We start from the raw sequence: 57,069 nt of genomic DNA on the forward strand, positions 1-57,069 counted from the left end.
TCAATCCGGCGCGCATCCGCTACATCGAGGAGCGCGTGCGCAAGGTCCTGAACATCGATGCACCGGTCAGCCACTCCTGGCTGGGCATGCGCCCGACCGTGCCCGACTGCGTACCGGTGATCGGTCCCAGCCAGCGCGACTCACGCGTCATTCATGCCTTCGGTCACCAGCACCTCGGTATCACCCTGGCCGGCATCACCGGTCAGCTGGTGGCCGCCAGTGTCCGCGGCCAGGCGCCGGAATGGCTCGATGACTACAACGCCTCGCGTTTCAATTGAACACCCCTTCCCTCCAGGAGAACCCATGAGCATCAAGCGCATCAACACAGGCACCCGCATGAGCGAGATCGTCGTGCACAACGGCACCGTCTACCTCGCCGGCCAGGTTGGCGAACTGAACGCCAGCGTTACCGACCAGACTCGCCAGGCGCTGGGCGAAGTCGAACGCCTGCTGGCCGAAGTCGGCTCCTCGCCCGAACACATCCTGCAGACGGTGATCTGGCTGGCCGACATGAACGACTTCGAGGAAATGAACGCGGTCTGGGACGCGTGGGTCCCGGCCGGGCACGCGCCGGCACGCGCCTGCGGCGAGGCCCGCCTGGCCCTGCCGGGCTATCGGGTCGAACTGATCGTCACCGCCGCGATTCCCGCCTGACCCAGCTCCCGCCTCAGGCTGTTCCCGGCCGCACGCGCGAAAACACCGCTGCCAGATCCACCGCGGCGGTGTCGCCATCGAGATTCAGCTTGCCGTCGATGCCGTCCATGTGGCGCATCATCAGGGCCACCGCAGCGTTCGCATCGCGCGCCTCGATCGCATCGATCAGACGCTGGTGCTCATCGTCCGAACACTGCGCCCGCGCCCGACTCTCGTAGAGCGCGATGATCAGCGAGCTTTGCGAGATCAGGCTGCGCAGGAAGCCGATCAGCGGGACGTTACCGGCCACTTCGGCGAGCTTGAGGTGGAATTCGCCGGACAGGCGGATGCCGGTGCCGCGATCGCCGCGGGCGAAGCAGGCATGTTCCTCGGCCACGCATTGGCGCAGCTCGGCGATCTGCGCGGCGCTGGCACGCTCGCAGGCCAGTTCCGTGATCGCCCGTTCGATCATCCGCCGCGCATGGAAGATCTGCCGCGCCTCGTCCGCCGTGGGGCTGGCCACCACGGCGCCGCGATTGGGCCGCAACAGCACCACGCCCTCATGCCCCAGCCGCGACAGCGCACGGCGGATCACCGTGCGGCTGACGCCGAAGATGGCGCCGAGCGCCTCCTCGCTGAGCTTGGTTGCCGGCGCCAGGCGCTGCTCGAGGATAGCGTCGAAGATGTGCGCATAAACCCGCTCGTCCTGGGTCCCGCTGCGGCGCTTGGCGCTGCGCACTGACTTGCTCCGGGGCTGCGACTCTGGGCTCATGCTGGTATCCGCGAACTGCCCGGCCGTGGGCCCGCGATGGCGGCCGACTTGCTCGAAGCAGGAAAAAGGGAGCGCGCATTGTACACAGACGATGCGAGAAATCGTTTACGGCAACGCCTTGGGCAGTGCGTCGCGAGCGTGCAGGTCATGCGGACAATCGACCGCCGCCGCCCCGTTTCAGGTCACCAGACAGTGACCTGCCCATCCCTGCATTCATGAACGCCTGACCGCGGTTCCATCCGCAGTGCATGACGACACTAGCTGCCGCGGTAGGTCGAATAGCTGTAAGGCGAGATCAGCAGCGGAACGTGGTAATGGTCCTGGGCGGCGTCGATGCCGAAGCGCAGCACCACCACGTCGAGGAATGCCGGTTCGGCGAGGGCGATGCCGCAGGCGCGGTAGTAGTCGCCGGCGTGGAAGTGCAGCTGATAAACGCCCGAACGGTAGTCCTCACCTTCGAGCAGCGGCGCGCCGCAACGCCCGTCGTCGTTACTGCGCGTAAGGGTGATCAGGTGCAACTCGGCGCCTTCGACGCGATACAGCTCGATCAGGATGTCGCGGCCCGGCCGGCCCTGCGAGGCATCCAGTACGTGGGTAGTCAGTCGTCCCATTGTGATCGCGGCCGCGCCGCGCCTCCTCGGATGTAAGCCCGCGATACGGGCGGATTGAACGGACAGCTGTGGATTGTTGCACAGCGCGGCGCGCGTCACGGACGCAAACCCCCGCTCGGACGAATCGGCCGAGAATCAGGTGCGCTGCGGCTTTCATGGAAAACTCCTGACCAGGTAGGCAAGTTTTTTGCTACGGTTTTCGGTCGTGGACGACGCCGGCCTCGACGCACGATAACTGTTCGCAAAGCATAATCAAATCTGTATACAATTTCTTCACGCATGTACCTCCAAAATCCCAAGGACAGCTGCCGTGAGTGCCGAATACCCCCGCGACCTGATCGGTTATGCCGATCGCCCTCCTCATCCGCAGTGGCCCGGCGAGGCGCGCATCGCGCTTTCCTTCGTGCTCAATTACGAGGAAGGCGGCGAACGCAACATCCTTCATGGCGACAAGGAGTCCGAGGCATTCCTCTCCGAGATGGTCGCCGCGCAGCCGCTGCAGGGCGTGCGCAACATGAGCATGGAATCGCTCTATGAATACGGCAGCCGCGCCGGCGTCTGGCGACTGCTCAAGCTGTTCGACAAACACGCCATCCCGCTGACCATCTTCGCCGTGGCCATGGCCGCGCAGCGTCATCCGGATGTCATCCGCGCGATGGTCGCCGCCGACCACGAGATCTGCAGCCACGGCCTGCGCTGGATCGACTACCAATATATGGACGAAGCCCAGGAGCGCGAGCACCTGAACGAAGCCGTGCGCATCCTCACCGAACTCACCGGCGAGCGCCCGCTCGGCTGGTACACCGGGCGCACCGGCCCTAACACCCGGCGCCTGGTGCGCGAGGAAGGCGGCTTCCTCTATGACTCCGACACCTACGACGACGACCTGCCCTACTGGGACCCGGAAAGCCCGGACAAGGCGCATCTGGTGATCCCCTACACCCTCGACACCAACGACATGCGCTTCACCCAGGTGCAGGGTTTCAACAAGGGCGACGATTTCTTCGAGTACCTGAAGGACGCCTTCGACGTGCTCTACGCCGAAGGCCAGGCCGGCGCGCCGAAGATGCTTTCCATCGGCATGCATTGCCGCCTGCTCGGCCGCCCGGCGCGACTCGCGGCGCTGCAGCGCTTCCTCGACTACGTGAAGGGCCACGACAAGGTCTGGTTCGCCCGCCGCGTCGACATCGCCCGCCACTGGCACGTCACTCATCCGTTCAAGGGAGGCCGTGCATGAGCCGTTTCCGCACCCTGACGCCGTCGACGCTGGATCGCGCAGCCTTCATCGAGGCCTTCGCCGACATCTACGAGCACTCGCCCTGGGTCGCCGAGCGCACCTTCGACCAGGGCGTCGAAGCCGGCCTCGACGAAGTCGAAGTGTTGCAGGCGCGGATGGCCGCCGTGCTGCTCGCTGCCAGCCACGCCGAACAACTGGCCCTGATCAACGCCCACCCGGACCTGGCCGGCAAGGCCGCCGTGCGCGGCGAGCTGACCGCCGCCTCCACCTCCGAACAGTCCGGCGCCGGCATCCACGAATGCACCGCCGAGGAGTTCGCCCGCTTCACCGAGCTCAACGACGCCTACAAGGCGCGCTTCGGCTTCCCCTTCATCATGGCGGTGAAAGGCAGCAACCGGCACCAGATCCTCGCCGCCTTCGAGGAACGCATCCACCACTCGCCAGAGCAGGAATTCGCCCGCGCCCTGGCCGAAATAAACAAGATCGCGCTGTTCCGCCTGCAAGCGCTGTAACCGACGAGAAGACCATGAAGACCTACGCCGCACCCTTCGAGAAATACCTCAACCTCGCCGACGCCCGCCTCGGCACCAAGGCCCTGTCGGTCACCGACGACTGGTTCGCCGACGTCAACCGCCTGTTCCAGCCGACGCCGGCGGTGTGGAAGGAAGGCGTGTTCGACGACAACGGCAAGTGGATGGACGGCTGGGAGTCGCGGCGCAAGCGCTTCGAGGGGTACGACAGCGCGGTGATCCGTCTGGGCATCGCCGGCTCGATCAAGGGCGTCGACATCGACACCAGCCACTTCACCGGCAACTACCCGCCGTCCGCCTCGCTGGAGGCCTGCTTCGTCGCCGAGGGCGATCCGAGCGACGCCACCGAGTGGACCGAGGTGCTCCCCGCCGTCGAACTGCAGGGCAACAGCCACCACTACCACGCCGTCGCCGACGACCGCCCGTGGACTCATCTGCGCTTCAACATCTACCCGGACGGCGGCGTGGCACGCCTGCGCGTCTACGGCATTCCGCACCGTGACTGGTCCGCGCAAAGCGCCGACGAACAGATCGACCTCGCCTCGGCGCTCAACGGCGGCCGCGCCCTGGCCTGTTCCGACGAGCACTACGGCAGCATGGGCAACCTGCTCAACCCCGGCCGCGGAGTGAACATGGGCGACGGATGGGAAACCGCACGTCGCCGCACACCCGGCAACGACTGGGTGATCATCGCCCTCGGCCATCCGGGCGAGATCGAGCGGATCGTCGTCGACACCCTGCACTTCAAGGGCAACTACCCGGACAGCTGCTCGATCCAGGCGGCGTTCGTCAAAGGCGGCACCGACAGCCAGATCGAGACCCAGAGCCTGTTCTGGCGCGAACTGCTGCCCAGCCAGAAGCTGCAGATGCACCAGGAACACGAGTTCGCCGAACAGATCGCCCAGCTCGGCCCGATTACCCACGTGCGCCTGAACGTGTTCCCGGACGGTGGCGTCAGCCGCCTGCGCCTGTTCGGCAAGCTGGCGAAGTAAGTACCGAAGCCTCTCTTCCCGAGAAGGGAGGACGTTCACTCAGGAAAGCGGACTGCCATGCGTACACTGATCATCGAGCCCCTGACCAAGGAAGCCTTCGCCCCCTTCGGCGACGTCATCGAAACCGAAGGCAGCGACTTCTTCATGATCAACAACGGCTCCACCCGCCGCTATCACAAGCTGGCCACGGTGGAGACCCACCTGTCCGACGACCAGGCGATCATCAGCATCTTCCGCGCCGAGGCGCTGGCGATGCCGCTGACCATCCGCATGCTCGAACGCCACCCGCAGGGCAGCCAGGCCTTCGTGCCGCTGCTCGGCAAGCCGTTCCTGGTGGTGGTCGCCCCGCCCGGCGACTGCCCCGATCCGGCGCAGGTGCGCGCCTTCATCAGCGACGGCCGCCAGGGCGTGAACTATCGTCGCGGCGTCTGGCATCACCCGGTACTGGCGATCGCCGCGCGGGACGACTTCCTCGTGGTCGACCGCAGCGGCGCCGGCAACAACTGCGACGAACATTTTTTCGACGAGAGCGAGCAGTTGCTCCTCGACCCCGAGCTTTGAAGGACTGGCAGCCGCCGCTGCAGGCATGAGGTAGAAATCTTGGAAGCACATTTGACCGAATGGCTGAACCTGACCATTCGCTGGATACACATGATCGTCGGGGTCGCCTGGATCGGCGCTTCCTTCTATTTCGTCTGGCTGGAGAACAACCTGGACCGGCGCAGCCCGCGCGAAGGGCTATCCGGCGACCTCTGGGCAATCCACGGCGGCGGTATCTACCACCTGGAAAAGTACAAGCTCGCGCCGCCGCAGATGCCGGAGAACCTGCACTGGTTCAAGTGGGAGGCCTACAGCACCTGGCTTTCCGGCTTCGCCCTGCTGATGGTGGTCTACTACCTGAACCCCGGCGTCTACCTGCTGGCACCGGGCAGCTCGCTGAGCCCGGCGCAGGCGGTGATGGTGGGCCTGGGCGCGCTGATCGCCGGCTGGTTCATCTATGACCTGCTCTGCGAATCCGCCCTCGGCAAGCATCCGGCGCTGCTCGGCCTGACCCTCTTCGTACTGATCGTGTTCGCCGCCTGGGGCTTCTCCCAGGTGTTCAGCGGTCGCGCCGCCTACATCCATACCGGTGCGCTGATCGGCACCATCATGGTCGGCAACGTGTTCCGCACCATCATGCCGGCGCAACGCGCGCTGGTGGCGGCCATTGAGCAGAACCGCGAACCCGATCCGGCGCTTCCGGCCAAGGGCCTGCTGCGCTCGCGGCACAACAACTACTTCACCCTGCCCGTGCTGTTCATCATGATCAGCAACCACTTCCCGAGCACCTACGGCAGCCACTACAACTGGCTGATCCTCGCCGCCATCTCCGTGCTCGCCGTGCTGGTCCGCCACTACTTCAACACCCGCCACGCCACCGGCAAGTTCGCCTGGGCGCTGCCGCTGGCGGCGCTGGGCATGATCAGCCTGGCGTTCGTCACCTCGGGAAAACTCGGCACGCCCGCCAGCCCCGCGCCGAACGCACAGCCGGCCGCCCAGCAGGCACCGGCAGCCCGCGAGTTCGACAAGGTCAGTGCGGTGATTCACGAACGCTGCACGGTCTGCCATTCGGCGCAGCCGACCAGTCCGCTGTTCAGCGCTGCGCCGGCGGGGGTGATGTTCGACACGCCGCAGCAGATCCAGCAGATGGCACCGCGCATCCAGGCACAAGCGGTGACAAACCAGATCATGCCGCTGGGCAACATCACCCAGATGACCCAGCAGGAACGCGACCTGATCGGCGCCTGGATCGCCAACGGCGCGGCACTGGACAAATGAAGGGAGCCTCTGCCGCCTCAGCGTGCGGCGGAGCGCTCAGCGAAGAAAAGCGACTATCTGGTCAGAATCGAACGGCCAGCCCAGTTCGGCCCACGAATCGCAGCGGCGCAGTACCGGAATCGACAGCCCGTACTGCTCCACCCACTCCTCCCGCTCGGCGATGTCCACCAACTCGACCAGCAGGCCGTTCTCGACGAACGGCATGAGCATGGCCTCCGCCAACTCGCACAAATGGCAGCCCGAAGTCCCCAACAGCTGGCATTCCGGAAGCATCTCGACGCTCCTGTAAAAACATCTCGCCGCAGTCTACCACCGGCTGTCCAAGCGCAACGCCAGGCTGTAGGATCAACCCGTCCAAGGAAGGGGATGCGCTTGGAGTTCGGGGGAGGAAGTCGGTTCCCTGCCTGGATCTCTTCCCAGAGGCGCCCTGGCCCTTTGGTAAGTCCTGACAAGCCGACTAAAGTCTAAGCGCCCAAACAGTGACTACATGTTTTATTTCATCGCGCCGTAACCGGTCGGTCACGAATCGACCAGCATATACACGAGGAGACAACAATAATGAGCAGCACCCCACTTGCCCGCGCTATCGCTCTCGCAGCCCTGGGCGCCAGCATCGCAGTGCCCTCCTTGGCTCAGGCCGAGTTCCTGAAGGACAGCAAGGTCAGCCTGGCCCTGCGCAACTTCTATTACGACAACGATAACCGCGATCCCTATACAGGGTCCGCCCCCACGACTCCGAATGGTTACGATCAGCGCGAATGGGCGCAGGCGTTCCGTGCTGACTACATCTCCGGCTTCACCGAAGGCACCGTCGGCTTCGGCCTTGATGTGCAGGGGCTGCTTGCGCTTCATCTCGATGGGGGCCGTGGTCACCACCCAAACAGCAACAGCTTTATCCCCAGCGATAGCGATGGCTCGGCAGTAGGAGCCTGGAACCGGATGGGCGCGACTGCCAAGGCTCGCTTTTCCAAGTCTGAACTGCGCTACGGCAACACATTGATGCCGAGCCTGCCGGTAGTCCTGTCGAACGATTCGCGCGTGCTGCCGCAGGCCTACGAAGGCGGCATGGTCACCTCGAAGGAAATCGACAACGTAGTGTTCAGCGCAGGCCAACTCAGCCATGTGATTAGCCGCGCATCGAGCAACTACACCAGTCTGTCGGTTGCGGGCGGTAGCCGCGGCAGCAACCAGTTCCGCTTCGCCGGCGCCGACTGGAAGGTCAACAAGAATCTGACCCTCCAGTACTACTACGCGAACCTGGAAAACTACTACGACCAGCACTTCGCCGGCCTGACCCACATTTACCCGATCAGCGACAACCAGTCGTTCAAGACCGACCTGCGCTACTTCAAATCCGGAGATGACGGCAAGAACGGCCAGGCGGGCTATGCGTTCAACAACAACGGTGGCTACGCTAAGAACGCAGGAGAGGTAGACAACACTACTTGGAGCGCCATGTTCACCTACAGCCTCGGCGGTCACGCGCTGATGCTCGGCCACCAGCGCGTATCGGATGACGGCGGCTTCGTCTGGCTGAACCAGGGTAGCGTTACCGGCGCGAGTGGCGGCAACGAGGGCAACGGTGGCTCCGACTTCTACCTGTTCACCAACGCCATGGTTAACCAGTTCGCCCGTGCAGGCGAAAACTCCACCTTCGGTCAATACAGCTATGACTTCGCCAAAGTCGGAATTCCGGGCCTGAAGGCCTCGGTCGCCTACATCAGCGGCGACGACATCAAGGCAACGAATGGTGTTGGCAAGGACCAGAGCGAGTGGGAACGCGACGAGCGTATCGACTACGTCTTCCAGGAAGGCGCGCTCAAAGGCTTTGGCGTGACCCTGCGTCATGGTACCTACCGCGGCTACACCGGTGCGGCCAACGCCGATACCGACCAAACCCGCCTGATCTTCAACTACACCCTGCAACTGATGTAATCAGCGGCAGAAAAAAAGCCCGCCTCACGGCGGGTTTTTTTTGCCCGCGAATCGGTGCCCGACGCCCATGGCAATGACAAACGTCCAGCAAGCCGCCACTATCGGCATGCGTTGCGCTCACCCCGCACGGGAAGGGAGCGCAAGCTATGCACGACGCACCAGGAATGCTCAGACAGTCGTCTCGACCGCCTCGGGAACCTTGCCGCAAGCCAGGGGCTCGAAAGATGGAGACACTCACCAGTGGCAATAGCCCAAAGGAGATTGACGTGGCCGTACAAGACACCCTGAATCCTTCCGTGAACGACGAACTCGACCCGCTCGCCCAGATCGACGTGCCCGAGCACAAGCGCAACTTGCGCGACGCCCAGGAGGCGCTCGCCGCCGAGTTCCAGACCCTGATCGCCGACACCGAGCGTCTGCTGCAGCACACCAAGGAAGTCGCTGGCGCCCAGGCGGACGAACTGCGGGTCAAGATCAACGAGAACATCACCCGCGCCAAGGGCATGCTCAAGGAGCGCGAGAACGTCTGCCGAGACCAGAGCAAGGCCGCGATCGAGGCGACCGAAGAGTACGTGCACCTGCATCCGTGGCAGTCGATCGGTATCGCCGCAGGTGTCGGTTTCCTGCTCGGACTGATCAGCCGCCGCTAAGGAGAACCAATGGACGCTTCGCCATCTGAAAACGCTCCCAAGCCCTCGCTGAAGAAGCTGGGCGGAGCGTTCGTCGGGCTCATGCAGGGTCATCTGGAGCTGATCGGAATAGAGCTTCAGGAAGAGAAATCGAGAACCTTCCAACTGTTCATCTTTTCCGGTCTGAGTCTGTTCTTCGGGCTCCTGGTGACCATCGGCATTTCGGCCGCCATCCTGATCGGTTTCTGGGACAGCTACCGGCTCGCGGCCATCATCGGGTTGTGCGTCGTGTATGGCCTGGGACTGATCATCTGCGTGCTGCGCGCGGTCCGGCTTGCCGAGATGGCCAGCGTTCCGTTCCAGGCGACCGTCGAAGAACTCGCCCGCAATCGGGAGCGACTCCTGCCATGAGCCATCTTTCCAGTGCTACCCGACGCGCCATGCGCAAGGACCTCGTCCGCCTGCGCATGGAGATGCACCGCCAACAGTTGCTGTACCACTCGCAGCCGTTATCGCACCCCTTGCAGCAGGCGAAACAGTTCATGTCCGCCCGCAGTTCCGCCTCGACGAACAAGACGCCGCTGGTGATCGGTGCGGGGATCGTGCTGACGCTGTTCGGCAAGCGCCTGGGCATGCTGGGCAAGATCGCCCGGCTTGGGCTGGCGGTCTATCCGCTGGTCAAGGCGTTCGGTTCCGTCGAGAAAAAAACCGTCGTGGTCGAACGTCCCGTCGTGCGACCTTAGTAAAAGGCCGGCGCAGCGCTGGCCGCATTCTTGCAAACAGTGGGAAACAATTCGGCCGAAACTCGTTACCATGCCTTTGAATTGTTTCCCTTTCTCTGATCAAGGATGCGTCCGTGATAAACGGGCAAGCAGTAGCATTTTTCCAACCGTTCATCGATACCGCCACCGGCCTTATCGCAGGCGTCGAGGCCCTGGGTCGACTGCGCCAGGAGGACGGCGCCGTATCGTCCGTCGGCCCCCTCTTCGTCGATCCCAAGGTTTCCCCCAGCGCGCTGCGCAGACTCGATCGCCAGATTCGCGATAACGCCCTGAGCCGCCTGGACGAAGCGCCCGCCGACTGGTTTCTCAGCATCAACATCTCGCCGCGCTGGATCAGCCGCCTGCGACCCAGCCAGCCGCTTCCCAGCCTCAAGCAACTGCGCGCCCACGGCATTGCGCCGGAACGCATCGTTTTCGAAATCACCGAACTGGGCGGCGCGAGCCTGCGCCTGCCGGAAGTTGTCCAACGCTATCGCGAGGCCGGCGCCCGCATCGCTATCGATGACTTCGGCGCCGGTTACTCGCAGCTGGATCGCGTGCTGGCACTGCAGCCGGACATCCTCAAGCTCGACATGCGCCTGTTCCAGGAAGCCGCCCGTGGCGGGCCGAGCGGAGAGGTGGTCAAGGCCCTGGCGCAGATGGCCGAGAAGACCGGTTGCTGGATCATCGCCGAGGGCGTGGAGACCGAGGCCGAGCTGGATTTCGCCCTCGAATGTGGCGCCCGCTACGTGCAGGGCTACCTGTTCGCCCGGCCGGAGGAGAACTTCTTCCCCTCGGACGCCTTCGTCGAGCGCTTCGCTGCGCTGCGCGAGCATTACGTGCAGCGCAAGCTGGCCGAACGCGCGCGACTGGTGGCGCTGCGTCAGCAACTCACTCAACTGATGAGCAGCCTGCGCACACTGGCTTCCGACGGTTTTCCCCACAGCATTCCGCCACCGGTCCAGTACCCGTGGCTGCTGCGGGTCTACGAGTGCGATCGCCACGGCACCCAGGTCAGCCCCAACCTGGAGTGGCGTAACGGCGCCTGGCACGAAGATACGCGCTACCTGAACCACAACTGGTCGTGGCGCCCGTACTTCTACCAGTTGCTCGCCGAGGGCTGGGAAGAGCGCCGCCTGACGCTCTCCAGCACCTACCGCGACGCCACGACCAACCAGTACTGCCTGACCGTCGGGCTGTTCATCGACAACGGTCGGCGCCTGTTGCTGGTGGATATCGACGCGGCCGGACTCTGACGCGCGGGACGCGCCGACGTTGCCGGTCGGGCCGGCTTGAATAGACCGGCCACAACCGGGAAGCTAGCGGGTCCATTCATCCACGATGAGTACCCGCTTTGGATTGGCAGACCCTGCTCACCCGCGAACGCCTCGGCAAGTCCCTGCAGAACACCGAAGAACTGGGACGCAGCCCTTTCCACAAGGACCACGACCGGATCATCTTCTCGGGCGCGTTCCGCCGCCTGGGGCGCAAGACCCAGGTTCATCCGGTCACCAGCAACGACCATATCCACACACGCCTGACCCACTCGCTGGAAGTCAGCTGCGTCGGCCGCTCGCTGGGCATGCGAGCCGGCGAGGTGCTGCGCGATGAGCTGCCGGACTGGTGCGATCCCGCCGACCTGGGAATGATCGTGCAATCGGCCTGCCTGGCCCACGACATCGGCAACCCGCCGTTCGGCCACTCCGGCGAAGACGCCATCCGCCACTGGTTCCTACAGGCCGCCGGGCGCGGCTGGCTGGACGACATGAGCGATGTCGAGCGGGCCGACTTCCTCAACTTCGAAGGCAACGCCCAGGGTTTTCGCGTGCTCACCCAGCTGGAATACCACCAGTTCGACGGCGGCACGCGGCTCACCTACGCAACGCTCGGCACCTACCTGAAATACCCCTGGACGTCCCGCCACGCGCAGTCGCCCGGCTACAAGAAGCACAAGTTCGGCTGCTACCAGAGCGAGCTGCCGCTGCTCGAGCAGATAGTCGGAAAGCTCGGCCTGCCGCTGCTGGAGGAGCAACGCTGGGCGCGTCATCCGCTGGTCTACCTGATGGAGGCCGCGGACGACATCTGTTACGCGCTGATCGACCTGGAGGATGGCCTGGAGATGGAGCTGCTCGACTACAGCGAGGTCGAGGAACTGCTGCTCGACCTGGTAGAAGGCGACCTCCCCGAAACCTACCGCCAGCTGGGCCCGAAGGACTCGCGGCGGCGCAAGCTGGCGATCCTCCGCGGCAAGGCCATCGAGCACCTGACCAACGCCGCGGCCCAGGCTTTCGTCGAACAGCAAGGCGCGCTGCTTGCCGGTACCCTGCAAGGCGATCTGGTCGAGCACATGCAGGGCTCGGCGAAACACTGCGTGCTGCGCGCCAAGGCCATCGCGCGGGAGCGGATTTTCCAGGACAAGCGCAAGACGCTGCACGAGATCGGCGCCTATACGACCCTGGAAATCCTCCTCAATGCCTTCTGCGGCGCGGCGCTGGAGCAGCACGGCGGTCGCACGCCGTCGTTCAAGCACCAGCGGATACTCGACCTGCTCGGCAACAACGCCCCGAAGCCCGATAGCTCGCTGCACCACTCGTTCCTGCGCATGATCGATTTCATCGCCGGCATGACCGACAGCTATGCCAGCGAGATGGCGCGGGAAATGACCGGTCGCTCGGCGCCGACCTGAGGCGCTCCGGCAGGCCGGCATCGGGCGCGGACGGATCGGAGGGAACGACCGGGGCGAACCGTCAGTCTATGAGCGCTGACGGGCCGCACGGCCACGAAGACGATGTCACGCCCTACGAGGTACGGCAGCCTGAGGAAAACCAGCACCGATGCACAGGGTTCTACGCACAAGCCTGACCTGGAAAGCGCAACCGCCCGCCTGGGGACCGGCGATGGTGGCGGGTATCGGCTGTGGATTGCCCCTGCTCCTCGGGCTGTTCAGCGCCCACCCCGGATTTCTCTGGGCCTCGGTCGGCGCGTTCCAGGCATCCCAGGCCAATCCGCTGCATCGCCTGGGCATGTTGCGCATGCTCCTGCTGATCGCGCTGGGTGCCTGCAGCGCCGCGCTGGGTTTCTGGGCCGCGCCCTGGCCCACAAGCAGCCTGCTGCTGTTCGCGGCCTTCGGCCTGCTGCTCGCCTGGCTACAGCGCTTCGGCAACGAGGCGGGCAAGCTCGGCGTCGGGCTGGCGGTCTGCCTGAGCCTGGGACACGGCCAGCAGGCGATGGGCGCATTGCACAACCCTTACGCGGTCGCCGCGCTGTTCGTCCTCGGCGGTCTCTGGGTGACGCTGCTCGCCTTCGCCCTGCGCGGTGGCCATGGCTTGCGCATGTGGCCGCGCCTGCCGCGCTTCGTCTCGCTGCTCAAGGTGCTTCGCCGCCACGCGCAGCGCCTGCCCCGCCGCGAATGGCGCCTGCATGCGTTGGGCTGCATGCTGGCCTGCGGGCTGGCCGGCCTGCTGGTGAACCTCGCCGATCTGCCGCGCGGGTACTGGCTGACGGTGGCGGTCATCACCACCCTGCAACTGGAGTTCCACAACAGCCTGGTGCGCGCCGTACAGGCCAGCGCCGCCAGCCTGGCGGCCGCCACCCTGCTGGTGTTCATCGGCCATAGCTTGCAAAGCCCGGCGTTGATGGTGGCGACGCTGCTGCCGCTGATCGTTCTGAGCCGCGCCTTCCAGGTCAACCATTACGGGCTGTTCGTGCTGCAGACGACCTTCTGCTTCGTGCTGCTGTCGGAGAGTCTGTCGCGCGACTGGCATCTGCCGGGCGTGCGCCTTCTCAACTCGCTGCTTGGGGTGGCATTGGCGTTGCTGGTAGCCCAGGTGATCGACCTGCTGCGCAAGCGTCTGGACCGAAAAGCGGAACCGGCGGATACCGGCGAAAGGCGGGAGTGACGCGGTGCTGCGATCGCGGGCGCGTTCCGTGACGGAGCCGCGCCTGCGCTCAGGTTTTACGCCGGGTTGATCGGGTTTTCCGGATACCAGACGTCCATCAGCGGGCTGAGCTTGTACTCGGTCAGTTCGCTGCGGCCCTTCAGCCAGGCTTCGACCTGGGTACGCTGTTCTTCGTCGACCGAACCGCGCTTGCCGAGGCAGACGAAGCCGTAGTCGTCGCCGCCGACATAGCTCAGGCCATTGGCCGCGATGGCATTGTCGAGGAAGGCATCGAGGAAATCGTCGATCGCCTTGTCGTCGAGGCCGTCTTTGTAGGTCAGGTTCAGCTCGAAGCCCAGCTCCTGGAATTCATCGACGCAGAGTTTCTTGCGCAGGCGGCGGGAACGGTTGGTAGCCATGGAGTAAGTCCTCGAGAGTGATAAACGCGCGGCACTCTAGCAGTTTAGCCGGCCGCGCGCCCGCCTCCATGGCGCCGAAGGGAAATAACGGCGCCTCAATCATCGTTCGGCAGCGCCGCGGCCTTCGGGCATAATGCGGCCACTTCCCTGACGATGTGGGAATTTCCCCCTATGCCACGCTTCGCTTTCTTTCTCCTACCCATGACTCGAATTCTTCGCCGCCTGGCCCTTACCAGCCTGCTGCCGCTCGCCATCGGCGCGCCCTCCTTCAGCTTCGCCGCCAATGTCAGCACCGCGCTGCCGGACAAGGTGCAGCAGACGCTGAAGGCCAACAAGATCTCGCCCAACTCCCTCTCCCTGGTGGCCATACCGCTCAACGGCCCGGGCCAGACCACCATCTACAACGCCGACGTGTCGGTGAACCCGGCGTCCACCATGAAACTGGTGACCACCTACGCCGCCCTGGAAATGCTCGGCCCGACCTACCAGTGGCGCACCGAGTTCTACGCCGACGGGCAGCTCAAGGATGGCGTGCTCAACGGCAACCTCTACCTCAAGGGCGGCGGCGATCCCAAGCTGAACATGGAGAAGCTCTGGCTGCTGATGCGCGACCTGCGCGCCAACGGCGTACAGAAAGTCACCGGCGACCTGGTGCTCGACCGCAGCTACTTCATCCAGCCCAACCTGCCGGAGTTCAACGACGACGGCGGCGACAGCAACAAGCCGTTCCTGGTCCGCCCGGACTCGCTGCTGATCAACCTAAAGGCCATGCGCTTCATCGCCCGCACCGACAGCGGCAAGGTTTCGGTCGCGGTCGAACCGCCGATGGCCAACGTGCAGATCGACAACCGGGTCAAGCCGCTGAAGGCGAGCAAGTGCAAGACCTACCCGGACGTCGTCTACAACTCGGTGAACAACCCCGACGGCGGCGTCACCGTGACGGCCAGCGGCGAACTGGCCGAAGGTTGCAGCGCACAGACCTACCTGTCGCTGCTCGATCACAAGGACTACGCCGCCGGCGCCGTGCGGGCGATCTGGCAGGAACTGGGCGGCAGCATCCTCGGCGGCAACCGCGTCGACGTGGTGCCCAAGGACGCCCGCCTGCTGGCCCGTGCCTATTCGCCGGACCTGGTCGAGATCATCCGCGACATCAACAAGTTCAGTAACAACACCATGGCCCAGCAGCTGTTCCTCAGCCTCGGCGCGCAGTTCCGCAACGACGCCGATGGCGACGACGGCAAGGCCGCGCAACGCGTGGTGCGCCAGTGGCTGGCGAAGAAAGGACTGACCGCGCCGCACCTGGTGATGGAGAACGGCTCCGGGTTGTCGCGTGACGAGCGGGTCAGTGCGCGCGAGATGGCGACACTGCTGCAAGCCGCGTGGGGAAGCCGTTATGCCGCGGAGTACATCTCCTCGCTGCCCCTGGCGGCGATGGACGGGACGATGCGCAAGCGCCTGCACAAAACCGCCCTGGTCGGCGAGGCCCACATCAAGACCGGCACGCTGAACAACGTGCGCGCCATCGCCGGTTTCAGTCGCGACATCAACGGCAACACCTGGGCGGTGGTGGCGATCCTCAACGATCCGCGGCCGTGGGGCGCCTCTTCGGTGCTCGACCAGATCCTCGTCGAGCTGTATCGCCAGCCCAAGCTCGCCAACAGCACCGCCACCCGTTGAGGTCCACGGGCGCGCGGTCAGCGATGACGGCGCGCCTGCTGCTCAACCGTAGTTCACCACCACCCGATCCCTGCCCGCCTGCTTCGCCGCGTAGACGCCTGCGTCCGCCCGGCGCAGCAACGCGTCGGCGTCCTCTCCCGGCTGCCACAGGGCCACGCCGAAACTGGCAGTGACCACACCCACGCCCTCCACCGGATCGCGGCGCAGCTCTTCGAGCAGCGCGCGGGCGAGGATGTCCGCCTGTTGCAGGTCGGTATCCGGGCAGAGCACGGCGAACTCCTCGCCGCCCAGGCGACAGAACACGTCGCTGCGCCGCACCCGGTGGCAGATGCGCTGGCTGATCCGCTTGAGCACCAGATCCCCGGTGCCGTGACCGAACTGGTCGTTGATCTGCTTGAAGCGATCGATGTCCAGCATCACCACCGACAGCGCGCCGGGATGGCGCTGCAAACGCACGATCTGGATTTCCAGCTGCTGCTGGAAGTAGCGGCGGTTGTACACGCCGGTGAGCGAATCGGTGATCGACAGCTCACGCAGTTCCTGTTCGACCAGCTTGAGGCCAGTGATGTCGGAGAGGTAGCCGTGCCAGAGCACCGCGCCGTCCGCCAGCCGCTCGGGCAGCGCCTCGGCGCGGAACCAGCGCAACCCTTTGCCGGGCAGCAGCGCGCGATAGTCCTCGGTCCAGAAGCTCAGGCGTTCGGCCGAACGCTGGATGGACTCATCGACCCGCGCGCGGTCGTCCGGATGCACGCGCTCGTGGATCAGCGACGCATCCCGGCGCAACGCCTCGGGCTCGATCTCGTAGACCTCGCGGATTCCCGCGCTGACGTAGGGATAGTTGGCGGTGCCGTCCGGGTTCAACTGGTACTGATAGATCACCCCGGGCACCCGCGAGCTGAGTTTCTCCAGCAACTGATCGCGCGCCTCGAGCGCCGCGCGCACGCGACGCCGCTCGGTGATGTCGGTGGCGATGCCGAGAATACCGACCAGCCTGTCCGCCTCGTCGCGAATGCCGGTGAGGAACAGGTTGACGGTGAGCCTGCTGCCGTCGCGGCGAACGAATGTCCATTCGCGCTCGTCATGGCGATTCTCCCGGAGCACCTCGAAGGCGATGGCCTCCAGGGGTTCCACCGGCCTGCCCAGCTGTTGGCCGAGTTCCTCGGCCCGCCGCTGCAGTTCTGCGGGATCATGCAGTTGCAGCACGCTCAGCTGGCCGACGGCTTCCTGCGCCGAATAGCCAAGCATGCGCTGGGCGCCGACGTTGAACGTCATCACCTGGCCCTGCATGTCCGTCGCGACGATGGACACCTGGGTCGCCGCGTCCAGCAGTCCGCTCAACTGGCCGTGGGCGCGCGCCAGTTCCAGCTCCGCCGCCTTGCGCCAACTGACATCGGAATGCGTGCCGATGGCGCGGGTGGCCTTGCCCTCGGCGTCGCGCTCGACCACCTTGCCGCGGTCCAGAATCCAGGCCCAGGTGCCGTCGCGACGCTGCATGCGGTACTCGCACAGGTAGCTCGGCAGCTCGCCGTCGAAGTGCCGCTGCAGGGTGTTCAACGCGCGCGGCAGGTCGTCCGGGTGCACCCGCTTGCTCCACTCGTCCAGGCTGTTACCGATGTCTTCCTCCGCATAACCCAGCCCGCTCTTCCAGGCGCCGGAGAAGAACATGGTGTCGGTGCGCATGTCCCAGTCCCAGACCCCGTCGCCCGAGCCGTCCAGGGCGAAGCTCCAGCGCCGCTCACTGGCCGCCAGCTCCTGCTCGCGAGCCCGCAGGTCGGCAGTGCGCTCGGTGACCAGCGCCAGGGCTCGCTGGCGCTGGTTGACCAGGCTGTAGAGGAACGCACTGATCAGCAGCGTGAGGACGATGCCGAACAACACCACCCAGATCACCAGCGGCGACTGGTTGGCCTGCATGAACAGGTCGGTCGGCTGGATTCTCAGCTCGAACAGCCGGTTATCCAGGGGAAATTGCAAGGCGTAACGCATGTCGCTGCGCGCCGCGAGGTCCTCGGAACGGTACAACGACTGTGGCGAGTCGCCCGTCACGTCAAGCAATTCGACCATCAGGTTGTGCCGGCTCTTGTCGGAGATGCCCGACTCCATGAGGCTCTGCAGGCTCACCAGCGCCCCCACGTAGCCCTGCAGCGCCCCGCTCGGCGATATCGGCGTGGCGTTGTAGACCGGAGCGAAGATCAGCAGCCCGCGATCCTGCGGGCGGCGGCTGCCGAACAGCGCGATGCTTTCGGAAATGATCGTACGGTTCTCCGTCCGCGCGCGGTCGAGCAACGGCTGCAGCGAGCCGTAGGACAGCAGGTCGAAGCCCAGCGGCCGGCGCGGCGCCTGATGCGAGACGCTGTAGAGCAAGGGGAAGTATTCGGCGCGTTCGCCGGCCGGGCGCAGCGCCAGATCGTCCCCTTCCGGATCGGCGAGCTCGCGGATGCGGAAGTCTGCCACGCCATCCTGGCGTACGGCGGCCTCGAAGGCGTCGCGGGCACTCGCCTCGATGCGCGGATACCAGGTCAGCGCGAAGGTGTCGTTCAGCAGTGGCTCGCTGTAGCCCTCGAAAGACCGGCGATCGACGTCCTCAGAAAAAACGAAGAACCGCCGCAGCGCGTCCAGACGCTTGGTCTGGTCGATCAGCCGCTCCCGAGCCAGGCTGGCACGCTCGACGGCGGCTAGCTCGAAACGCTCCTGCAACTGCTTCTCATAGAAGTGCCGCGTGACGATGGAGACCGCGACGGTGATCAGCGCGCCCAGAATCAGCGACGCGCCGATGGTCATCCAGCCAGCCGTGGCTGGATCTATGTAGCCCCGATTCTTCTTGAACGCGTTCGGTCGCTTCATACACCACTCTGTTGGGGAGAGGACGGCCTGCCCAGCGCGGTTTGCTCAGCCGTTTAGCGGCTGAAAACGCCAGGCGCGGTGGATACGCGGGTTGCGGGCGAAATCGGCGGCGATGGTCTCGGCGCTGATTTCCTCCACCCGGTAACGCAGGGCAAGTGCCTCATCGAGCTGGAACTTGCGGAAATTGTTGGAAAAATAGACTACGCCACCGGGCGCCAGGCGTGCCATCGCCAGGTCCAGCAACTGCACATGGTCGCGCTGCACGTCGAACACGCCCTCCATGCGCTTGGAATTGGAGAAGGTCGGCGGGTCGATGAAGATCAGCTCGTACTGGTTGGTGTCGGCGGCCAGCCAGGCCATCACGTCGCCCTGTTCCAGGCGGTTCTTGTCGGAGAAGCCATTGAGCGACAGGTTGCGCCGCGCCCAGTCCAGGTAGGTCTTCGAAAGGTCGACGCTGGTGGTGGTCCGCGCGCCGCCCTTGGCCGCGTGCACGGTGGCCGTGGCGGTGTAGCAGAACAGGTTGAGGAAGCGCTTGCCGGCCGCCTCGCGCTGGATGCGCAGGCGCAACGGGCGGTGGTCCAGGAACAGCCCGGTGTCGAGGTAGTCGGTGAGATTGACCAGCAACTTGACGCCGCCCTCGCTGACTTCGACGAACGTGCCTTGGGCGCTCTGCCGCTCGTACTGCTTGGTGCCGCTCTGGCGCTCGCGTCGCTTGATGATCACCCGGCTCTTGTCGACGTTCAGCGCCTGCGGGATCGCCGCCAGGGCATCGAACAGGCGAGCCTGGGCCTTTTCCGGATCGATCGACTTGGGCGCGGCGTATTCCTGCACGTGCACCCAGTCGTGGTACAGATCGACGGCCAGGGCGTACTCCGGCATGTCGGCGTCATACACGCGGTAGCAGTCGATGCCCTCGCGCCTGGCCCATTTGCCCAATTGCTTGAGGTTCTTCTGCAGGCGGTTGGCGAACATCTGCCCGCCTTCGCTCAGACGAGCCTGCTCGACCACCGGCGCGGGCGCTGGCGTCGGTTTGATCGGGTTGCCGTTCCGGTTGAGCTTCGGCGCTTGCGCGGTTTCCTCGGCGTGCGCCTGCGCCTGCGCCTGCGCCTGCGCCTGCTCGCGTTCGACCTGACGCTGCTCCGCCGTGCGCCGCGCGCCGGTGACGAACTGATCCGGCTGCACCTTGATCAGCAGCAGCTTGCAGGGCAAGGCACCGTTCCAGAACGCGTACTGCTTGTGGCTGCGGATGCCCATGCGCTTGCCGAGGTCCGGCGCGCCGGTGAACACCGCCGCCTCCCAGCCCATGCACGCCTGGCGCAGACGTTCGCCGAGGTTCTGGTAGAGGTACAGCAGGCTCGCCTCGTCGCCCAGACGCTCGCCGTAGGGCGGGTTGCTGATGACCAGGCCTTTCTGGTTCTGGTCCGGGCGCGGCTCGAAGGTCGCCACTTCGCCCTGGTAGACCTTGATCCAGTCACTCAGCCCGGCACGTTCGATGTTGTTGCGCGCAGGCTGGATCAGCCGCGGATCGGCCTCGTAGCCGCGAATCCACAGCGGCGGCCGCGCCAGGCCGGCGGCGGCACGCTCCTGGGCTTCGCCCTGCAGCTTCTTCCACAAGGCCGGCACGTGGCCCAGCCATTCGCTGAAACCCCACTGCTCGCGGGTCAGGTTCGGCGCGATGTCGGCGGCGATCATCGCCGCCTCCACCAGGAAAGTGCCGACACCGCACATGGGGTCCGCCAGCGCTCCGCCCTCGGCGGCGATGCGCGGCCAGCCGGCACGGATCAGGACCGCCGCGGCGAGGTTTTCCTTCAGCGGCGCCGCGCCCTGCTGCAGGCGGTAGCCGCGCTGGTGCAGGCTGTGCCCGGACAGGTCGAGGGACAGGATCGCCTCGCCGCGGTCCAGGCGCAGGTGCACGCGCAGATGCGGGTTAATCTTGTCCACCGAGGGCCGCGTGCCGTCGGGCTGGCGCAGGCGATCGACGATCGCATCCTTGACCTTCAGCGCGCCGAAGTGGGTGTTGTCGATGCCGGAACCATGACCGCTGAACTCCACCGCCAGGCTGCCGTCAGGCTGTAGATGTTCGCTCCAGTCGATGGCATGAACGCCGTCGTACAGCGATTCAGCGTCCTTGATCGTGAAGCGGTCGAGAACCAGCAGAACGCGGTTGGCCAGGCGCGACCAGAGGCACAATTTGTAGGCCAGCTCCAGGCTGCCGAAACCGCGAATCGCCGCGGTCTGTTCGCGCGGCTCTTCCAGTCCCAGGGCAGTGGCTTCTTCGAGTAGCAGCCCTTCGAGGCTCTTGGGGCAGGTGAGAACGAGTTCGTAACGGTCCGACATGAGTTTCCAGGTGCCTGCGGCGGTCGATGACGGGCAGTGTCCGCCGCGTCAGAAAGTGGCAAAAGGTCGTAGACGACCCTTCGTCGGAATAGTGAGTCCTCACAGGCAAGAGTAGTTCGCAATAACGCCCTGGTCGGCGCCCCGTCTACTGCCGCGGTTGCGCCGGCCTTCATGCGCCGTCAGGTGCCAACCCGCCCTGTTCTTATGGCCTCACTCAGAAAAGCATTACGTGCTTATGACAAAACGATCATTCCAATGCTTCCAGGCATTGGTTAGAACTCAGTTACCCCATCGGTGCAACGCCGCTGGAAGGAGACCGCGACGCCGGCAGCGGCTCCGTCGGCAGATCGCATTCTGCCTGGCCTCGCCACGAGGCCAACGGGACATATAACAGTCAACCAGTGAGGGCAACACCCTATGAGAAGACTTAAGCGTGATCCGTTGGAACGAGCATTCTTGCGTGGTTATCAGCACGGCATTCATGGTAAATCCCGCGACCTTTGTCCTTTCACTCTTGCGGCCACCCGCCAAGCCTGGATCAACGGCTGGCGCGAGGGACGTGGCGATCAGTGGGATGGATTTACCGGCACCGCCGGCATTCATCGTCTTAACGAACTTCACGCCGTCGGCTGATCAGGATCGATTACATCTCATGAAGCGCGCCCCAACCGGGCGGCGGGCGTAGTGCCCAGGGCTCCTTCGGGAGCCCTTTTTCATGGCCCCCGAAGCTAGCGAGCCGAGCCCGGCAGCGCCGCAATGGCGTCGACGGCGGCACGGATCAGCGCCGGGCCCTTGTAGATGAACCCCGAATAGACCTGCACCAGGCTGGCGCCGGCGGCGATCTTCTCCGCCGCATGCCTACCTTCGGTGATGCCGCCCACCGCGATGATCGGCAGTCGCCCGCCCAGCTCGCCTGCCAACACCTTCACCGTATGCGTGCTCTTGTCGCGTACCGGCGCGCCGGACAACCCACCCGCCTCGTCGCCGTGCTGCAACCCTTCGACGCCTTCGCGGCCGAGCGTGGTGTTGGTGGCGATCACCGCGTCCATGCCCGCATCGCGCAGCGCCTCGGCGACCAGCACGGTTTCCTCGTCGGTCATGTCCGGGGCGATCTTGATCGCCAGCGGCACGCGTTTGCCGTGCTTCGCCGTCAGGTCTTCCTGGCGCTGGCGCAGGGCCTCGAGCAACTGCTTGAGCGAGTCGCCGAACTGCAGGCTGCGCAGCCCCGGCGTGTTCGGCGAGCTGACGTTGACCGTCACGTAGCGGGCGTGGGCGTAGACCTTGTCCAGGCAGATCAGGTAGTCGTCCACCGCGCGCTCGACCGGCGTGTCGAAGTTCTTGCCGATGTTGATGCCGAGGATGCCGTCGAACTTCGCCGCGGCGACCCGCTGCAACAGGTAGTCGACGCCGCGGTTGTTGAAGCCCATGCGGTTGATGATCGCCTCGGCTTCCTGCAGGCGGAACAGCCGTGGCTTGGGGTTGCCCGGCTGCGGACGCGGCGTGATGGTGCCGATCTCGACGAAACCGAAACCCAGCTGGGCGAACCCGTCGATGGCATCGCCGTTCTTGTCCAGACCCGCGGCCAGGCCCACCGGATTGGGAAACTCCAGACCCATCACCGACACCGGCAGTTTTGCCGGCGGCTTGGTCAGCAGGCGATTGATGCCCAGCCGCCCGCCTGCACCGATCAGGTCCAGGGACAGGTCATGGGAGGTTTCCGGGGAGAGTCTGAACAGCAGGTCGCGAGCCAGGGTATACATTGGGCGAGCTTCGGGTCGTGAGCGAGCCGCGGATTATAGCCGGGGCGGCGACCTTCAAGCGAGGCGCCGTAGCTCCAGCAGCTCGCCGGAATCGCTCACCTGTAGCTCGAAGGCGCCGTGCACGCCGTCATGGACGAAATACGGCCGCAGGTGATGAGCCGGCAGGCTCACGCTCCGGCCGTCCCGAGCCTTGAGCAGGATGCGGTTGGCGCGGCCCTGATAGAGCGCCAGCAGGCGGTCGGCAGGGATGTGGATGTCGAGCAGGATGCGCTGCATGGCGTGTCCGTGGGATCGGTTTCGCGAAGTGTGCCACAGCGCTTCATCCGGGAAGAATCGACTCTCCGACGTCAAAAGATTGTTGTAGCGTCAACCCGCCGTCCATAGCCACACTGCGGGCATTACGGGAGTAGAAGCGCCGCCATGTCCGTGCCCGAACCACCCTCCTTCGCCATGCGCCTGTCCCAGTTTGCGCAGCGTTTGGGCCTGGGCGGCCGGCAGCGCCCGCGGCTCGAGCGCGCCGGGCTGGAGCATCTGCCGTTCAAGGCGCTGCAGCGACCGGAGGACAGTATCTGGTGGCAGGACGGCCCTCCGCTGGAACGCCTGCTCGACCTGCCGCGCGGCGCGCTCTCCGGTCCGGTGCAGCAGGTCAAGGCGCAAGCCCACTCGCTGCTGGTGCGCTGCGTCGAGCTGCAGAGCCTGGAGAGCGAGGCGTTCGACCTGCGCGAACTGGACGGCGTCTGCTCGCCGCGCGGCGAGCAACCCCCGCTTGCGCATCTGGAAGATTTCGCGACAACGCCGGCCGGGCGCGCGGTGCGCATCATCAGCTACAAGGATTTCGTCAAGGCGATAAGCCTGGCCCTGCCCCGCTACCTCAGCGGCCAGCAGATCGAGGTGCGCCAGGCCGACTGGCACGGCAATCGGTTGTACTGGGGCGGCCACCAGCAGGTAGCGGCCTTCGGCGTGGCGCTGGCCTATGCGCGTCGGCGTGGGCTGCAGGTGATCCTTCCGGCGATTCGCCAGCACTATCGGCTGAACCCGGCGGGACTGGCGGCGCTGGACGCAGCCTTCCACGTGCTCGCGCTGCCGGAGCAGGCCTGGGCACATCCCCAATTCATGGACCTGCTGCTGAGCAGCGGGACGCCCTACGCGCGCCTCGACCGGATCAGCCCGCCCGAAACGCCGGAATGGCTGCTGCTGCCGCGCGAGGAAGCCGCCGCCGACTCGCTCGGCCGCGCCCTGCGCCAGGCCGGCGCTGCGGACGTGCCGAGCTTTCTCGCCAGCCTGCGCGACGCGCGCACCTGAGAAACGGGCCCCGCGCGATCAGCCGCCGGCGCGCGATTCGGCGGACAACAACGCCGCATTGAGCTTCGCCGACAGTTCCTCGCCGCGAAACGGCTTGGGCACGATCAGAGAGTTCTCCACGTCCAGCCCCCCCAACTCGGCGTAACCGGTGATGAACACCACCGGCATGTCCGGGAAGCGCCGGCGCACCGCGCGCGCCACTTCAGCACCGTTCATGCCGGGCATCGCGAAATCGGCGAGGAGAATGTCGACGTGCTCGTCGAGCAGCTCCAGCGCCTGCACGCCGCTGTCCGCCTCGACCACCCGGTAGCCGAGGTCGTCGAGCAGCATCGCGGTCACCGCGCGCACGTTGGGGTCGTCATCCACCAGCAGCACCTGGCACGCCTGACCCTGCGTCTCGTCATGCGCAGCTTCGGCCGGCGACGGCGGCGCGTCGAGCGTTTCCTCCGGCGCGCAGGGAAGATAGACGCTGACCGTGGTGCCGGCACCGAGGCGGGTGTCGATGCGCGCGCCGCCGCCGGACTGCTTGGCGAAGCCGAACACCTGGGCGAGGCCCAGGCCGGAACCCTTGCCGACATCCTTGGTGGTGAAGAATGGCTCGAAGGCCTTGGCCAGCACCTCGTCGCTCATCCCGGTGCCCGAGTCGCGCACCGACAGCACCACGTAGTCGCCCGGCTCCGGGTCCTCGGCACCCAGCGGCGGCGTTTCGACCCGTTCGCGCCGGGTGCTCAGGCAGAGGGTGCCGCCCATCGCCATGGCGTCCCGCGCGTTGATCGCCAGGTTGAGGATGATCAGTTCTAGCTGCGTCGGATCGACCAGCGCCAGGCGCAGATCGTCGGCCAGCTCGGTCTCGATCAGCACGCTGCCACCGAGCGTGCTCTTCAACAGCTCGAGCATGCCGCGCACGGTTTCGTTGAGGTCGACCGGCTCCGGCGTCAGCCGCTGGCGACGCGAGAAGGCCAGCAGTTGCCCGGTGAGCTTGGCACCGCGCTCGCCCGCCTCGCGGATGTTCCGCAGGCGCTGGCGCGCCTTGTCGAACTCGGGCGTCGCCGGCAGATCGCGGGCCAGGAAGGAGCCGCTGGCGAGGATCACCGTCAGCAGATTGTTAAAGTCGTGGGCTACGCCCGCGGTCAGCTGGCCGACCGCTTCCAGGCGCTGCATCTGCTGCAGGGCGGCCTCGACGCGCTCGCGCTCGGCGATCTGTTCGAGCAGTTGGCGGTTGCTGCTGGCCAGCTCGTCCAGGGCCTCGCGCTCGCTGGTGATGTCGCGCACCGCGGCGTACATCAGGCTCTGCTCCGGCACCACCGTCCAGGACATCCAGCGATAGCCGCCGTCGGCGTGACGCAGGCGGTTGACGAAGCGCGTGGAAACGTAGCCGTCGGCGATGCGCTGCGCCTCGGCACGGGTGCTGGCGACATCGTCGGGGTGCAGCAGATGCCACAGCGGCCCCTGCAGGAACTCCTCCCGCGACCAGCCCAGGGTCTCGTGCCAGGCCGGATTGAGGGCGATGGGCGTGAGGTCGAAGCGCATCACCGCGAGCAGTTCGCGTGACAGGTCCCAGGTGCGATCGCGTTCGCGCGTGCGTCGCTCGACGCGTTCGCCGAGGGTCTGGTTCAGCTCCTGCAGCGCCAGGGTCACCTGTTTCTGTTCGCTGATGTCCTGCAGCACGCCGATCAGGCGCACGCAGCGACCGTCCTCGAAGGAGGCGCGCCCGCGGATCGACAGCCAGCGCACCGAACCCGCCACCTGAATGCGGTACTCGACGCTCAACTCGTCGCCACTGTCGCGCGACAACGTGCGCGTCACCTGCTCATGCAGGCGCTCGCGATCGGCCGGATCGCAGGCGTCGAGAAAGGTGGCCATGTCGCGCACCTGCTTGCCGCTGGGCAGGCCATACAGAGCCTTGCAGCGTGCGTCCCAGATCAGCGTATCGGTCTGCGGCCGGTAGTCCCACAGGCCGAGGCGAGCCGCTTCGATGGCGAGGTCGGCGCGCAGCTCGACCTCATGCAACGCGTCCTCGGCACGGCGCCGTTCGCGACGCTCGGAGACTTCCGCCATCGCCCGTTCGATGGCCTTGGGCAGGAAGGTGAGGTTCTGCTTGAGCACGTAGTCGACGGCGCCCAGGCGCATCATCTCGACCGCGTGTTCCTCGCCGAAGATGCCGGAGAGGAACAGGAACGGGATTTCCGGTGCGAGACGACGCGCGACCTGCAGCGCCTGCATGCCGGAGGAACCCGGCAGCAGGAAGTCGGAAAGGATCAGGTCGAAGCTCTCGGCAAGCAGCGCCTGCTCGACGCCCTGATGGCTGTGCACCAGGGTCCAGTCGACCTGGAAGCCATGACGCTTGAGGGTCGCCAGAGTCAGTTCCGCGTCATGCGGGCTGTCCTCGACGAAAAGCATCTTCAACGGTCTAGCGGACATCGATCACCGCCAACTTCGGTACCTCGGAAATGCCGGCCACAGGCGGCGGAACGACAGCTGAACACGCCGCTGCGCGCGGCGGCCTGCTCATTGCTCGTCGCCACCGGAACGGGGCGTGCGCCGACGCGCCAGGCGCGCGGAGCCAGGCGGCGGTTCGTTGAGCACCGCCCAGAAGATGCCCAGGTCGGAAATCGCGGCGACGAAATCCTTGAACTCGACCGGCTTGACCACGTAAGCATTCACCCCCAGCGCATAGGCGCGCTGCAAGTCGGGCTCCTCGCGGGAGGAGGTCAGCATCACCACCGGCATGCTGCGCAGCGATTCGGCGTTGCGTACCGCCTCGAGCACTTCGAGGCCGTCCACCTTGGGAAGTTTCAGGTCCAGCAGGAGCACCGCCGGGTTGCCTTCACCACGGTCCCGATGCGCGCCGCGGCGGAACAGGTAATCCAGTGCCTCTGCGCCATCACGCAGCACGATGACCTCGTTGGCGAGCTGGCTGCGCTCGAGCGCAACCAGGGTCAGCTCGAGATCGTGCGGGTTATCCTCGACCAACAGGATGGGTTTGAGCATTTGCTTGAATCACCTCTCAGCGTGAAACGCGGGCATGTATACGTTTGGGCAGCGCGAAATAGAAGGTCGCCCCCTGGTCCGGCCGGCTTTCCGCCCAGACCCGTCCGTCGTGTCGCTCGATGATGCGGCGCACGCTGGCCAGACCGATACCGGTGCCTTCGAACTCTTCCATCCGGTGCATGCGCTGGAACACGCCAAACAGTTTGCTGGCGTACTCCATGTCGAAGCCGACACCATTGTCGCGCACATAGACCCAATGTTCGTCGGGGTGTTCCTCGGCGCCCACCTCGATCACCGCGACGTCGCGGGTACGGCTGTACTTGATGGCGTTGGACAGCAGGTTGCGCAGCGCCAGGTGAATGAACGCCGCGTCGGCGATCAGGATCGGCAGCGGCTGGATGTGCCATTCCACCGTGCGCTCCTGGTAATCCGGAAGCATCTCCTGGCGGATCGAGTCGACCAGCGCGGGCAGGTTGACGTCCGACAGGTGCAGCGCGGCACGGCCCATCTGGGAAAAGCTCAGCAGGTTGTCCACCAGCGTACCGGCGAAACGCGCCGAATCGCTGATATTGGAAAGGAAGCGCATCCCACTGTCGGTCAGGCGCCCGCCCTCGACCTCGCCCAGCAACTCGGCGTAGCCGGCGATATGTCGGAGCGGCGCGCGCAAGTCGTGGGAAACGCTGTAGGAAAACGCCTCCAGCTCGCGGTTGGACTTCTTCAACTCGCCGGCCAGCTGGGCCAGCTCTTCGGCCTTGCGCAGGACGATGCCAAGCACCGCATTGCGCAACTCCAGCGCGCTGTCGACTTCCAGCTGGTCCCAGCCGGCCGACTGGCCGAAAACGGTTTCCTGCCAGCTTTCGAAGCTGTGCCGCGGGTTCAGCGCGCCGCCTTGCCCAAGGTGTTTCTCAGGCTTTCCAGCCCAGTTGACCGTGCGCACCAGCTCCGGGCGGAACCAGATCAGGTAATGCGAGTGCAGCTCGGAGAGCGACACCGCCAGCAGCCCGCCGGCGTACCGGCTCAGCTCAGTCAGTTCGGCGATGTCGCGCCCGACGTTATGGGTGTGGAATTCCTCGCCGACCTCCCTCTCGGCCAGCCAGCGCACCAGCGCCTCCACGGCTTCGCGCGGCGGCGTCTCGCCGATCAGCTCGCAGCGGTTGGCGAGGACGATGGCCGCACCGCTGGCGCGGGCGAAACCAAGAAGCAAGTCCGGTGCCGCCAGCAGTCCCTCGGCGACGCTGCCACGTTCGCGATCGGCCATCAGCGAGAGCATCTGCACGATGTGCTCGCGCAGCTTGAGCCGCCTGTCGGCGTTGGCGTGGGTTTCCTTGGCTTCGATCTGCAGCGACAGGATGCGGCCGAGCATCTCGCAGGCGGTACGGGTCTGGAAACCCACTCGCTGCGGCGCGGCGTCGTGGCAGGAAATCAGTCCCCAGAGCGCGCCGTCGACGACGATGGATATCGACATCGAGGCGCGGGTGCCCATGTTCTTCATGTATTGCACGTGCACCGGCGAAACGCTGCGCAGCGCCGCGTAACTCAGGTCCAGCGGCTGGCCACTGACGGGGTTGAGCGGCGGCAGGATCGGCGACGGTCGATAGTCGGCATCGCCGATAACACGGATGCGGTTGGCGCGGTAGAGCGCGCGCGCCTGCTGCGGAATGTCCGAGGCCGGGAAATGCAGGCCGAGGTAACGCGGGTAATCCGGATCGGCGTCTTCGGCTATCACCACACCGTTGCCGAGGGCATCGAAGCGGTAGGCGTTGACCCGGCCGAATCCAGTCATGCGTTTGACTTCGGTCACCGCCAGTTGGCAAAGCAACTCGACGGTGGGCGTTTCCTGCAGACGCGTGACGAAGGTGCGCACCAACGGATAGAGGTCTGGGTAGGCAGCGGTGCCATTGTCCACGGCCTCGAACTCGGTGATCAGCACGCCGTCGTGGCGATGCACCATCAGGGCGAACGCCGAGCCCGGATCGCCGACCCGGAACGTCACGTCGGCGAGGTGAAACGGATTGCGGTCCTCGCTGGCCAGCGAATCGAGCTTGCCGCGCAGCCGTTCGGCGTCTTCGAGCAACTCGTCGAAGTGACGGCCGAGCACGCCTGCGACTTCGACGCCGAGCAGGTCGGCAACGTTTTCGCTGGCCTGAATGACCTTGAGGTCGGACGCCTCGAACACCGGCAGGAATCCATGCGGCTGAATGCTGCCGGGGATGTGGATGGGTTCTCGGGCACAGACTTCGCTGGCGCTGGCCAGCGCGGCTGCACGTTCACTGGGGGACAAGGGCGTTCCTCTCACGGAGCCGGAACGGGACTCGAACGGGTCGATTCGCCTACGGCCGGGATGATCGATGCGTGCTGCATCACGCTGCAACCGCCTGATAAATATACCGGCATAGAGTGACACAGAGGAAAATCCTACACGAATTCCCGTTTATCGAATTCCTGTACAGGTTGAGATAGATAACCTTTCGTCGGCGCTGCTGGCCTGCCAAGGGCGTCCTGTCTGGCCGAAGCGCCATCGCTCGAACCGAAGCGCCGCCGCAGGTTCACAAACAGGCGTAACGCTCACTTCGGATAAGGAACGACATCATGTACAGACGCTGGTTACCCGCGCTCGTGCTGTGCGCCGCCGCCACCGTTAGGGCGGAAACGCCGAGTTACGGCGCCCAGCTCGAAGGCTTCGACTATCCCTACCCGGTGCAGCATTTCGAGTTCGAATCCCAGGGCGGTAAACGCCAGATGGCCTACATGGACGTGCTGCCCGAACGCCCGAACGGCGGCGTGCTGGTGCTGCTGCATGGCAAGAATTTCTGTGCCGCGACCTGGGAAGGCACGATCAGGGCGCTCACCGGCGCCGGTTACCGGGTGGTGGTGCCGGACCAGATCGGCTTCTGCAAGTCGAGCAAGCCCGAGCACTACCAGTACAGCTTCCAGCAACTGGCGAGCAACACCCACGCACTGCTGCAAAGCCTGGGCATCGAGCGCTTCAGCCTGCTCGGCCACTCCATGGGCGGCATGCTCGCCACCCGCTACGCCCTGATGTACCCGCAGCAGCTGGAGCAACTGGTGCTGGTCGATCCCATCGGCCTGGAGGACTGGAAAGCCAAGGGCGTGCCCTATCGCCGCGTGGACGAGTGGTATGCCCGCGAGCTGAACACCACCGCCGAGAGCATCCGCAGCTACCAGCGGAGCACCTACTACGCCGGGCAATGGCAGCAGGAATGGGACAACTGGGTGCAGATGCAGGCGGGGATGTTCAACGGACCGGGGCGCGAAGCCGTCGCCTGGAGCTCGGCGCTCACTTACGACATGATCCAGACCCAGCCGGTGTACTACGAACTTGAGCGGATCGAGGTGCCGACCCTGCTGATCATCGGCGAAAAGGACACCACCGCGATCGGCAAGGACGCGGCCCCCGAGGCGTTGCGCAGCCAGCTCGGCAATTACCCGAAACTGGCCAAGGAAGCCGCCGCGCGGATTCCCGGCGCGGTGCTGGTGACCTTCCCCGACCTGGGCCATTCCCCGCAGATCCAGGCGCCCGAGCGTTTCCACCAGGCGCTTCTGAAAGGCTTTGTGGCGCGCTGACTCATCGGTTAGCGGGTTGCACCCGCCCTACGAAAAGCGGCGCGTGAATTCGACAGCGGCAGAGCGGCCCCGAACCTTAGGCTGGGTTAGCGGCCTCGCTCGATCCACCTGCCCGCTCCGAACCACACAGCCGCGTAAACCACCAAGCGGTGTCCCGGCCAACCTCCGCCCGGTGGGTTACGCCGCCGCACCCATCTCGCGAATGCCTCTGCCTGCGCGTGGCGGCTAACCCACCCTACGAAAACGCAGGGCGGGTGCAACTCGCGTATGCAGGCGTTACGGCATGCAGCCCGCCTGGCTGCCGCTGTGGGCCAGGTCCATCAGTTCACGGCTGGCCACGGCGTACATCGCGTAGTCGGTGCCGCTGGCGGCGCGCAGCTCGGCGAGCATCGCCTGCCAGCGCTCCACCAGCGGCAGGTTGCGTTCGACCCAGGCGGCCACCCGCGCATCGATGTCCGCACCGCCCTCGCCCTGCAGCACCGACACGGTGATCGCGCGCTGCTGCCAGTCGAGGTCGTCGCGGAAGGCTTCGCGGGCCAGTGCCTGCCAGTTGTTTTCCACCGGCAGCCCGGTGATCTGCGCCAGGTACCAGGTCAGGTCCAGTGCGCTGCCCACGGCGAAGTAGGCCTTCGCCACCAGCGCTGCGTCCTGGCCGGTCACGTCGGCGGCCTCGACGATCGGCAGCAGCGTGTAGATGTGGCTGGTGCCTGCCACCATTCGCGCCAACAGTTCCGGCACGCCGGCCTCCACGTAGCCCTGGTAGCGACCCTGCCACAGCTCGCGCGTCGGGCCTTCCAGCAGTTCGTCGAGCTTCAGCCCCAGCGCGGCGATGCGCGGACCGAAGTGCGCCACGTCGCGCGCGGCGTCCAGCTCGTTGCGCCGGCTGCGCAGGAACCAGCGGGTGGCGCGGCGGCCGAGGCGCATCAGCTCTTCCATCAGGTTCAGCTGCACCTCGGCCGGCACCTGGTGATCCAGCGCCTCGATCTGGCGGAACCAGTGCGGCAGATGGAACACGTCGCGCACGATCACGTAGGCGGCGGCGACGTTCGCCGCGGTCATCCCGGTGGAGACCTTGAGCCGGTGGGCGAAGGTGATGCCCATGTGGTTGACCAGGTCGTTGGCGATCTGCGTGCTGACGATCTCGCGCTTCAACCGATGGCGGCGCATGGCCTCGCCAAAGCGCTCGCCGAGCAGTTGCGGGAACGCGGTCTCCATGTCGCGGATCAGGTAGTCGTCATCCGGCACCGGAGATTCCAGCAGCGCTTCCTTGAGGTCGATCTTGCTGTAGGAGATCAGCACCGAGAGTTCCGGCCGGGTCAGGCCCTGGCCACTGCTGATGCGCTCGGCGAGCTGCTCGTCGGAGGGCAGGAATTCCAGCGCGCGGTCCAGCTTGCCTCGGCTTTCCAGGTCGCCGATCAGCCTCCGGTATTCGGCGACACGCTCGCGCGCGCGGCGTTGCGCCAGCGACAGCGCCTGGGTCTGCTTGTAGTTATTGCCCAGCACCAGGTTGCCGACCGCATCGGTCATCTCCATCAGCAGGGCGTTGCGCTGCTTGCCGGTCATGTCGCCGGCGGCGACGCTCTCGTTGAGCAGGATCTTGATGTTGACCTCGTGGTCCGAGCAGTCCACGCCGCCGGCGTTGTCGATGAAGTCGGTGTTGCTGGCGCCGCCGTTGAGGCCGAACTCGATGCGCCCCAGCTGGCTCATGCCGAGGTTGCCACCCTCGCCCACCACCTTGGCGCGCAGTTCGTTGCCGTTGACCCGCAGCGCATCGTTGGCCTTGTCGCCGATGTCGGCGTGGCTCTCGCTGCTGGCTTTCACGTAGGTGCCGATGCCGCCGTTCCAGATCAGGTCCACCGGCGCCTTGAGCAGTGCGTGGATCAGTTCGGTCGGGGTCAGCTTGGTGGCCTTGATGTCGAAGCGCTGCTGCATTTCCGGGCTGATGGCGATGCTCTTCGCGCTGCGCGGGAAGATGCCGCCGCCGGCGGAGATCAGGCGCGCGTCGTAGTCGGTCCACGACGAGCGCGGCAGGTCGAACAGCCGCTGGCGTTCGGCGAAGCTGCTGGCCGCGTCGGGGTTCGGGTCGATGAAGATATGCAGGTGGTTGAAGGCGGCGACCATCTGCAGCTTGTCCGAGAGCAGCAGGCCGTTGCCGAACACGTCGCCGGCCATGTCGCCGATGCCGATCACGCTGATGCTGTCCTGCTGCACGTCGATGCCGCGCTCGCGGAAATGGCGCTGCACCGAGACCCACGCGCCCTTGGCGGTGATGCCCATCTTCTTGTGGTCGTAGCCAGCCGAGCCGCCCGAGGCGAAGGCATCGCCAAGCCAGAAGCCGTAGTCGATGGCGATGCCGTTGGCGATGTCGGAGAAGGTCGCGGTGCCCTTGTCCGCGGCCACCACCAGGTAGGGATCGTCATCGTCGAAGCGCACCACGTTGGCCGGCGGCAGCACCGCGCCGTCCTTGAGGTTGTCGGTGATGTCGAGCAGCCCGGAGATGAAGATGCGGTAGCAGGCGATGGCCTCGGCCTGGATATCGTCGCGGCTGCCGCCGACCGGCAGGCGCCGCGGGATGAAGCCGCCCTTGGCGCCGACCGGCACGATCACCGCGTTCTTCACCTGCTGCGCCTTGACCAGGCCGAGCACCTCGGTGCGGTAATCCTCCTCGCGGTCGGACCAGCGCAGGCCGCCGCGGGCGACGTTGCCGAAGCGCAGGTGCACGCCTTCGATGCGCGGCGAGTAGACGAAGATCTCGAACTTCGGCACCGGCCGCGGCAGTTCGGGAATCGCCTTGGGGTCGAACTTGAAGCTGAAGTAGGACTTGCTCTGCCCGGCCGCGTCGGTCTGGTAGAAGTTGGTGCGCAGGGTCGCCTTGATGAGGTCCAGGTAGCGCCGCAGGATGCGGTCCTCGTTGAGCACCGCGACGTTGTCCAGCGCGGCCAGGATCGCCTGCTCCAGGCGCTGCTGCTTGTCCTCGAGGTCGTCGGCGGCCAGCTTGCGCGAGAGGTAGAAACGCATCTTGAACAGCCGCACCAGTTCGCGGGCGATGTCGGTGTGGTTGAGCAGCGCGCTGGCGATGTAGCCGAGGTCGAAGCCCAGGCGGATCTGCTTGAGGTAGCGCGCGTAGGCACGCAGCAGCGCGACGTCGCGCCAGGCCAGGCCGGCGGTCAGCACCAGGCGGTTGAAGCCGTCGTTCTCGGCGTCGCCCTGGACGATGTGGACGAAGGCGTCCTGCAGCGTCTCGTTGAGCTGCTGGATGTCGACGTTCAACCCCTCGGAGTAGGTGAAGGCGAAATCGTGAATCCAGAACTCGCGGCCGTTCTGCCGGCGCAGGCGGAAGGGGAATTCGCCGAGCACGCGCAAGCCGAGGTTTTCCAGGATCGGCAGCACGTCGGACAGCGGCAGCGGCGTGTCGGCGTGATAGAGCTTGCAGTGCAGCAGCTGGTCGCCCTGGCTGAGCGGCTGGTAGAAACTCATCACCAGCGGGCGCTGCTCGGACAGGCTCAGCAGGTGCTGCATGTCGACCACCGCGGAATGCGCGGCGAAGCGCTCGCGATAGCCGGCCGGGAAGCCTTTCGGGAAGTCCGCCAGCACCGTGGTGCCCTGCGCCTCGCCAAGGCTTTCCACCACCAGGCTGGCGTATTCGTCCTGCCAGGTGCGGCAGGCCTGGACGATTTCACGCTCGAGCAGCTGGGTATCGACGGGCTGCTTGTTCTTCGGGTCGACGCGCAGGATGTACTGCACGCGCGCCAGCACCGATTCGGAGAAGTAGGTCCAGAACTCGCAGTCGCTGGCCTGCAGACGTTCCATCAGGATCTGCTGGATCTTCACCCGGGTTTCGGTGGAGTAGATGTCGCGCGGCACGTAGGCCAGGCAATAGGCGAAACGGCCGTAGGGGTCCTTGCGCAGGAACAGGCGCAGCTTGTTGCGCTCCTGGATCTGCACGATGGCGATGGCGGTGTTGAACAGCTCGTCCACCGGCGTCTGGAACAGGTCGTCGCGCGGCAGCACTTCCAGCACCTGGGCCAGTTCCTTGCCCAGGTGCGCGCTGTTCTCGAAGCCGGCGCGGCGCTCCACTTCAGCGACCTTGCGACGGATGAAGGGAATCTGCCGCACGCTCTCGCTGTACACCGCGGAGGTGTAGAGGCCCATGAAACGGCATTCGCTGAGCACCCGGCCGTCGGCGTCGAGCTGGCGGATCGAGACGAAGTCCGGGTAGGCCGGACGGTGCACGCGACTCGGCACCGCGGCCTTGGCGAAGGACAGCAACGCGGGCTCGCGCAGGAAGCGCACCGCCTCGGGCTCGATGTGCAGTTCCTCGTCCTTCAGGCCCGCCCGCAGGCGCCGCGACAGGCCCAGCAGCGATGCCTCGTCGTAGACCATGCGCCCACCGTCGGCCTCGTCGACGACCTTGAACTCCTCGTAGCCGAGGAAGGTGAAATGGTTGTCCAGCAGCCAGCCGAGGAACACCTTGATTTCGGCCAGGTCCTCGCCGTTCAGCGGCGCCCCGCCCGCCTCCAGCCCGGCCAGCAGCTCGGCGGCCTTGGCCTTCATCGGCTCGAAGTCGGCGACCGCCAGGCGCACTTCTTCGAGCACCTCCAGCAGCGCCCGCTCCAGGGCGCGCAGCTCGCCGGCGCCGGCGCAGCGGTCGATCTCCAGGAACATCAGCGACTCCTGGCGGGCATCTTCGGCGCTGACGCCCTTGGGCAGGATTTCCAGCAGCTCGCCGGCGGCATCGCGGCGCACGCTGAGCACACTGTTCTGCAGGGTGTGGATGCTGTGGCCGCGGCGGTTCAGCTCGATGCGCACCGAGTCGACGAGGAACGGGATGTCCGCATGCAGCACTTCCACCGCGGTGTGGGTGGATTGCCAGCCGTGCTTCTCGTAGTCCGGATTGAACACCCGCACCTGCGGCGCGCTGCGCTCGAAGTTCTGCAGCAGCCGCCAGGAAGAGAGCGTGCAGCCGACCAGGTCGGACAGCCGGCGCTGGACCAGCTCGTCGAGGGCGATGATGCCGAAGAACTGCTCGGCGAACAGCGCCACTTGTGGCAACGCTTTTTCGTCGATGTGCTGCGCCAACGCCGCTTGCAGTTGGTGCTGGAAGTCGGCCTTGCTGGCTGCGCTGAAGAACGCCATGTTTTTGCTCCACTGGACTTATTGTGGCGGCCAGGCAGGCCGCTAAAGGGAGAAGACTTGCGGTTTTATCGGTGGTTCAGCTTTACCCGGGATACGTTTCGGTTTCGCGGCATGCCCCATCGCGGGCGGCATGCCGGAACGAAAGCGGCACCGGGCGACGACCGGGAGTTGGCAGAACCCGCCGGTCATTCCTGAGAACCATAGAACGCGCCGACGCCAGCGTGCTTTCCACGCCGCGACATATTCGTTCAGCAGAGCCCATTCGCAACGGATGGAATTGCCATCGCGGGTCGATCCGCGTTGGCCTGGCCCCGCGATTCTCCCACGATCACGGCTTCAGCCCTTCATCGCCTGCGGCAGGAGCAGCACGATCTGCGGGAACAGGGTAATCAGGACGGCCGCCAGAACGATCAGCAGGAAGAATGGGAAAGTCACCCTGGCCGTGGTCCAGAGGTCCTTGCCCGTCAGGTTCTGCAGCACGAACAGGTTGAAACCCACCGGCGGGGTGACCTGTGCCATTTCCACGACCAGGATGACGAAGATGCCGAACCACATCAGGTCGATGCCCGCGGCGCCCACTGCCGGCAGCACCACCGCCGTGGTCAGCAGGATGATCGATATGCCGTCGAGGAAGCAGCCGAGCACGATGAAGAACAGCGTCAGCGCCAGCAGCAGCGCATACGGCGGCAATTGCCTGGCGATGATCCAGTCGGCCAGCGCCGACGGCAGCCCGATGAAGCTCATCGCCGATGTCAGGTAGGCGGCGCCGAGCAGGATGAAGAAGATCATGCACGAGGTGCAGACCGCCCCCATCAGGCTGGCGGAAAAGGTCTTGGCGCTCAGCGAACCGGAGCAGGCGGCTATCAACAGCGAACCGGCGACGCCCACGGCGGCCGCCTCCGTGGCGGTCGCCAGGCCACTGTAGATCGACCCGATCACCGCGACGATCAGGCCCACCACGGGCATCAGCAGCCGCGCCCGGGAGAGTTTTTGGGCCAGCGTCAGAGGCGCCTCGGCAGGCGGCAGCCGGTCACGGTGGACCAGCGACCAGATCACCAGATAGCCGGAAAAGATCAGCAGCAGCAGCAACCCCGGCAGGATTCCGGCGATGAACAGCCGCGAGATCGATACCTGCGCAGCGACCCCGTAGACGATCATCATGATCGACGGCGGAATCAACAGGCCAAGCGTCCCGGCGCCGGCCAGCGACCCCATCGAGATCGCCTCCGGGTAGCCCCGCGCCTTCAGCTCCGGCAGCGAGATACGGCCGATGGTGGCGGCGGTGGCGGCCGACGAGCCGGATACCGCGGCGAAGACGCCGCAGCCCAGGACGTTGACGTGCAACAAGCGCCCGGGCAGCCAGCGGACCAGGGGCGCGAGGCCATGGAACATGTCCTCGGACAGCTTGGTGCGATAGAGGATTTCACCCATCCAGATGAACAACGGCAACGCCGTGAGCGTCCAGCTGGAACTCGATGTCCAGCTGGTCGACGCGAGGATCGAGCCGGCCGGCGCGCCGCCGAACTGCTCCATGCCGATGACGCCGACGCCGATCAGCGCCAGTGCCACCCAGACACCGCCGCCGAGTAGCAGGAAGAACGCCACCAGCAGCGTGATTGCAACGGTTGTGTAGTCCACGAAAGGTCTCGCTGAAAGTGCGGGGCGACCCGGGTCGCCAGACAGACAAAGGAGTGCAGCCGCCGGCCTACTCGCTCATCACGGTGTCGCCGGCCTCTTCGAAGGGACGTCCGCGCAGGGCGCAGATCAGCCGGTCGAGCATGGCGATGGCCAAGATCAGCGTGCCCAGTGCCATGGCGCACTGCGGAATCCACATCGGGATCGGCAGCATCCCCGAGGACACCTCGCCGAACTGATAGCTTTCCAGGGTGAACTGTCCGCAGTACCAGGCGAGATAGCCGCAGACCAGCAGGCCGAGGGCAGTGCTCAGCGCCTCGAGCACACGCCGAACGGGCGGCGCAAACGCCTTGAGCAGAAGCTCGACGCGAATATGCGAGCCACGATGGAGCGCGTAAGGCAGGCCGAGAAATCCCGAGGCCGCCATCGCGTAACCAGCGAACTCGTCGGAGGATGGCACCAGGGTGCCGCACAGGCGCGCGATGATCTGCGCCAGCACCAGCGCGCAGATCAGCACCATGAAGACGCCAGACAGAATTCCAGATGCCTGGTAGAGCGGTTTCAAGCGAGTCATCGAAGTAAGCTCCTCGACCGTGACAACCGGAAAGGGCGCGACTGCGCGCGCCCCGTCACTCAGGGTTTGGCGAAGGCGTCGACGATGGCCTTGCCGTCGTCGCCGGCCTTGTCGAGCCACTCGCCAACCATGGTTTTGCCGATTGCCGCGAAGCCCGCGTCGAGGTCGCCGGGCGCCTGGGTCGACACCTGCATGCCATGCTCGGCCAGGGTCTTCACCAGCTCACCGGTACGTTGCTCGGCGAGCGCCCAGCCTTGCTGTTCGGCCTTGGCGGCGGCCTCCAGTACGGCCTTCTGCGAGGCTTCCGGGAGCTTGGCGAAAGCCCGCGCATTGACGATCACGAAGTTCTTCGGAATGAAGGCGCGCACGTCGTAGTAGTACTTGGAGAAGTCCCAGGCCTGGGTGTCCACCCCGGTCGCGGGCGAGGTGAGCATGCCGGTGATCATCCCGGTGCTGAAGGCCTGCGGCACCTCGCCGGTATTGATGGTGGTCGGCACCGCACCCATCAGTTCGGCCATGCGTGCGGTCGCCGGATTGTAGGCGCGGAATTTCATGCCATTGAAGTCGGCCATGGAGGTGATCGGCGCCTGGGTGAAGATGCTTTGCGGCGGCCACGGCGTGGCATAGAGCAACCTGATGCCCTGTTTCTGCAGGCGCGCCTCGATGGCCGGGCGGCTGACGTCCCACAGCTTGTGCGCTTCGGGAAAGCTGCGGGCCAGGAACGGGACGCTGTCGACCTCGAAGATGGGGTCTTCGTTGCCGAGCACCGACATCAGGACGTCGCCCAGCTGGACCTGGCCGGTTTGCACGGCGCGCTTCACTTCAGGTCGCTTGAACAGTATCGAGTTGCTGTGCAGGCGAATCTGCAGATCGCCGGCGGTGGCGGACTCCACATTCTTGGCGAAGTCCCTGGCGACCTCCGTGATGTGGTTGCCGTCGGGTTGCTCGACGGTCATGTTCCAGCGATCGGCGGCCTGGCCGGCGAAAGAAGCGAGGCCGAGCACGCAAGCCAGGGCGGCAAGACCGAAGCGTGAAGGAAATGCCTTCATGAGTATCTCCGTTAATAAGGGGGCTGGGATGAACAGGTGCGGTACGGGAGTGATTCGAGTCTCGGTACAACCGCCAAGGCTGTCCAACTAGAAAAATCGGCACGCAACGATCAAAAAAGCTTATGTCGCGAAACAAGGCACTAGCCGGGGCAAATGCACCAAACAGATACAAAAAGGGGCTCCCGGCACCCGGCAGCCCCTCCTCCGATCGGTCGGGCTCAGGCCGATATGCGCACGCTGGAAAGGTCGGGCCGGGAAAGGATGACGAAGCCCGAGCCGATCTGCCGGGCATAGTCGTCGAGTACGTCCTGAGCCAGATCGACCACCTGCTCGACCGTCTCCAGCCCGACGCCCGTACGCCAGGTGGCGACGATGCTCATCTGCGGCGGATGCGGAACGTTGTCGAGCACCTTGAGCTGCCCCGCCTGCAGCTCGGTGCGCACCAGCGGGGCCGGAAGCGCGCCGATGCCGAAGCCGTCGCCGACCAGGCGCGTCATCGCCGCCAGCGAGTTCACGCAACTGATTCGCGGCGAGCCGATGTTGCCGGCATGCAGCATGTTGAGAATGTCCTGATGCGGCCGTGAGTTCTTCGAGAAGGTGATGATGCGCTCGCGGGTCATCTCCTCCAGCGACGCATAGGGACGGTCGTAGATCGAACCGGCCGGCACCACCCACCGCACCGGATAGCGGGCCATCTCGCGGTTGCGCACGCTGTCGGCGCAGACCTCATCGGTCTGGAAGATCACGTCCAGATAGCCCTTCTGCAACTGCTCGATCAGGTTGCGCGCGGTGTCCGCGGTCAGCTCCACCTCCACCGCCGGGTAACGCTCCATCAGCCGCGATACGAAAGGACTCAGCCAGGTGTGAATGACGGTATCCATCGCGCCGATGCGCACGCAGCCACGGACGTTGCTGGCGTCGCTGATCGACTGCTTGAGCGCCTGCATGGTGTCGATCATCTGCTCGGCGTATTCGAGCACCCGCTGACCTTCGGGAGTCAGTGAAACGCCCTTCGAGTCGCGCAGGAAAAGCCGCGCGCCAAGCTCGTCTTCGAGCGCCGCGATACGGCTGGATATCGAGGCCTGGGTGCTGAACAGCTTCTCCGCCGTGAGGCGAAAGCTCTTCAGCCGGGCGACCCAGACGAAGGTCTCGAGAAATCTCAGATTCATACCGTTCAACCACCCTGCAGCTCGATTTCGGAAGGCCGCGGCGAGCGCCCCGGTTGCCTTGCGACTGCAGGTTGCATGCCGCGAAAGCCGGCGGAAGGCATTTCGGCGCATCGGATTTTCTTATCGCCTGCGCGTGTTTTTTCTAGCTGGACGCGCTTTCCCGCTGTTTCCAAGAATGCGCCGGCGGTACAGGAGCCCATGACAAAAATCACACGATCGCGCCCTGCCAGGCAGCTCAGAGATGCTGCGCGCACTTCCAAGGAGACACATCGCATGACCGCGAAATACCGCATGGTAGCCCTGCTACTCGCACTTCCGGGTGCCGCCAACGCCGACTTCATCGCCGACAGCAAGGCCGGCCTCGAACTGCGCAATTTCTACTTCAACCGCGACTTCCGTCAGGAGGGCGCCCGTGACAAGGCCGAGGAATGGGCACAGGGTTTCCTCCTGCGCATGGAGTCCGGCTATACCGAAGGAACGGTCGGCTTCGGCATCGATGCCCTGGGTATGCTCGGCTACAAGCTCGACTCCGGCGATGGCACCGCCGGAACCGGCTTGCTGCCTGCCGACCTCTCCGGCGGCTCGCAGGACGAATACTCAAAGCTGGCGCTGACCGGAAAGCTCAAGGTGTCGAAAAGCACCCTGAAGGTGGGCGCCCTTGCCTTCCGCAGCCCGATCGTGTCGAACAACGACACGCGCCTGCTGCCGCAGACCTTCCAGGGCGTGCTGGCGAACAGCCAGGAAATCGACAACCTGACGTTGCAGGGTGGCAAGATCAACCGCATCAAAGCCAACAGCTCGAGCGACTACACCGAGATGAGCGCCAACCGGATCGGCGGCAACAGCGACTCCTTCGTCTTTGGCGGCGGCGACTACAAGCTCACTCCCGAGCTCACCACGGGGCTGCACTACGGCAACCTCGAGGACATCTACAAACAGGCCTACGGCACCCTGGTGTACCTGCATCCGCTGGGCGAAAACCAGTCGATCAAGACCGACCTGCGCTATGCCAGGAGCCAGGAGGACGGCAGCTTCCGCGATATCGACAACAAGGCGTTCGGCGCCATGTTCACCTATGCCCTGGGTGGCCATTCGTTCGGCGCGGCCTACCAGAAGATGAGCGGCAGCGACCCGTTCCCGTACATCGCCGGCAGCGACCCGTTCCTGGTCAACTTCATCCAGATCAACGACTTCGGCAACATCGACGAGCGCTCCTGGCAGGTTCGCTACGACTACAACTTTGCCGCCATCGGGATTCCCGGACTGACTTTCATGACGCGCTACGTGTCAGGTGACAACGTCGAGGTCAACGGCGCCCACGACGGCAAGGAATGGGAGCGCAACATGGACATCGCCTACCTGTTCCAGAGCGGTCCGCTGAAGAACTTCGGCGTCAAGTGGCGCAATGCGAGCGTGCGCTCGAACTTCGGCAACGACCTGGACGAGAACCGCCTCATCCTCAGCTACACCCTGCCGCTCTGGTAGTAAGCCCGCAGGCCGGCGATGCCGGCCACTTTTCGAGGGGTCGGCAGACTTTTTCTTTAAGTCTGCCGATTTGCGGTCGATGTCCTGTGGAGTGATTTCCTCTCAATACAACCTACCCGAGGCCTTCTATGTCGTTTCGGCTGTCGTGGAAACAGAAATTTCGCCTACTCCTCATCACCATTCTCGTCGGCCTGACGCTGATGGCTGCCTCGTCGCTGTGGACCAACCAGCGCCTGGCGCAAACGCTTCAGGCTCGGCAGCTGGCTACCAGCTATGCCAGCGCGGCGACCAATCTGCTCAACAACTGGCTGAAACTCGAAGCGCTACGCCGCCAGCTCGGCGTCAATAGCGAGGCACGCGTGCGTAAGCAACTGGAAGACGTTCGCGCCCTCAACGCGCAACTGGTCACCCAGGCGACGCCGCTGAACGACCCTGACATCCTGCAGCGCGCCGAGCGGCTGCAGGCATCGCTCGACGAAAACCTCACCACCCAGGAGCGCTGGCTCGAGCAACGCCGGCAGCTTGGCCTGAGCGATAGCGAGGGATTGCGCAAGACGGCCCTGGAGGCGGCCCAACCGCTGGCCGCAATCAGCATCACGCTGATCCAGCCCTTCATCGCGGACGCCCTGACGAGCCAGCGCAGCTACCTCACCGAATTCGATCCGCGCTACGCCGAGCAGACCCGCATCGCCCTCGCCAAGCTCGACAAGCAGCTGATCGAGCTGGACTGGAAGGACAGCAAGATCGGCGAAGGTGCCGATGCCTTCGCCAAGTCCTTCGACAAGCTCGAGGCCCTGATCAGCCAGATCGCCGCCAGCCAGAAGGCGCTGGCCAGCCAGGACGAGCAGATCGAGGATCAGGTCGACCAGCAGCGCATCGCCCTGCGCGACGGCCTGCTTGCCAAGGCCGAAGCGCAGGCGAGCAATGCCAGGCAGCTTTCCTATTGGGTACTTGGCATAGCCTTTTGCGCGATCGCCCTGTTGCTTCTGGTCTCCCTCACGCAGGCCTCGCGCACGCTGTTGACGCAGCTTGACCGCGTCATCCAGCAGCTCGCGCGCGTGGCCGCGGGCGATCTGACCGCCACCCTCGACATCGGCGACAACCCGAAGGACGAGTTCAACCGGCTCGGTGAGGGTGCCAATCGCATGACCCGCGGCATCGCCGGGCTGATCGGTCAGGTGGTCGATGGCAATCGCCAACTCGGCCAGTTGCAGCGCCACCTGAACACCGCCATGCAGCAGCTCGAGGAGAACAGCCTGCAGGTGGAAGCGCAGACCGAACAGGCGGCGTCGGCGTCGCAGCAGATTTCCGTCACGGTGGGCGAGATGGCCCGCCGCGCCTCCGACGTCAACGACGCCACGCTCAAGGCCAACGAATCGGCGCAACTCGGCGCCACGGTTATCGTCACCAGCGTCGAAAGCATGCGCCGGCTGTCGCAGCTGATTCAGGACACTCACCGGCAGGTCAACCAGCTGATTCACTCCAGCACCCAGGTCAGCGGCATCCTCGACGTGATCAACGCGCTGGCCGACCAGACCAACCTGCTCGCGCTGAACGCCGCGATCGAGGCCGCGCGCGCCGGAGATGCCGGGCGCGGTTTCTCGGTGGTCGCCGACGAGGTGCGCTCGCTGGCGCAGAAGACCGTGGCCGCGACCACCGACATCGGCCGCATCATTGGCGACCTCAGGGAACAGACGCAGAGCATGGACGAGCTGATGGTCAGCGGGCTGTCGGTTTCCGCCGAGGGCGAGCGCCAGGCCGGCCAGGCCGCCGACGCCATGGGTGCCATCACGTTGAACGTCGACCAGCTTTCGGCGCAGATGAACCAGGTCGCCGTGGCCATCGAGGAAATCTCCAGCACCACCGAGGAGATCGCCGCGAAGATGGAAGACATTCACCGCCACACGGGAGAAACCAAGGACCTCCGCCAGACGCTGGAGCAGCACGCCACCAGCCTTTCGGCGCAGGTCTCGGCGCTCGACCAGAGTACCCAGCGCTTCCGCATAGCCTGAGGAGGTAGCCCGCCTGGTGTGATCCCTCGGTAGGTCGTCCATCAGCCCCCGAACGTCTGCACGCGCAGAAGCCCCGGTGGAACCTGCCTTGACCTGCCGGCTACCGTGCGCTCGGGCCCTGTGGCGCAACGGGCGCTCGACGGCCTGCGGAATGGGGACATGAAACGCCGCTGGCGATGAGCGGCGCTTACCGGGCCGGCTGCATCACCAAATCGACCAGGCCTCACGCCAGCCTCGACCGCGTGGAGTCTATCGGTGCGCCTGTAACTTCCACGGAACAATGTACCGAGGCTACACACCCGGGCGCAGGCCGGAGCGTTCGCCTGCGCGCGCCGCTGCCTCGCCGAATCGATTTTTCTTATCGTCGGCTGATGCATTAATTAGTTGGACGCAGGATCGCCTCCCTCGAAGAATGGGCAACCGGCGGCCCTGGGGCCAGCCATCCCGATACCGACATGGCGAGGAATTCAAACGTGAGCAGCCTGCTGTTGAATTGCGACATCGGCGAAAGCTTCGGTGCCTGGACCATGGGCCTGGACGCCGAAGTCATGCCCTTCATCGATTGCGCCAACATTGCCTGCGGCTTTCATGCCTCCGACCCCGGCACCATGCGCACTACGGTGGCGCTGGCAGTGGAAAACGGCGTACGCATAGGCGCCCACCCGGCGTATCCCGACCTGGTGGGCTTCGGCCGCCGCTCAATGGCCTGCACGCCACGCGAAGTCGAGGACATGCTGCTCTACCAGATCGGCGCGCTCGATGGCATCTGCCGCGCTTACGGCAGCCGCGTCAGCTACGTCAAGCCACACGGCGCGCTGTACCAGGACATGATGCGCAAGCCGGAAATCCTGCGTGCCGTGCTGCGCGCCGTAGCGATGTACGACGCGAATCTGCCGCTGGTGCTGATGGCTACTCGCGACCAGAGCCAGGCGCAGGCCATCGGCGACGAAATCGGCATTCAGCTGTGGTTCGAGGCCTTTGCCGACCGTGCCTATGACGCCGATGGATTCCTGGTTTCGCGGGCGATCCCCGGCGCCGTGCACCACGACGCCGAGACCATCGTCCGGCAGGCATTGACTCTGGCCCAGGGCGAGCCACTGAGGGCAATCGACGGCAGCGCGGTGCACCTGCAGGCGCAGACGCTCTGCGTGCACGGCGACAACGCCAGCTCGGTTGCTGCAGTCAGGCGCATCCGCGAAGCCCTCTGCCGCAGGGACACCGAATGACGTTGCGCTTGCCCGCGCCGATCATCGAGGTGGCCGGTATCGACAGCCTGATCCTGCGGCTTTTCGAGCAGATCGAGGAAAGCAACATGGCCTGGATGCTGGCCGCCTGCCAGCGCCTGCGTGAGGAGTTCGGTGCCGCGCTGGTCGATCTGGTGCCGTCCTACACCACCTTGTTCCTGCACTACGATCTCGGCCGTCTCGACCCGGACCAGGCGCGCCTGCTCATCGAGCGGGCCTTCACCGAACTGCAGCCACAGCGCACCGGCATCGGTCGCTGCCATGAGCTGCCGACCTGGTACCACCCCAGCGTCGGCCCGGAGCTGCGGCTGCTGGCGCAGCGTAGCGGGCTGGACGAGGCCGAGGTGATCCGCCGGCATGCCGCTCACGAATATCAGGTGTTCGCACTCGGCTTCGCACCCGGCTTCGCCTTCATGGGGCTGGTCGAGGAAGCCCTGGCGACACCGCGCCTGAGCACCCCGCGCAAACGCATCGCCGCCGGCAGTGTCGGCATCGCCGACCGCCAGACGGCGATATACCCGATGATTTCGCCCGGTGGCTGGAACCTCGTCGGGCGAACTCCGTCCCGGCTATTCGACCGCGCCCTCGACGGCTACAGCCTGATGCAACCCGGCGACCGGGTGCGTTTCATGCCCATCGAGCATGCCGAATTCGTCCGCCTGGGCGGAGACGACACCCCGCTGGAGAGCACGCCATGAACGCCTCGACGACTGCCGCCCGCGGACTGCGTGTCGAGCACAGCCACCCCTTCGTGCTGCTGCAGGACGCCGGCCGCTTCGGCGTCCGCCACCTGGGCGTGACCCAGGGCGGCGCGTTGGACTGGATATCCATGCACTGGGCCAACCGCTTGCTGGACAATGCCGTCGACGCGCCGGTGCTGGAGATCGCCCTCGGCAACCTCGTGCTGACCTGCGAGCGTGACACCTGCCTGGCCCTCGCCGGCGCCGACCTGGGGGCGACCCTCGACGGTCAGCCGCTGAAACCCTGGCGCAGCTTCAATGTGCGCCAGGGCCAGCGTCTGGCCTTCGCGCGGCCGCTGCTGGGTGCCCGCGCCTACCTCGCCGCGCCGGGCGGCTTCGACGCTCCGCGCGTGCTCGGCAGTTGCGCCAGCACCGCCCGCGAGGAACTCGGCGGCCTGCACGGCGACGGTCGCGCGGTGGCCGCCGACGATCGCCTGACCTGGCAAGGCGGCAACACGGTGCCCCGCGAGCTGCCGGCACGGCAGATCCCCGCCCTCGGCGGCGATGCGACGTTGGAGCTGGTACTGGGCGCGCAGGTTGGCGACTTCAGCGGGCAAAGCCTGTTCGATGCCTTCAACCACGACTGGCAGGTGGACGTCCGCGCCGACCGCATGGGCGTACGTTTGCTCGGCCCGCAACTGGTCTGCCAGCGCACCTCCATGGTCTCCGAGGGCATCCCGCTAGGTGCCGTCCAGGTGCCGGCGGACGGCCAACCCATCGTGCTGCTCAATGACCGCCAGACCATCGGCGGCTACCCGCGCCTCGGCGCCCTCACCCCGCAGGCGGTGGCCCGCCTGGCGCAGTGCCAGCCGGGTGACACCCTGCGCCTGGCACCGGTCACCCAAGGAGCGGCGCAACGGAGCCTGCGGCAGTTCCTCGCCCAGTCATCGCGCTGACGGGTCCTGCCTCGCCAGCAGGGCGCGCAGGCGCGCCTGGATGCCTGCCCTCGACGTCGCGCTTTCGTCGGCGACGCTCAGGCGCCCGGTGGCGGTAGGCAGCAGCAGGTCGGCGAGCAGGCCGGCAACCGCCGGCATGTCCGCCACGCCCAGGCCCAGCGTGGTGATGAACTGGGTGCCCAGACGCAACGCCGACTGGCCGGCTGTCGTCGGGTCTACGCAAGTGCCGATCAGCACGCCGTGGCGTTCGAGGAAGGTCATCGCGGCGCGCGCATCGCAGGCGGAATCCAGCGGCAACAGCAGCTGGTGGGTGAAGGTCTCCCCCGCCGCCGGCGCGATGATCGGCAGGCCACGTGCGCGCCAGGCTTCGGCAAGCGCCACGCTGTTGGCGAGGATGCGCGAGGAATAATCCACGCCGCGCTCGCCCGCCTGGCGCAGGGTGACCAGCAGCGATGCCAGCCGCGCCGGGTCGATGTTCGCCAGCATCCGCGTGTCGAGCAGTTGGGTGAGCTTCGCCCCGACCTGCGCGTCGCGGCCGAGGATCAGGCTCTGCGGCCGCCCCGGCAGGGTCTTGTAGGTGGAGCTGGTCATCACGTCCACCCCGGCTTCCAGCGGGTTGGGGTAGACGCCGCCGGCGATCAGCCCGCTGACGTGGGAGGCGTCGAAGATACTCAGCGAGCCGACCTCGCGCGCCGCCTCAATCACCGGCTCCAGCCGGTCCGGCGTGAGCATGATGCTGCGCCCCAGCAGCACCAGCTTCGGCCGCCACTCGCGCACCTGGCGCGCCGCCGCCTCGGCATCCAGCTGAAAGCGTGCGGCGTCGTAGGCCAGTTCGGCGCAACGCAGCCCGGCCAGCTCAGGCGTACCGCCGCGGCGCTGGCTGAGATGCCCGCCGTGCGCCCCGGCCGGCGCCAGCAGCAAGTCGCCGGGCGAGCCGAAGGCATGGAACACCGCGAGGTTGGCCAGCGTGCAACTGGGCAGGCGCACCTCGGCCCAGGTGGCGCCGAACAGTGCGCAGGCGGCCGCCGCCGTCTCTACTTCCAGCTGCGAAACCAGGTCGGTGTCCGGCTGCTCCTTGTGGAACGGCAGGCCCATCGCCGGGTAGGCGCTGAGGCCCGCGGCATAGGCCTGCTGCGCCTCAGCGCTGGGCAGGTTGGCGCCGGCGTAGAGCATCAGCCGTTCGCGGGAAAGCACCTGCTGGCGCTGCTGGGCGCTGTCGAGCAGCGCCTGGAGGGAAATGTCCACGTCATGGCTCCGTCAGAAAGGGATGTGCGACCGGCATCGAATCAGGCGTGCCGATACGGGCGGCGCCGCTGCCCGTCAATGCGCGAGAATCTTCGACAGGAACTGCCGCGCCCGCTCGCTGCGCGGTTCGGCGAAGAACGCCTCCTTGTCGGCATCCTCCACCACTTCGCCGGCGTCCATGAACACCACGCGGTTGGCGACCTTGCGCGCGAAGCCCATCTCGTGGGTGACGACCATCATGGTCATGCCTTCGTTGGCCAGTTCGACCATCACGTCGAGCACTTCGGTCACCATTTCCGGGTCCAGCGCCGAAGTCGGTTCGTCGAACAGCATCACCACCGGGTCCATCGCCAGGGCACGGGCGATGGCCACGCGCTGCTGCTGGCCACCGGAGAGCTGGCCGGGAAACTTGTCCGCATGCGCCGACAGCCCTACCCGTGCCAGCAGCGCCGCGCCCTTGGCCAGCGCCTCGGCGCGCGAGCGCTTGAGTACCTTCATCTGCGCCAGCGCGAGGTTCTCGGCGATGCTCAGGTGCGGGAACAGCTCGAAATGCTGGAACACCATGCCGACCCGCGAGCGCAGCTGCGGCAGGTTGGTGGCCTTGTCGGTGACCGTGGTGCCGTCGACGACGATCTCGCCTTGGTTGATCGGCTCCAGGCCGTTGACGGTCTTGATCAGGGTCGACTTGCCGGAGCCGGACGGGCCGCAGACCACCACGACCTCGCCCTTGGCGACCTCGGTCGAGCAATTCTTCAGCACCTGGAAATCACCGTAGGACTTGGAAACCTGCTTGATGGCGATCATGGACATGGGAAACCTCAGCGAACGATGGCGACGCGCCTTTGCAGGCGGCGCACGAAAAAGGATGCGGTGAAGGAGATCGCGAAATAGACCAGCGCGGCGAACAGGTACATCTCCAGCAGGCGGCCGTCGCGCTGGGCGATCTTCGCCGCGGCGCCGAGGAAGTCGGTGATCGACAGCACGTACACCAGCGAGGTGTCCTGGAACAGCACGATGGTCTGGGTCAGCAGGATCGGCAGCATGTTGCGGAACGCCTGCGGCAGGATCACGTAGCCCATGGTCTGCGCGGTGGTCATGCCCATCGCCTGGGAAGCCATCACCTGCCCGCGAGGCACGGACTGGATGCCGGAGCGGATGATTTCGCAGAAGTAGCTGGCCTCGAACAGGGTGAAGGTCACCAGCGACGACCAGAACGGGCCAACGCGCGCCGGGTTGGCCGCGCCGGTGACCCACTGACCGACGTAGGGCATCAGGAAATAGAACCAGAAGATCACCAGCACCAGCGGCAGCGAGCGCATGAGGTTGACGTAGCTGGCAGCGAAGGTGGAGAGCACGGCGAAGCGCGACAGCCGCATCAGCGCCAGCAGCGTGCCGAGGACGATCCCGCCCAGGGTTGCCAGCACGGTGAGGGTCAGGGTGAAGGCCATGCCGTCGAGGAACAGGTACGGCAGGGCACGCACGATCACATCGAAATCGAAACCGGCGAACATCTCAGCGCCCTCCCTTCTCATGGCCACTGACATACCCCGGAACCTGCGCCTTGCGTTCCAGCACGCGCATCAGGAACACGATGACCAGGTTCAGCGCCAGGTACAGCACGGTGGCGACGGCGAACGCCTCGAACACCTGGAACGTGCCCTCCTGCATCGCCCGCGCGCTGGCGGTCAGCTCGACCAGGCCGATGGCCAGCGCCACCGAGGTGTTCTTGGTGGTGCTGAGGAATTCCGAGGTCAGGGTCGGCACGACGATCCGGTAGGCCATCGGCAACAGCACGTAGCGATAGGTCTGCGGCAGCGTCAGGCCGAGCGCCTGGCCGGCCATGCCCTGCCCGCGCGACAGGCTGCCCAGCCCCGAGCGCACCACTTCGGCGACCCGCGCCCCGTGGTAGCAGCCCAGGCACAGCACCGCGGTGTAGAACTGCGCGTCCGGCAATTGCTTGAGCCAGTCGCCGGCCGCGGCAGGCAGCAGCTCGGGCAGCACGAAGTACCAGAGGAACATCTGCACCAGCAGCGGCACGTTGCGAAACAGCTCGACGAAGCAGGCGCCGACCCGGTTCATCCAGGCCACCGGCGCGCTGCGCATCACACCGAGCAGCGAGCCGACCAGCAGCGCGAGGAAAAAGGCACAGAGCGCCGTCGCCAGGGTCCAGGCCAGGCCCAGCAGCAGCGTCTCGAAATAGGTCAGTCGACCGTCAAGGGAGAGCGACCAGAGGGCGCTCCAGTTCCAGGTGTAATCCATGCGGGTATCCGGGCGAGGGGCAGCGGACGCGGGCCGGAACCGGCCCGCGGGAAACACCGGAGCCGGCGAGCCGGCCCCGGCGGCTTACTGGTAAACCTGCGGATCGGCGCTGTCGGTCGGCGCGGCGATGACCTTCTTCAGCTGCTCCGACATCGGCAGGTTCATCAGGATGCCGCGCGGCGGAATCGGCTGCAGGAACCACTTGTCGTAGATCGCGTTGATCTCGCCGCTGGCATAGAGCGCGCCTAGGGTCTGGTCAGCCAGCGCCTTGAACTGCGCATCGTTGCGCCGCAGCATGATTCCGTAGGGCTCCACGGAGAGTGCATCGCCAACGATCTCCCAGATTTCCGGGGAGCGCGACGAGGCGATCACCCCGGCGAGGGAAACGTCGTCGAACACGTAGGCGACCGCGCGGCCGGTTTCCACGGTGAGCAGCGCCTCGGCATTGTCCTTGGCGGACAGGATGCGCATGCCCAGGTCGTCCTTGTTGTTCGCTTCGTTGAGCAGACGCACGCTGGTAGTGCCCGCCGGCGTCACGATGGTCTTGGCCTTGAGGTCCTGCAGGCCGGTGATGTGGTCGGCCTTCTTCGCCATGATGCGCACGCCGGCAACGAAGTAGGTGGTGGAGAACGCGACCTGGCGCTGGCGTTCGGCGTTGTTGGTGGTGGTGCCGCACTCCATGTCGATGGTGCCGTTGGCCAGCAGCGGGATGCGCGTGGTGCCGGTTACCGGCACGTACTCGACCTTCAGGTCGGGCTTGCCCAGCTTGACCTTCACCGCATCGACCACCTTGCCGCACAGGTCCATGGCGTAGCCCACGGGTTGCTGCTTGTCGTCGTAGTAGGAGAACGGAATGCCGCCATCGCGGTGACCTACGGTGATGCTGCCGGACTCCGCCACTTTCTTCAGCGTGCCCTCCAGTTCCTGCGCATTGGCCAGCGAAACCCACGCCGCCAGCACACAGATGCCCGCGCCCAACAGACCCTTCTTCATGCCGCCTGACTGCTTTGTGCTTGTCATGAACTGACCCCGATCCGCTATTGAAGAGGCGAGGACAGGCACCGGGACGATGCCAGCCCGCGCAGCTTGATCCGCCAAGGATGGCCAATCGAAGGGGAAGGAGATCGAGCGCAGTGGCACTGACAAAGGGCAACGCAGCAGATTTCCAACCGAATCATCGGCCATCTGCCCCTTCTGTCATGGTTGCCTGAGAGCGTTATCCCGTCGGCGGGCGCATGCGGCGCCTCTTTCCAGAATGCGGTGAACCCCACGGTCCTTTTGCCTGAGAGTTTCCGGGGCGGTTGCTCCTTCGGCGCCGGCGGGTAGCCGGTCTCTCCCGTGGTTACGAGAGATATACCCAACAAAATCTATAACTGCAACAAACTATCTGGACATTTAACTGATAAGTAGTGTTTTGCACCACACAAGAACACCCACTCACACCAATGCACCTTCAGGTCGCAAAAATCGGCGCCCGTTTCGCACCGCCAGGACACCCCGAACGACAGTCGCGCACCACGGCGGAACACGTCCGGAGCGTCCCCCGCAGCGGTGCATGCAGCCTTAGCTACGCCCGCCGCCTTCGATTAAGATACGACGCCTTCGACGAGCGGCTCTGGCTCGCCATCCCAACCGGAACTGACCCCATGGAACACCGCGAAGCGCTGGTCGCGCTGCGACAATTTCTCTCCAGCCAGATCCTCGGCCAGGAAAAGCTCGTCGAACGCATGCTGGTGGCGCTGCTCGCCGATGGCCACATGCTGGTCGAGGGCGCGCCGGGCCTGGCCAAGACCAAGGCCATCAAGGACCTGGCCGAGGGCCTGGAAGCCGAATTCCACCGCATCCAATTCACCCCCGACCTGCTTCCGGCGGACATCACCGGCACCGAGATTTATCGCCCGGAAACCGGCAGCTTCGTGTTCCAGCAGGGGCCGATCTTCCACAACCTGGTGCTCGCCGACGAAATCAACCGCGCACCGGCGAAGGTGCAGTCGGCGCTGCTCGAAGCCATGGCGGAGCGCCAGGTCAGCGTCGGCCGCAGCACCTACGACCTGTCGCCGCTGTTCCTGGTGATGGCGACGCAGAACCCCATCGAGCAGGAAGGCACCTACCCGCTGCCCGAAGCGCAGCTCGACCGCTTCCTGATGCACGTGAAGATCGGCTTCCCCGACGCCAGCGTAGAACGCAAGATCCTCGCCCAGGCCCGCGGCGAAGCGCTGAACGGCGAAAGCCTGCCCGAGCGCCGCGTCAGCCAGCAGGCCATCTTCGCCGCGCGCAAGGAAATCCTCGGCCTGTACATGGCCGATGCGGTGGAGGAATACCTGGTGCAACTGGTCATGGCCACGCGCACCCCGGCCAAGTTCGACGCCGAACTCGCCGAGTGGATCGCCTACGGCGCCAGTCCGCGCGGCTCCATCGCCCTAGACCGCTGCGCGCGCGCACACGCCTGGCTGGCCGGCCGCGACTTCGTCAGCCCGGAAGACATCCAGGCGATGCTCTTCGACGTCCTGCGCCACCGGGTGATCCTGTCCTTCGAGGCCGAGGCTTCGGGCGTCGACCAGGACAAGGTGATCCAGCGCATCCTCGACGTGGTGGCGGTGGCGTGACCACCCACCCGCTGCCGCTACAGCCCGGCATCCGCAGCGACCTTGCCGAGCTGATCGACATGCGCCACCGGGTGCGCGAGGTGCAGCTGTTCTCCACGCCGAGCCGGCGCAGCCCGCTGATCGGCCTGCACCATTCCAAGCTGCGCGGGCGCGGCGTGGATTTCGACCAAGTGCGCGTGTATCAGGCCGGCGACGACGTGCGCACCATCGACTGGCGCGTCACCGCGCGCACCCAGGAGCCGCACACCAAGCTGTTCCACGAGGAGCGCGAACGCCCGGTGTTCGTCCTGGTGGAACAGAGCCGGCGGCTGTTCTTCGGCTCCGCGCTGCAATTCAAGTCGGTGCTCGCCGCGCGCGCGGCGGCACTGATCGGCTGGGCCGCGCTGGGCCACAACGACCGCATCGGCGGGCTGGTGTTCGGCGATCACGAGCACCACGAAATACGCCCGCGGCGCAGCAAGCAGAGCCTGCTGCAACTGCTCAACCGGCTGGTGCGCGCCAACCAGGCGCTGCACAGCGAAGCGCAGCCGAACCGCGACGCCTTCGGCCTGGCCCTGCGCCGCGCCCGCGAAGTGCTGCGCCCCGGCAGCCTGATGCTGGTGCTGTGCGACGAGCGCGCGCTGTCCGAGGCCGCCGAACAGCAGCTCGCCCTGCTGGCGCGACACACCGACCTGGTCCTGCTGCCGCTCTCCGATCCTCTCGACCACGAGCTGCCGGCGGCCGGGCTGCTGCGCTTCGCCGAACGCGGCGCGCGGCTGGAACTCGACACCCACGCCGCCGAGCTGCGGCTGGTCTACGCCGCCCAGGCCGAGGAACGCGGGCAGCGCTGGCAGCGTCTGGCGCAGAAGCTCTGCGTGCCGCTGCTGCCGCTGAGCACGGCCAGCGACCTGGTCGACCAGTTGCGCGACCACCTCTACGTGCAGCGTTCGGAAAAACGCAAATGAACCCGCTCGACCAACTCCAGCCCCTGATCGCGCCGCCGCCGGTTTCCGCCTGGCCGCCGGCGCCTGGCTGGTGGCTGCTGGCGGCGCTGCTGCCGATCGCGCTCTGGGGCCTCTGGCGGTTGCGCGGGCGGATACCGCACAGGCGCCGCGAACGCCGCGCCGAGGTTCGTCTCGACCCGCTGCGCCAGGCCGCCCTCAACGAACTGGAGCAGCTGCCCAAGCCCTACGACGACGCGCCGGCCGGCCCCTGGCTACAGCAACTCAACGCGCTGCTCAAGCGCCTGTGCCTGGCGCATTACCCGAACGACCACTGCGAGACCCTCAGCGGGCGCGCCTGGCTGGCGTTCCTCGACAACCGCTGCCCGGCGGCCGGGCTGACGCGCTGGATGGTCCTCGTCGACGGCGCCTACCGGCCGCAATGCCGGCTCGACGACAAGGCCATCGCCGGCCTGCAGCAGGCCATCGACATCTGGGTGCGCAAGCATGTTTGAGTTCGCCTGGCCGTGGTTACTGCTGCTCGCGCCGCTGCCCTGGCTGCTGCGCCTCCTGCTGCCGCCTGCGGACAGCGGCGAGGCGGCGCTCAACGTCAGCTTCCTTGACGAACTTGAAGGCCTCGCCGGACGACGCGCCCGCGCCAACCTGCCGGCCTGGCGCCAGCAGGCGCCGTTCGCCGCGCTCTGGCTGTTGCTGCTGCTCGCCGCGGCGCGCCCGCAATGGGTCGGCGAACCCCTGCCCTTGCCGGCCAGCGGCCGCGACCTGCTGCTGGCGGTGGACGTGTCCGGCTCGATGGATTACGCCGACATGCAGTGGGACGAGCAGCCGGCGAGCCGCCTGACCCTGGTCAAGCGCCTGCTCGGCGATTTCATCGAGGGCCGCCGCGGCGACCGCGTCGGGCTGATCCTGTTCGGCAGCCAGGCGTATCTGCAATCGCCGCTGACCTTCGACCGCCACACCGTACGCACCTGGCTCGACGAAGCGCTCATCGGCATCGCCGGCAAGAACACCGCGCTGGGCGACGCCATTGGGCTGGCGGTCAAGCGCCTGCGCGAGCGCCCGGCCGACAGCCGCGTGCTGGTACTGGTCACCGACGGCGCCAACAACGGCGGGCAGATCGATCCGCTGACCGCCGCACGCCTGGCCGCCGAGGAACAGGTGAAGGTCTACGCCATCGGTATCGGCGCCGACCCCGCCGACAGCGGCACCCTCGGCCTGCTGGGGCTCAATCCTGGCCTCGACCTGGACGAGCCGACGCTGCGCGAAATCGCCAGCCTCACCGGCGGAGAGTATTTCCGGGCACGCTCGCAGGACGAACTCAAAGCCATCGGCGAAAGCCTCGACCGGCTCGAGCCGGTGGTGCAGAAACCGACCCAGGCGCGTCCGGCCCGCGCGCTGTACAGCTGGCCGCTGGCCGCCGCGGTGCTGCTCAGCCTGGCGCTGGTGGCGCACGCCCTCTGGCCGCACCCGCGTTTCGCCCAGCGCCTGCCGCGCAAACTCACGCGGCTCAAGCCGCTGTTCGCCAAGCGTCCGCGCTGGAGCCGCCGCCCATGATCGCGCTCTGGCCACATTGGCTGCGGCCGTTCTGGCTGCTTCTACTACCGCTGTTCGGCTGGCTGCTGTGGCGCCTCTGGCACCGCGAACAGCGCAGCGGACGCTGGCAGATGTTGTTGCCGCCCGCCTTCCACGACGTACTGCTGTCCGGCGGACGCGGTCGCAACAGCCGGCTGCCGTGGGTCGCCCTGGGCCTGGCCTGGCTGCTCGCCCTGCTGGCCCTGCTCGGCCCCAGCTGGCAACGCACCGAGCAGGTCAGCCAGAAACGCAGCGACCCGCTGGTGGTGCTGCTCGAACTCACTCCGGAGATGCTCGCCACCGACGCCACGCCGAACCGCCTCGCCCAGGCGCGGCGCAAGCTGCTCGACCTGCTGGAGGCCCGCTCCGAGGCGCAGACCGCGATCGTCGTCTATGCCGGCAGCGCCCACACGCTGGTGCCGCTGTCCAACGACCACTCCACCGCGCGCAACCTGCTCGATGCGTTGAAGCCGTCGATCATGCCAGAGCCGGGGCGCCGCGCGGACCTCGCCGTGGCGCAGGCGCTGGCCCTGCTCGAACAGGGCGCACAGGGCCGCGGCCGCCTGCTGCTGATCGGCAGCAGCCTCGACGAACGCGAGCGCCAGGGCATCCGCCAGGCGCTCGACAGGCATTCCTCGCCGTTGCTGATCCTCGGCGTCGGCACGCCCCAGGGCGCACCGATCGCCCTCGAAGGAGGCGGTTTCCTCAAGGACGACCAGGGCGCGATCCTCCTGCCCAGGCTGGACGAGAGCGGCCTGCAGCGTTTCGCCGGGGAACTGCATGGCCGCTACGCACAGGCGCGCATCGACGAGGCCGACCTGCGGCAACTCGGCCTGCTGGACATGCCACAGGTGCTGCGCGAGGACGGCGAGGTCACCCAGTTGGCGCTGTGGGCCGACCAGGGACACTGGCTGCTGCTGCCGCTCCTGCTGATCGCAGCCTGCGCCGGCCGGCGCGGCTGGCTGTTCTGCCTGCCGTTGCTGTGGGTATTGCCGCAGCCGGTGTTCGCCTTCGGCTTCGACGACCTCTGGCTACGCCCCGACCAGCAGGGCCAGCGCCTGCTCGAAGCGCAGCGTCCGGCGGAAGCCGCACGGCGCTTCGAAGACCCGCGCTGGCAGGGTCAGGCGCTGTATCGCGCGGGCGACTATCCGGCGGCGGCCGAGCGCTTCGCCCAGGGCAGCAGCGCCGCCGATCACTACAATCGCGGCAACGCACTGGCCAGAAGCGGCGAGCTGGAAGAAGCCATCGACGCCTACGACGCGGCGCTGGAACGCCAGCCGGACCTGAGCGCGGCGCAGAAGAACAAGGCCCTGGTGGAGGAACTGCTGCGCCAGCGCCAGCAGGAGAAATCGCAGAACCCGGGCCAGGGCAGCCCGTCGCCGGAGGCGCAGCCTGGCGAACAGGCGCCGCCCGAGAGCACGCCGAGCACCGCGCCGCCGTCGAGCGACGCCCGCGAGAAACCGACCGCGCGACCGGCGGGCGATGCCGCGCCGGCCGATACCGCGCCTACCGATGCCGCGGGCCCGCTACCGCCCCCGAAGGACGCCGCCCAGCCGCCCGACGAAGAAGAAACCACGCAGCGCCGCACCCTCGACGACTCGCCGCTAGACGGCGAGCGGCGCCAGGCACTCGAACAATGGCTGCGGCAGATACCGGACGATCCGGCCGAACTGCTGCGCCGCAAGTTCTGGTACGAACAGAAGAAACGCCAGGAAAACCAACCATGATGCGCCTGCTCGGCATTCTCCTACTGGCCCTGCTGCCCGGCTTCGCCCAGGCACTGGAACTCAACGCCAGCGTC

At 66.1% G+C, this 57,069-nt stretch carries 50 protein-coding genes, 1 pseudogene and 1 riboswitch (2 of these 52 running past the window's edge); of the genes and pseudogenes, 30 read left to right on the plus strand and 21 right to left on the minus strand.

Annotated features, from left to right (window positions below; genetic code table 11):
* Together B2X67_RS09060 and B2X67_RS09065 are read left to right on the plus strand one after the other, a co-directional pair.
* Positions 1-278, plus strand: the 3' end of a protein-coding gene (locus B2X67_RS09060; protein ID WP_282341233.1) for an NAD(P)/FAD-dependent oxidoreductase. Its footprint begins 970 nt before the window's first position; 278 of the gene's 1,248 nt are visible here — the last part of the coding sequence; its start codon lies off the left edge, out of view; its stop codon occupies positions 276-278.
* A gap of 25 nt (positions 279-303) precedes the next feature.
* On the plus strand, positions 304-654 hold the full coding sequence (locus B2X67_RS09065) for a RidA family protein (RefSeq protein ID WP_282341232.1): 351 nt from the start codon (positions 304-306) through the stop codon (positions 652-654).
* Between the two features lie 13 nt (positions 655-667).
* Here the strand turns inward: B2X67_RS09065 and B2X67_RS09070 are convergent, their stop codons facing one another.
* Together B2X67_RS09070 and uraH are read right to left on the minus strand one after the other, a co-directional pair.
* A complete protein-coding gene (locus tag B2X67_RS09070; RefSeq protein WP_282341230.1) occupies positions 668-1,405 on the minus strand; it encodes a GntR family transcriptional regulator in 738 nt (245 codons plus the stop codon).
* A 257-nt stretch (positions 1,406-1,662) separates the two neighbouring features.
* Complete coding sequence (uraH, locus tag B2X67_RS09075; RefSeq protein WP_286785283.1) at positions 1,663-2,016, minus strand: hydroxyisourate hydrolase; 354 nt, start codon at positions 2,014-2,016, stop codon at positions 1,663-1,665.
* Positions 2,017-2,326: 310 nt separating this feature from the next.
* Between uraH and puuE the strand changes: the two genes are divergently transcribed.
* The 5 genes from puuE to B2X67_RS09100 are packed head-to-tail and all read left to right on the plus strand — an operon-like array spanning position 2,327 to position 6,593.
* The gene (gene puuE / locus B2X67_RS09080; protein WP_282341226.1) at positions 2,327-3,253 is read left to right on the plus strand and encodes an allantoinase PuuE; all 927 of its coding nucleotides are present in this window, start codon (positions 2,327-2,329) and stop codon (positions 3,251-3,253) included.
* Positions 3,250-3,765 carry a 2-oxo-4-hydroxy-4-carboxy-5-ureidoimidazoline decarboxylase gene (gene uraD, locus B2X67_RS09085; protein ID WP_282341224.1) on the plus strand — a complete coding sequence of 172 codons (516 nt, stop codon included), beginning with the start codon at positions 3,250-3,252 and terminating at the stop codon, positions 3,763-3,765. The genes puuE and uraD overlap by 4 nt, the downstream gene beginning before the upstream one ends.
* 14 nt (positions 3,766-3,779) lie before the next feature.
* Positions 3,780-4,775: an allantoicase gene (alc, locus tag B2X67_RS09090; RefSeq protein WP_282341222.1), complete on the plus strand. Its 996-nt coding sequence runs from the start codon at positions 3,780-3,782 to the stop codon at positions 4,773-4,775.
* Between the two features lie 57 nt (positions 4,776-4,832).
* Entirely contained in the window at positions 4,833-5,336 is a 504-nt protein-coding gene (locus B2X67_RS09095; RefSeq protein ID WP_286785284.1) for an ureidoglycolate lyase, read from the plus strand.
* A 39-nt stretch (positions 5,337-5,375) separates the two neighbouring features.
* On the plus strand, positions 5,376-6,593 hold the full coding sequence (locus B2X67_RS09100; RefSeq protein ID WP_286785285.1) for a urate hydroxylase PuuD: 1,218 nt from the start codon (positions 5,376-5,378) through the stop codon (positions 6,591-6,593).
* A gap of 36 nt (positions 6,594-6,629) precedes the next feature.
* Here B2X67_RS09100 and B2X67_RS09105 read toward each other — a convergent pair whose 3' ends face one another.
* The gene (locus B2X67_RS09105) at positions 6,630-6,866 is read right to left on the minus strand and encodes a glutaredoxin family protein (protein WP_282341216.1); all 237 of its coding nucleotides are present in this window, start codon (positions 6,864-6,866) and stop codon (positions 6,630-6,632) included.
* Between the two features lie 285 nt (positions 6,867-7,151).
* Here B2X67_RS09105 and B2X67_RS09110 point away from each other — a divergent pair, with 285 nt between their 5' ends.
* The 7 genes from B2X67_RS09110 (at position 7,152) to B2X67_RS09140 (ending at position 13,817) form a co-directional block, all read left to right on the plus strand.
* Positions 7,152-8,528: an OprD family porin gene (locus tag B2X67_RS09110; protein WP_286785286.1), complete on the plus strand. Its 1,377-nt coding sequence runs from the start codon at positions 7,152-7,154 to the stop codon at positions 8,526-8,528.
* 296 nt (positions 8,529-8,824) lie between these two features.
* Positions 8,825-9,178, plus strand: a complete 354-nt coding sequence (locus tag B2X67_RS09115) for a DUF883 family protein (protein WP_376747745.1) — start codon at positions 8,825-8,827, stop codon at positions 9,176-9,178.
* A gap of 9 nt (positions 9,179-9,187) precedes the next feature.
* Entirely contained in the window at positions 9,188-9,568 is a 381-nt protein-coding gene (locus B2X67_RS09120; RefSeq protein ID WP_090231324.1) for a phage holin family protein, read from the plus strand.
* 29 nt (positions 9,569-9,597) lie between these two features.
* Positions 9,598-9,900, plus strand: a complete 303-nt coding sequence (locus B2X67_RS09125) for a hypothetical protein (RefSeq protein ID WP_376747742.1) — start codon at positions 9,598-9,600, stop codon at positions 9,898-9,900.
* A 113-nt stretch (positions 9,901-10,013) separates the two neighbouring features.
* Positions 10,014-11,174: an EAL domain-containing protein gene (locus B2X67_RS09130; protein ID WP_286785287.1), complete on the plus strand. Its 1,161-nt coding sequence runs from the start codon at positions 10,014-10,016 to the stop codon at positions 11,172-11,174.
* Between the two features lie 98 nt (positions 11,175-11,272).
* The gene (locus tag B2X67_RS09135; RefSeq protein ID WP_273232957.1) at positions 11,273-12,604 is read left to right on the plus strand and encodes a deoxyguanosinetriphosphate triphosphohydrolase; all 1,332 of its coding nucleotides are present in this window, start codon (positions 11,273-11,275) and stop codon (positions 12,602-12,604) included.
* Positions 12,605-12,752: 148 nt separating this feature from the next.
* The gene (locus B2X67_RS09140; protein WP_286785288.1) at positions 12,753-13,817 is read left to right on the plus strand and encodes an FUSC family protein; all 1,065 of its coding nucleotides are present in this window, start codon (positions 12,753-12,755) and stop codon (positions 13,815-13,817) included.
* A 56-nt stretch (positions 13,818-13,873) separates the two neighbouring features.
* Here the strand turns inward: B2X67_RS09140 and B2X67_RS09145 are convergent, their stop codons facing one another.
* Complete coding sequence (locus tag B2X67_RS09145) at positions 13,874-14,215, minus strand: YggL family protein (protein WP_286785289.1); 342 nt, start codon at positions 14,213-14,215, stop codon at positions 13,874-13,876.
* A 201-nt stretch (positions 14,216-14,416) separates the two neighbouring features.
* Between B2X67_RS09145 and dacB the strand changes: the two genes are divergently transcribed.
* A complete protein-coding gene (dacB, locus tag B2X67_RS09150; protein ID WP_286785313.1) occupies positions 14,417-15,892 on the plus strand; it encodes a D-alanyl-D-alanine carboxypeptidase/D-alanyl-D-alanine endopeptidase in 1,476 nt (491 codons plus the stop codon).
* A gap of 42 nt (positions 15,893-15,934) precedes the next feature.
* On the opposite strand, the gene B2X67_RS09155 is transcribed toward dacB, so the two are convergent.
* Positions 15,935-18,733 (minus strand): sensor domain-containing diguanylate cyclase, encoded by a 2,799-nt coding sequence (locus tag B2X67_RS09155; RefSeq protein WP_286785290.1) that lies wholly within the window; start codon positions 18,731-18,733, stop codon positions 15,935-15,937.
* A gap of 45 nt (positions 18,734-18,778) precedes the next feature.
* The gene (gene rlmKL / locus B2X67_RS09160) at positions 18,779-21,070 is read right to left on the minus strand and encodes a bifunctional 23S rRNA (guanine(2069)-N(7))-methyltransferase RlmK/23S rRNA (guanine(2445)-N(2))-methyltransferase RlmL (protein WP_286785291.1); all 2,292 of its coding nucleotides are present in this window, start codon (positions 21,068-21,070) and stop codon (positions 18,779-18,781) included.
* 417 nt (positions 21,071-21,487) lie between these two features.
* Between rlmKL and rmf the strand changes: the two genes are divergently transcribed.
* Positions 21,488-21,703 carry a ribosome modulation factor gene (rmf, locus tag B2X67_RS09165; protein ID WP_090231332.1) on the plus strand — a complete coding sequence of 72 codons (216 nt, stop codon included), beginning with the start codon at positions 21,488-21,490 and terminating at the stop codon, positions 21,701-21,703.
* A 95-nt stretch (positions 21,704-21,798) separates the two neighbouring features.
* On the opposite strand, the gene B2X67_RS09170 is transcribed toward rmf, so the two are convergent.
* Positions 21,799-22,830 carry a quinone-dependent dihydroorotate dehydrogenase gene (locus tag B2X67_RS09170; protein WP_286785292.1) on the minus strand — a complete coding sequence of 344 codons (1,032 nt, stop codon included), beginning with the start codon at positions 22,828-22,830 and terminating at the stop codon, positions 21,799-21,801.
* 54 nt (positions 22,831-22,884) lie between these two features.
* Positions 22,885-23,106, minus strand: coding sequence for a DUF2835 domain-containing protein (locus B2X67_RS09175; RefSeq protein ID WP_090231334.1), 222 nt, complete (start codon positions 23,104-23,106; stop codon positions 22,885-22,887).
* A gap of 144 nt (positions 23,107-23,250) precedes the next feature.
* Between B2X67_RS09175 and B2X67_RS09180 the strand changes: the two genes are divergently transcribed.
* A complete protein-coding gene (locus B2X67_RS09180) occupies positions 23,251-24,132 on the plus strand; it encodes a DUF6685 family protein (RefSeq protein WP_286785293.1) in 882 nt (293 codons plus the stop codon).
* A gap of 18 nt (positions 24,133-24,150) precedes the next feature.
* On the opposite strand, the gene B2X67_RS09185 is transcribed toward B2X67_RS09180, so the two are convergent.
* The 3 genes from B2X67_RS09185 to B2X67_RS09195 all read right to left on the minus strand — a co-directional run bounded on the left by B2X67_RS09185 (position 24,151) and on the right by B2X67_RS09195 (position 29,404).
* Positions 24,151-26,553, minus strand: a complete 2,403-nt coding sequence (locus B2X67_RS09185; protein WP_286785294.1) for a response regulator — start codon at positions 26,551-26,553, stop codon at positions 24,151-24,153.
* 87 nt (positions 26,554-26,640) lie between these two features.
* Entirely contained in the window at positions 26,641-27,123 is a 483-nt protein-coding gene (locus tag B2X67_RS09190) for a response regulator (protein WP_286785295.1), read from the minus strand.
* Between the two features lie 16 nt (positions 27,124-27,139).
* On the minus strand, positions 27,140-29,404 hold the full coding sequence (locus tag B2X67_RS09195) for an ATP-binding protein (RefSeq protein ID WP_286785296.1): 2,265 nt from the start codon (positions 29,402-29,404) through the stop codon (positions 27,140-27,142).
* 308 nt (positions 29,405-29,712) lie between these two features.
* Between B2X67_RS09195 and B2X67_RS09200 the strand changes: the two genes are divergently transcribed.
* A complete protein-coding gene (locus B2X67_RS09200; protein WP_286785297.1) occupies positions 29,713-30,708 on the plus strand; it encodes an alpha/beta fold hydrolase in 996 nt (331 codons plus the stop codon).
* Between the two features lie 276 nt (positions 30,709-30,984).
* Here the strand turns inward: B2X67_RS09200 and B2X67_RS09205 are convergent, their stop codons facing one another.
* The 5 genes from B2X67_RS09205 to B2X67_RS09225 all read right to left on the minus strand — a co-directional run bounded on the left by B2X67_RS09205 (position 30,985) and on the right by B2X67_RS09225 (position 40,271).
* A complete protein-coding gene (locus B2X67_RS09205; RefSeq protein ID WP_286785298.1) occupies positions 30,985-35,844 on the minus strand; it encodes an NAD-glutamate dehydrogenase in 4,860 nt (1,619 codons plus the stop codon).
* A 336-nt stretch (positions 35,845-36,180) separates the two neighbouring features.
* Positions 36,181-37,482 carry a TRAP transporter large permease gene (locus tag B2X67_RS09210; RefSeq protein ID WP_286785299.1) on the minus strand — a complete coding sequence of 434 codons (1,302 nt, stop codon included), beginning with the start codon at positions 37,480-37,482 and terminating at the stop codon, positions 36,181-36,183.
* 67 nt (positions 37,483-37,549) lie between these two features.
* Positions 37,550-38,053 (minus strand): TRAP transporter small permease, encoded by a 504-nt coding sequence (locus tag B2X67_RS09215; RefSeq protein ID WP_282341179.1) that lies wholly within the window; start codon positions 38,051-38,053, stop codon positions 37,550-37,552.
* Positions 38,054-38,112: 59 nt separating this feature from the next.
* Positions 38,113-39,102 (minus strand): TRAP transporter substrate-binding protein, encoded by a 990-nt coding sequence (locus B2X67_RS09220; RefSeq protein WP_282341177.1) that lies wholly within the window; start codon positions 39,100-39,102, stop codon positions 38,113-38,115.
* 218 nt (positions 39,103-39,320) lie between these two features.
* On the minus strand, positions 39,321-40,271 hold the full coding sequence (locus B2X67_RS09225; protein ID WP_273229796.1) for a LysR family transcriptional regulator: 951 nt from the start codon (positions 40,269-40,271) through the stop codon (positions 39,321-39,323).
* 273 nt (positions 40,272-40,544) lie between these two features.
* Here B2X67_RS09225 and B2X67_RS09230 point away from each other — a divergent pair, with 273 nt between their 5' ends.
* The 6 genes and pseudogenes from B2X67_RS09230 (at position 40,545) to B2X67_RS09250 (ending at position 46,648) form a co-directional block, all read left to right on the plus strand.
* Entirely contained in the window at positions 40,545-41,756 is a 1,212-nt protein-coding gene (locus B2X67_RS09230; protein WP_286785300.1) for an OprD family porin, read from the plus strand.
* Positions 41,757-41,956: 200 nt separating this feature from the next.
* Positions 41,957-42,895 (plus strand): annotated as a pseudogene (locus tag B2X67_RS20845) (chemotaxis protein); the annotation flags it as partial.
* 93 nt (positions 42,896-42,988) lie between these two features.
* Positions 42,989-43,768 (plus strand): methyl-accepting chemotaxis protein, encoded by a 780-nt coding sequence (locus B2X67_RS20850; RefSeq protein WP_376747746.1) that lies wholly within the window; start codon positions 42,989-42,991, stop codon positions 43,766-43,768.
* 473 nt (positions 43,769-44,241) lie between these two features.
* A complete protein-coding gene (locus B2X67_RS09240) occupies positions 44,242-44,994 on the plus strand; it encodes a 5-oxoprolinase subunit PxpA (RefSeq protein ID WP_273229790.1) in 753 nt (250 codons plus the stop codon).
* A complete protein-coding gene (gene pxpB, locus B2X67_RS09245) occupies positions 44,991-45,710 on the plus strand; it encodes a 5-oxoprolinase subunit PxpB (protein WP_286785302.1) in 720 nt (239 codons plus the stop codon). The genes B2X67_RS09240 and pxpB overlap by 4 nt, the downstream gene beginning before the upstream one ends.
* On the plus strand, positions 45,707-46,648 hold the full coding sequence (locus B2X67_RS09250) for a biotin-dependent carboxyltransferase family protein (RefSeq protein WP_286785303.1): 942 nt from the start codon (positions 45,707-45,709) through the stop codon (positions 46,646-46,648). The genes pxpB and B2X67_RS09250 overlap by 4 nt, the downstream gene beginning before the upstream one ends.
* Here the strand turns inward: B2X67_RS09250 and B2X67_RS09255 are convergent.
* From B2X67_RS09255 to B2X67_RS09275, 5 genes are all read right to left on the minus strand, one after another.
* The gene (locus B2X67_RS09255; protein ID WP_286785304.1) at positions 46,637-47,893 is read right to left on the minus strand and encodes a glycine hydroxymethyltransferase; all 1,257 of its coding nucleotides are present in this window, start codon (positions 47,891-47,893) and stop codon (positions 46,637-46,639) included. The two genes, B2X67_RS09250 and B2X67_RS09255, sit on opposite strands and share 12 nt — an antisense overlap.
* 75 nt (positions 47,894-47,968) lie before the next feature.
* Positions 47,969-48,697 (minus strand): amino acid ABC transporter ATP-binding protein, encoded by a 729-nt coding sequence (locus B2X67_RS09260; RefSeq protein WP_090231651.1) that lies wholly within the window; start codon positions 48,695-48,697, stop codon positions 47,969-47,971.
* A 14-nt stretch (positions 48,698-48,711) separates the two neighbouring features.
* Positions 48,712-49,404: an amino acid ABC transporter permease gene (locus tag B2X67_RS09265; RefSeq protein ID WP_282341158.1), complete on the minus strand. Its 693-nt coding sequence runs from the start codon at positions 49,402-49,404 to the stop codon at positions 48,712-48,714.
* A 1-nt stretch (position 49,405) separates the two neighbouring features.
* On the minus strand, positions 49,406-50,152 hold the full coding sequence (locus B2X67_RS09270; RefSeq protein WP_282341157.1) for an amino acid ABC transporter permease: 747 nt from the start codon (positions 50,150-50,152) through the stop codon (positions 49,406-49,408).
* A gap of 84 nt (positions 50,153-50,236) precedes the next feature.
* Entirely contained in the window at positions 50,237-51,145 is a 909-nt protein-coding gene (locus B2X67_RS09275) for a transporter substrate-binding domain-containing protein (RefSeq protein ID WP_282343834.1), read from the minus strand.
* Positions 51,146-51,412: 267 nt separating this feature from the next.
* Positions 51,413-51,501, minus strand: a riboswitch (glycine riboswitch).
* A 297-nt stretch (positions 51,502-51,798) separates the two neighbouring features.
* Here B2X67_RS09275 and B2X67_RS09280 point away from each other — a divergent pair.
* The 6 genes in view from B2X67_RS09280 to B2X67_RS09305 are tightly spaced (at most 59 nt apart) and all read left to right on the plus strand, a layout consistent with a single transcriptional unit that may run on beyond the window.
* Entirely contained in the window at positions 51,799-52,758 is a 960-nt protein-coding gene (locus B2X67_RS09280) for an AAA family ATPase (protein WP_282343832.1), read from the plus strand.
* Positions 52,759-52,817: 59 nt separating this feature from the next.
* The gene (locus B2X67_RS09285) at positions 52,818-53,702 is read left to right on the plus strand and encodes a DUF58 domain-containing protein (RefSeq protein WP_282343838.1); all 885 of its coding nucleotides are present in this window, start codon (positions 52,818-52,820) and stop codon (positions 53,700-53,702) included.
* Positions 53,699-54,193, plus strand: a complete 495-nt coding sequence (locus B2X67_RS09290; RefSeq protein ID WP_282343830.1) for a DUF4381 domain-containing protein — start codon at positions 53,699-53,701, stop codon at positions 54,191-54,193. Before B2X67_RS09285 ends, B2X67_RS09290 begins: the two co-directional genes overlap by 4 nt.
* Positions 54,186-55,250 carry a VWA domain-containing protein gene (locus B2X67_RS09295; protein ID WP_286785305.1) on the plus strand — a complete coding sequence of 355 codons (1,065 nt, stop codon included), beginning with the start codon at positions 54,186-54,188 and terminating at the stop codon, positions 55,248-55,250. Before B2X67_RS09290 ends, B2X67_RS09295 begins: the two co-directional genes overlap by 8 nt.
* Positions 55,247-56,995, plus strand: coding sequence for a VWA domain-containing protein (locus B2X67_RS09300; RefSeq protein ID WP_286785306.1), 1,749 nt, complete (start codon positions 55,247-55,249; stop codon positions 56,993-56,995). Before B2X67_RS09295 ends, B2X67_RS09300 begins: the two co-directional genes overlap by 4 nt.
* On the plus strand, positions 56,992-57,069 hold the 5' end (the start) of the coding sequence (locus tag B2X67_RS09305; RefSeq protein ID WP_282343823.1) for a BatD family protein. Its footprint extends 1,557 nt past the window's final position; 78 of the gene's 1,635 nt are visible here — the first part of the coding sequence; the start codon lies at positions 56,992-56,994; the stop codon falls past the right edge of the window. Before B2X67_RS09300 ends, B2X67_RS09305 begins: the two co-directional genes overlap by 4 nt.

The organism is Pseudomonas sp. UBA3153, from assembly GCF_002364635.1.
Lineage (GTDB): Bacteria > Pseudomonadota > Gammaproteobacteria > Pseudomonadales > Pseudomonadaceae > Pseudomonas_O > Pseudomonas_O kuykendallii.

Excerpts from the sequence above, each read along its gene's own strand:
- B2X67_RS09065 (WP_282341232.1), top strand. The coding sequence starts at position 304 with ATGAGCATCAAGCGCATCAACACAGGCACCCGCATGAGCGAGATCGTC.
- B2X67_RS09070 (WP_282341230.1), bottom strand. The coding sequence starts at position 1,405 with ATGAGCCCAGAGTCGCAGCCCCGGAGCAAGTCAGTGCGCAGCGCCAAG.
- uraH (WP_286785283.1), bottom strand. The coding sequence starts at position 2,016 with ATGGGACGACTGACTACCCACGTACTGGATGCCTCGCAGGGCCGGCCG.
- uraD (WP_282341224.1), top strand. The coding sequence starts at position 3,250 with ATGAGCCGTTTCCGCACCCTGACGCCGTCGACGCTGGATCGCGCAGCC.
- alc (WP_282341222.1), top strand. The coding sequence starts at position 3,780 with ATGAAGACCTACGCCGCACCCTTCGAGAAATACCTCAACCTCGCCGAC.
- B2X67_RS09095 (WP_286785284.1), top strand. The coding sequence starts at position 4,833 with ATGCGTACACTGATCATCGAGCCCCTGACCAAGGAAGCCTTCGCCCCC.
- B2X67_RS09105 (WP_282341216.1), bottom strand. The coding sequence starts at position 6,866 with ATGCTTCCGGAATGCCAGCTGTTGGGGACTTCGGGCTGCCATTTGTGC.
- B2X67_RS09110 (WP_286785286.1), top strand. The coding sequence starts at position 7,152 with ATGAGCAGCACCCCACTTGCCCGCGCTATCGCTCTCGCAGCCCTGGGC.
- B2X67_RS09120 (WP_090231324.1), top strand. The coding sequence starts at position 9,188 with ATGGACGCTTCGCCATCTGAAAACGCTCCCAAGCCCTCGCTGAAGAAG.
- B2X67_RS09125 (WP_376747742.1), top strand. The coding sequence starts at position 9,598 with ATGCGCAAGGACCTCGTCCGCCTGCGCATGGAGATGCACCGCCAACAG.
- B2X67_RS09140 (WP_286785288.1), top strand. The coding sequence starts at position 12,753 with ATGCACAGGGTTCTACGCACAAGCCTGACCTGGAAAGCGCAACCGCCC.
- B2X67_RS09145 (WP_286785289.1), bottom strand. The coding sequence starts at position 14,215 with ATGGCTACCAACCGTTCCCGCCGCCTGCGCAAGAAACTCTGCGTCGAT.
- dacB (WP_286785313.1), top strand. The coding sequence starts at position 14,417 with ATGACTCGAATTCTTCGCCGCCTGGCCCTTACCAGCCTGCTGCCGCTC.
- B2X67_RS09155 (WP_286785290.1), bottom strand. The coding sequence starts at position 18,733 with ATGAAGCGACCGAACGCGTTCAAGAAGAATCGGGGCTACATAGATCCA.
- rlmKL (WP_286785291.1), bottom strand. The coding sequence starts at position 21,070 with ATGTCGGACCGTTACGAACTCGTTCTCACCTGCCCCAAGAGCCTCGAA.
- rmf (WP_090231332.1), top strand. The coding sequence starts at position 21,488 with ATGAGAAGACTTAAGCGTGATCCGTTGGAACGAGCATTCTTGCGTGGT.
- B2X67_RS09170 (WP_286785292.1), bottom strand. The coding sequence starts at position 22,830 with ATGTATACCCTGGCTCGCGACCTGCTGTTCAGACTCTCCCCGGAAACC.
- B2X67_RS09175 (WP_090231334.1), bottom strand. The coding sequence starts at position 23,106 with ATGCAGCGCATCCTGCTCGACATCCACATCCCTGCCGACCGCCTGCTG.
- B2X67_RS09180 (WP_286785293.1), top strand. The coding sequence starts at position 23,251 with ATGTCCGTGCCCGAACCACCCTCCTTCGCCATGCGCCTGTCCCAGTTT.
- B2X67_RS09185 (WP_286785294.1), bottom strand. The coding sequence starts at position 26,553 with ATGTCCGCTAGACCGTTGAAGATGCTTTTCGTCGAGGACAGCCCGCAT.
- B2X67_RS09190 (WP_286785295.1), bottom strand. The coding sequence starts at position 27,123 with ATGCTCAAACCCATCCTGTTGGTCGAGGATAACCCGCACGATCTCGAG.
- B2X67_RS09200 (WP_286785297.1), top strand. The coding sequence starts at position 29,713 with ATGTACAGACGCTGGTTACCCGCGCTCGTGCTGTGCGCCGCCGCCACC.
- B2X67_RS09205 (WP_286785298.1), bottom strand. The coding sequence starts at position 35,844 with ATGGCGTTCTTCAGCGCAGCCAGCAAGGCCGACTTCCAGCACCAACTG.
- B2X67_RS09215 (WP_282341179.1), bottom strand. The coding sequence starts at position 38,053 with ATGACTCGCTTGAAACCGCTCTACCAGGCATCTGGAATTCTGTCTGGC.
- B2X67_RS09220 (WP_282341177.1), bottom strand. The coding sequence starts at position 39,102 with ATGAAGGCATTTCCTTCACGCTTCGGTCTTGCCGCCCTGGCTTGCGTG.
- B2X67_RS09225 (WP_273229796.1), bottom strand. The coding sequence starts at position 40,271 with ATGAATCTGAGATTTCTCGAGACCTTCGTCTGGGTCGCCCGGCTGAAG.
- B2X67_RS09230 (WP_286785300.1), top strand. The coding sequence starts at position 40,545 with ATGACCGCGAAATACCGCATGGTAGCCCTGCTACTCGCACTTCCGGGT.
- B2X67_RS20850 (WP_376747746.1), top strand. The coding sequence starts at position 42,989 with ATGCAGCAGCTCGAGGAGAACAGCCTGCAGGTGGAAGCGCAGACCGAA.
- pxpB (WP_286785302.1), top strand. The coding sequence starts at position 44,991 with ATGACGTTGCGCTTGCCCGCGCCGATCATCGAGGTGGCCGGTATCGAC.
- B2X67_RS09250 (WP_286785303.1), top strand. The coding sequence starts at position 45,707 with ATGAACGCCTCGACGACTGCCGCCCGCGGACTGCGTGTCGAGCACAGC.
- B2X67_RS09260 (WP_090231651.1), bottom strand. The coding sequence starts at position 48,697 with ATGATCGCCATCAAGCAGGTTTCCAAGTCCTACGGTGATTTCCAGGTG.
- B2X67_RS09265 (WP_282341158.1), bottom strand. The coding sequence starts at position 49,404 with ATGTTCGCCGGTTTCGATTTCGATGTGATCGTGCGTGCCCTGCCGTAC.
- B2X67_RS09270 (WP_282341157.1), bottom strand. The coding sequence starts at position 50,152 with ATGGATTACACCTGGAACTGGAGCGCCCTCTGGTCGCTCTCCCTTGAC.
- B2X67_RS09275 (WP_282343834.1), bottom strand. The coding sequence starts at position 51,145 with ATGAAGAAGGGTCTGTTGGGCGCGGGCATCTGTGTGCTGGCGGCGTGG.
- B2X67_RS09280 (WP_282343832.1), top strand. The coding sequence starts at position 51,799 with ATGGAACACCGCGAAGCGCTGGTCGCGCTGCGACAATTTCTCTCCAGC.
- B2X67_RS09285 (WP_282343838.1), top strand. The coding sequence starts at position 52,818 with ATGCGCCACCGGGTGCGCGAGGTGCAGCTGTTCTCCACGCCGAGCCGG.
- B2X67_RS09290 (WP_282343830.1), top strand. The coding sequence starts at position 53,699 with ATGAACCCGCTCGACCAACTCCAGCCCCTGATCGCGCCGCCGCCGGTT.
- B2X67_RS09295 (WP_286785305.1), top strand. The coding sequence starts at position 54,186 with ATGTTTGAGTTCGCCTGGCCGTGGTTACTGCTGCTCGCGCCGCTGCCC.
- B2X67_RS09300 (WP_286785306.1), top strand. The coding sequence starts at position 55,247 with ATGATCGCGCTCTGGCCACATTGGCTGCGGCCGTTCTGGCTGCTTCTA.